At 66.7% G+C, this 54,482-nt stretch carries 55 protein-coding genes and 1 pseudogene (2 of these 56 only partly in view); 22 read left to right on the top strand and 34 right to left on the bottom strand.

What is annotated here, in order from left to right; genetic code table 11:
* From glyS to E8M01_RS02890, 9 genes are all read right to left on the bottom strand, one after another.
* A protein-coding gene (gene glyS / locus E8M01_RS02925; RefSeq protein WP_136958734.1) for a glycine--tRNA ligase subunit beta crosses the window boundary here: on the bottom strand, positions 1–1,187 show its 5' portion. It extends 916 nt beyond the left edge of the window; only the first 1,187 of its 2,103 coding nucleotides appear in the window; its start codon is at positions 1,185–1,187; the stop codon falls past the left edge of the window.
* A 201-nt stretch (positions 1,188–1,388) separates the two neighbouring features.
* On the bottom strand, positions 1,389–1,865 hold the full coding sequence (locus E8M01_RS02920; protein WP_136958733.1) for a DUF3828 domain-containing protein: 477 nt from the start codon (positions 1,863–1,865) through the stop codon (positions 1,389–1,391).
* 197 nt (positions 1,866–2,062) lie between these two features.
* Positions 2,063–2,569, bottom strand: a complete 507-nt coding sequence (locus E8M01_RS02915; RefSeq protein WP_136958732.1) for a DUF3828 domain-containing protein — start codon at positions 2,567–2,569, stop codon at positions 2,063–2,065.
* A 91-nt stretch (positions 2,570–2,660) separates the two neighbouring features.
* Positions 2,661–3,608, bottom strand: a complete 948-nt coding sequence (locus E8M01_RS02910; protein ID WP_136958731.1) for a glycine--tRNA ligase subunit alpha — start codon at positions 3,606–3,608, stop codon at positions 2,661–2,663.
* A 70-nt stretch (positions 3,609–3,678) separates the two neighbouring features.
* Positions 3,679–3,855 (bottom strand): hypothetical protein, encoded by a 177-nt coding sequence (locus E8M01_RS34945; protein ID WP_170181748.1) that lies wholly within the window; start codon positions 3,853–3,855, stop codon positions 3,679–3,681.
* A gap of 65 nt (positions 3,856–3,920) precedes the next feature.
* Positions 3,921–4,661, bottom strand: coding sequence for a hypothetical protein (locus E8M01_RS02905; protein ID WP_136958730.1), 741 nt, complete (start codon positions 4,659–4,661; stop codon positions 3,921–3,923).
* Positions 4,662–5,014: 353 nt separating this feature from the next.
* Positions 5,015–5,395, bottom strand: a complete 381-nt coding sequence (locus E8M01_RS02900) for a TfoX/Sxy family protein (protein WP_136958729.1) — start codon at positions 5,393–5,395, stop codon at positions 5,015–5,017.
* Positions 5,396–5,471: 76 nt separating this feature from the next.
* Entirely contained in the window at positions 5,472–5,894 is a 423-nt protein-coding gene (locus E8M01_RS02895) for an OsmC family protein (RefSeq protein WP_136958728.1), read from the bottom strand.
* 133 nt (positions 5,895–6,027) lie between these two features.
* Entirely contained in the window at positions 6,028–6,453 is a 426-nt protein-coding gene (locus E8M01_RS02890) for a rhodanese-like domain-containing protein (RefSeq protein WP_136958727.1), read from the bottom strand.
* 86 nt (positions 6,454–6,539) lie between these two features.
* Between E8M01_RS02890 and ftrA the strand changes: the two genes are divergently transcribed.
* The gene (gene ftrA / locus E8M01_RS02885) at positions 6,540–7,541 is read left to right on the top strand and encodes a transcriptional regulator FtrA (protein ID WP_136958726.1); all 1,002 of its coding nucleotides are present in this window, start codon (positions 6,540–6,542) and stop codon (positions 7,539–7,541) included.
* An 82-nt stretch (positions 7,542–7,623) separates the two neighbouring features.
* Entirely contained in the window at positions 7,624–8,106 is a 483-nt protein-coding gene (locus tag E8M01_RS02880) for an NUDIX hydrolase (RefSeq protein WP_246088580.1), read from the top strand.
* Between the two features lie 67 nt (positions 8,107–8,173).
* On the opposite strand, the gene E8M01_RS02875 is transcribed toward E8M01_RS02880, so the two are convergent.
* The gene (locus tag E8M01_RS02875; protein ID WP_136958725.1) at positions 8,174–8,893 is read right to left on the bottom strand and encodes a B3/B4 domain-containing protein; all 720 of its coding nucleotides are present in this window, start codon (positions 8,891–8,893) and stop codon (positions 8,174–8,176) included.
* A gap of 160 nt (positions 8,894–9,053) precedes the next feature.
* On the opposite strand from E8M01_RS02875, the gene E8M01_RS02870 reads away from it, so the two are divergent.
* Positions 9,054–9,437: a hypothetical protein gene (locus tag E8M01_RS02870; protein WP_136958724.1), complete on the top strand. Its 384-nt coding sequence runs from the start codon at positions 9,054–9,056 to the stop codon at positions 9,435–9,437.
* Here E8M01_RS02870 and E8M01_RS02865 read toward each other — a convergent pair.
* Both E8M01_RS02865 and E8M01_RS02860 read right to left on the bottom strand, forming a co-directional pair.
* Entirely contained in the window at positions 9,434–10,114 is a 681-nt protein-coding gene (locus E8M01_RS02865) for an NAD(P)H-binding protein (RefSeq protein WP_136958723.1), read from the bottom strand. The two genes, E8M01_RS02870 and E8M01_RS02865, sit on opposite strands and share 4 nt — an antisense overlap.
* Before the next feature lie 63 nt (positions 10,115–10,177).
* Positions 10,178–11,869, bottom strand: coding sequence for an electron transfer flavoprotein-ubiquinone oxidoreductase (locus E8M01_RS02860; RefSeq protein WP_246088579.1), 1,692 nt, complete (start codon positions 11,867–11,869; stop codon positions 10,178–10,180).
* A 274-nt stretch (positions 11,870–12,143) separates the two neighbouring features.
* Here E8M01_RS02860 and E8M01_RS02855 point away from each other — a divergent pair, with 274 nt between their 5' ends.
* Both E8M01_RS02855 and E8M01_RS02850 read left to right on the top strand, forming a co-directional pair.
* On the top strand, positions 12,144–12,776 hold the full coding sequence (locus E8M01_RS02855; RefSeq protein WP_246088578.1) for a transglutaminase-like cysteine peptidase: 633 nt from the start codon (positions 12,144–12,146) through the stop codon (positions 12,774–12,776).
* Positions 12,777–12,878: 102 nt separating this feature from the next.
* The gene (locus tag E8M01_RS02850) at positions 12,879–13,712 is read left to right on the top strand and encodes a uracil-DNA glycosylase (RefSeq protein WP_136958721.1); all 834 of its coding nucleotides are present in this window, start codon (positions 12,879–12,881) and stop codon (positions 13,710–13,712) included.
* Here E8M01_RS02850 and E8M01_RS02845 read toward each other — a convergent pair.
* The 3 genes from E8M01_RS02845 to E8M01_RS02835 form a co-directional block, all read right to left on the bottom strand.
* On the bottom strand, positions 13,690–14,268 hold the full coding sequence (locus E8M01_RS02845) for a dihydrofolate reductase family protein (RefSeq protein ID WP_136958720.1): 579 nt from the start codon (positions 14,266–14,268) through the stop codon (positions 13,690–13,692). The genes E8M01_RS02850 and E8M01_RS02845 overlap by 23 nt on opposite strands.
* Positions 14,265–14,882 (bottom strand): ribonuclease HII, encoded by a 618-nt coding sequence (locus tag E8M01_RS02840; protein ID WP_136958719.1) that lies wholly within the window; start codon positions 14,880–14,882, stop codon positions 14,265–14,267. Before E8M01_RS02840 ends, E8M01_RS02845 begins: the two co-directional genes overlap by 4 nt.
* Positions 14,883–15,149: 267 nt before the next feature.
* Positions 15,150–16,382, bottom strand: a complete 1,233-nt coding sequence (locus tag E8M01_RS02835; RefSeq protein ID WP_246088577.1) for a PA0069 family radical SAM protein — start codon at positions 16,380–16,382, stop codon at positions 15,150–15,152.
* 143 nt (positions 16,383–16,525) lie between these two features.
* On the opposite strand from E8M01_RS02835, the gene E8M01_RS02830 reads away from it, so the two are divergent.
* From E8M01_RS02830 to metH, 3 genes are read left to right on the top strand one after another with little or no spacing between them, the layout of a single operon-like run.
* Complete coding sequence (locus tag E8M01_RS02830; protein ID WP_425467698.1) at positions 16,526–17,569, top strand: ArsR/SmtB family transcription factor; 1,044 nt, start codon at positions 16,526–16,528, stop codon at positions 17,567–17,569.
* Positions 17,569–18,483 carry a methylenetetrahydrofolate reductase [NAD(P)H] gene (gene metF, locus E8M01_RS02825; protein WP_136958718.1) on the top strand — a complete coding sequence of 305 codons (915 nt, stop codon included), beginning with the start codon at positions 17,569–17,571 and terminating at the stop codon, positions 18,481–18,483. The genes E8M01_RS02830 and metF overlap by 1 nt, the downstream gene beginning before the upstream one ends.
* A 52-nt stretch (positions 18,484–18,535) precedes the next feature.
* A complete protein-coding gene (gene metH, locus E8M01_RS02820; RefSeq protein WP_136958717.1) occupies positions 18,536–22,297 on the top strand; it encodes a methionine synthase in 3,762 nt (1,253 codons plus the stop codon).
* A gap of 298 nt (positions 22,298–22,595) precedes the next feature.
* On the opposite strand, the gene E8M01_RS02815 is transcribed toward metH, so the two are convergent.
* The 3 genes from E8M01_RS02815 to E8M01_RS02805 form a co-directional block, all read right to left on the bottom strand.
* Positions 22,596–24,578 carry a potassium transporter Kup gene (locus E8M01_RS02815; protein ID WP_136958716.1) on the bottom strand — a complete coding sequence of 661 codons (1,983 nt, stop codon included), beginning with the start codon at positions 24,576–24,578 and terminating at the stop codon, positions 22,596–22,598.
* Between the two features lie 287 nt (positions 24,579–24,865).
* Positions 24,866–25,819 (bottom strand): DUF2865 domain-containing protein, encoded by a 954-nt coding sequence (locus E8M01_RS02810; protein WP_170181747.1) that lies wholly within the window; start codon positions 25,817–25,819, stop codon positions 24,866–24,868.
* Positions 25,820–26,450: 631 nt separating this feature from the next.
* Positions 26,451–27,152 carry an SDR family oxidoreductase gene (locus E8M01_RS02805; protein ID WP_136958714.1) on the bottom strand — a complete coding sequence of 234 codons (702 nt, stop codon included), beginning with the start codon at positions 27,150–27,152 and terminating at the stop codon, positions 26,451–26,453.
* A 119-nt stretch (positions 27,153–27,271) separates the two neighbouring features.
* On the opposite strand from E8M01_RS02805, the gene E8M01_RS02800 reads away from it, so the two are divergent.
* Together E8M01_RS02800 and E8M01_RS02795 are read left to right on the top strand one after the other, a co-directional pair.
* On the top strand, positions 27,272–27,901 hold the full coding sequence (locus E8M01_RS02800; protein WP_136958713.1) for a TetR/AcrR family transcriptional regulator: 630 nt from the start codon (positions 27,272–27,274) through the stop codon (positions 27,899–27,901).
* A gap of 136 nt (positions 27,902–28,037) precedes the next feature.
* Positions 28,038–29,045 (top strand): peptidoglycan-binding domain-containing protein, encoded by a 1,008-nt coding sequence (locus tag E8M01_RS02795; RefSeq protein WP_136958712.1) that lies wholly within the window; start codon positions 28,038–28,040, stop codon positions 29,043–29,045.
* A gap of 35 nt (positions 29,046–29,080) precedes the next feature.
* Here the strand turns inward: E8M01_RS02795 and E8M01_RS02790 are convergent, their stop codons facing one another.
* The 11 genes from E8M01_RS02790 to E8M01_RS02745 form a co-directional block, all read right to left on the bottom strand.
* Positions 29,081–29,653 (bottom strand): hypothetical protein, encoded by a 573-nt coding sequence (locus E8M01_RS02790; RefSeq protein WP_136958711.1) that lies wholly within the window; start codon positions 29,651–29,653, stop codon positions 29,081–29,083.
* Between the two features lie 163 nt (positions 29,654–29,816).
* Entirely contained in the window at positions 29,817–30,173 is a 357-nt protein-coding gene (locus E8M01_RS02785) for a PilZ domain-containing protein (protein WP_136958710.1), read from the bottom strand.
* Positions 30,174–30,268: 95 nt separating this feature from the next.
* A complete protein-coding gene (locus E8M01_RS02780; protein WP_136958709.1) occupies positions 30,269–30,994 on the bottom strand; it encodes an aspartate/glutamate racemase family protein in 726 nt (241 codons plus the stop codon).
* A gap of 109 nt (positions 30,995–31,103) precedes the next feature.
* Positions 31,104–31,271 carry a hypothetical protein gene (locus E8M01_RS34940; protein ID WP_170181746.1) on the bottom strand — a complete coding sequence of 56 codons (168 nt, stop codon included), beginning with the start codon at positions 31,269–31,271 and terminating at the stop codon, positions 31,104–31,106.
* Positions 31,272–31,516: 245 nt separating this feature from the next.
* Complete coding sequence (locus E8M01_RS02775; protein WP_136958680.1) at positions 31,517–32,716, bottom strand: IS4 family transposase; 1,200 nt, start codon at positions 32,714–32,716, stop codon at positions 31,517–31,519.
* Between the two features lie 389 nt (positions 32,717–33,105).
* Positions 33,106–34,305 carry an IS256 family transposase gene (locus tag E8M01_RS02770; RefSeq protein WP_136958628.1) on the bottom strand — a complete coding sequence of 400 codons (1,200 nt, stop codon included), beginning with the start codon at positions 34,303–34,305 and terminating at the stop codon, positions 33,106–33,108.
* Between the two features lie 268 nt (positions 34,306–34,573).
* The gene (locus tag E8M01_RS02765) at positions 34,574–35,578 is read right to left on the bottom strand and encodes an ABC transporter ATP-binding protein (protein ID WP_136958708.1); all 1,005 of its coding nucleotides are present in this window, start codon (positions 35,576–35,578) and stop codon (positions 34,574–34,576) included.
* A gap of 12 nt (positions 35,579–35,590) precedes the next feature.
* Positions 35,591–36,601, bottom strand: a complete 1,011-nt coding sequence (locus E8M01_RS02760; RefSeq protein ID WP_136958707.1) for an ABC transporter ATP-binding protein — start codon at positions 36,599–36,601, stop codon at positions 35,591–35,593.
* Positions 36,598–37,500 (bottom strand): ABC transporter permease, encoded by a 903-nt coding sequence (locus E8M01_RS02755; protein ID WP_136958706.1) that lies wholly within the window; start codon positions 37,498–37,500, stop codon positions 36,598–36,600. The genes E8M01_RS02760 and E8M01_RS02755 overlap by 4 nt, the downstream gene beginning before the upstream one ends.
* Before the next feature lie 4 nt (positions 37,501–37,504).
* Positions 37,505–38,458, bottom strand: a complete 954-nt coding sequence (locus E8M01_RS02750) for an ABC transporter permease (protein ID WP_136958705.1) — start codon at positions 38,456–38,458, stop codon at positions 37,505–37,507.
* A 116-nt stretch (positions 38,459–38,574) separates the two neighbouring features.
* The gene (locus tag E8M01_RS02745; protein WP_136958704.1) at positions 38,575–40,260 is read right to left on the bottom strand and encodes an ABC transporter substrate-binding protein; all 1,686 of its coding nucleotides are present in this window, start codon (positions 40,258–40,260) and stop codon (positions 38,575–38,577) included.
* A gap of 578 nt (positions 40,261–40,838) precedes the next feature.
* On the opposite strand from E8M01_RS02745, the gene E8M01_RS02740 reads away from it, so the two are divergent.
* Positions 40,839–41,336: a DUF6653 family protein gene (locus tag E8M01_RS02740; RefSeq protein WP_136958703.1), complete on the top strand. Its 498-nt coding sequence runs from the start codon at positions 40,839–40,841 to the stop codon at positions 41,334–41,336.
* A gap of 26 nt (positions 41,337–41,362) precedes the next feature.
* Here E8M01_RS02740 and E8M01_RS35440 read toward each other — a convergent pair.
* Positions 41,363–41,446, bottom strand: a pseudogene (locus E8M01_RS35440) (glutathione S-transferase family protein); the annotation flags it as partial.
* Positions 41,447–41,625: 179 nt separating this feature from the next.
* Between E8M01_RS35440 and E8M01_RS02730 the strand changes: the two are divergent.
* Positions 41,626–42,525 (top strand): HNH endonuclease, encoded by a 900-nt coding sequence (locus E8M01_RS02730; RefSeq protein WP_136958702.1) that lies wholly within the window; start codon positions 41,626–41,628, stop codon positions 42,523–42,525.
* A gap of 80 nt (positions 42,526–42,605) precedes the next feature.
* On the opposite strand, the gene E8M01_RS02725 is transcribed toward E8M01_RS02730, so the two are convergent.
* Positions 42,606–43,043 carry a superinfection immunity protein gene (locus tag E8M01_RS02725; protein ID WP_136958701.1) on the bottom strand — a complete coding sequence of 146 codons (438 nt, stop codon included), beginning with the start codon at positions 43,041–43,043 and terminating at the stop codon, positions 42,606–42,608.
* 639 nt (positions 43,044–43,682) lie between these two features.
* On the opposite strand from E8M01_RS02725, the gene E8M01_RS02720 reads away from it, so the two are divergent.
* The 4 genes from E8M01_RS02720 to E8M01_RS02705 all read left to right on the top strand — a co-directional run bounded on the left by E8M01_RS02720 (position 43,683) and on the right by E8M01_RS02705 (position 46,563).
* Positions 43,683–44,699: an LLM class flavin-dependent oxidoreductase gene (locus tag E8M01_RS02720; RefSeq protein WP_136958700.1), complete on the top strand. Its 1,017-nt coding sequence runs from the start codon at positions 43,683–43,685 to the stop codon at positions 44,697–44,699.
* An 8-nt stretch (positions 44,700–44,707) separates the two neighbouring features.
* Positions 44,708–45,364, top strand: a complete 657-nt coding sequence (locus E8M01_RS02715; RefSeq protein WP_246088576.1) for a hypothetical protein — start codon at positions 44,708–44,710, stop codon at positions 45,362–45,364.
* Positions 45,365–45,445: 81 nt separating this feature from the next.
* A complete protein-coding gene (locus E8M01_RS02710; RefSeq protein ID WP_136958698.1) occupies positions 45,446–45,877 on the top strand; it encodes a transposase in 432 nt (143 codons plus the stop codon).
* Complete coding sequence (locus E8M01_RS02705; RefSeq protein ID WP_136958697.1) at positions 45,874–46,563, top strand: IS3 family transposase; 690 nt, start codon at positions 45,874–45,876, stop codon at positions 46,561–46,563. Before E8M01_RS02710 ends, E8M01_RS02705 begins: the two co-directional genes overlap by 4 nt.
* Here the strand turns inward: E8M01_RS02705 and E8M01_RS02700 are convergent.
* Complete coding sequence (locus tag E8M01_RS02700) at positions 46,493–47,863, bottom strand: IS30 family transposase (RefSeq protein WP_211596664.1); 1,371 nt, start codon at positions 47,861–47,863, stop codon at positions 46,493–46,495. The two genes, E8M01_RS02705 and E8M01_RS02700, sit on opposite strands and share 71 nt — an antisense overlap.
* On the opposite strand from E8M01_RS02700, the gene E8M01_RS02695 reads away from it, so the two are divergent.
* Together E8M01_RS02695 and E8M01_RS02690 are read left to right on the top strand one after the other, a co-directional pair.
* Positions 47,856–48,194, top strand: a complete 339-nt coding sequence (locus E8M01_RS02695) for an integrase core domain-containing protein (RefSeq protein WP_136958696.1) — start codon at positions 47,856–47,858, stop codon at positions 48,192–48,194. The genes E8M01_RS02700 and E8M01_RS02695 overlap by 8 nt on opposite strands.
* A 299-nt stretch (positions 48,195–48,493) precedes the next feature.
* A complete protein-coding gene (locus E8M01_RS02690; RefSeq protein WP_136964419.1) occupies positions 48,494–49,231 on the top strand; it encodes a DUF3750 domain-containing protein in 738 nt (245 codons plus the stop codon).
* Positions 49,232–49,336: 105 nt separating this feature from the next.
* Here E8M01_RS02690 and E8M01_RS02685 read toward each other — a convergent pair whose 3' ends face one another.
* Positions 49,337–49,756 carry a winged helix-turn-helix transcriptional regulator gene (locus E8M01_RS02685; RefSeq protein WP_246088575.1) on the bottom strand — a complete coding sequence of 140 codons (420 nt, stop codon included), beginning with the start codon at positions 49,754–49,756 and terminating at the stop codon, positions 49,337–49,339.
* Positions 49,757–49,832: 76 nt separating this feature from the next.
* Between E8M01_RS02685 and E8M01_RS02680 the strand changes: the two genes are divergently transcribed.
* The gene (locus E8M01_RS02680; protein ID WP_136958695.1) at positions 49,833–50,768 is read left to right on the top strand and encodes an aromatic alcohol reductase; all 936 of its coding nucleotides are present in this window, start codon (positions 49,833–49,835) and stop codon (positions 50,766–50,768) included.
* Positions 50,769–50,788: 20 nt separating this feature from the next.
* On the opposite strand, the gene E8M01_RS02675 is transcribed toward E8M01_RS02680, so the two are convergent.
* Positions 50,789–51,985, bottom strand: coding sequence for an amidohydrolase family protein (locus E8M01_RS02675; protein WP_136958694.1), 1,197 nt, complete (start codon positions 51,983–51,985; stop codon positions 50,789–50,791).
* Positions 51,986–52,304: 319 nt separating this feature from the next.
* On the opposite strand from E8M01_RS02675, the gene E8M01_RS02670 reads away from it, so the two are divergent.
* The 3 genes from E8M01_RS02670 to E8M01_RS02660 form a co-directional block, all read left to right on the top strand.
* Positions 52,305–52,919, top strand: a complete 615-nt coding sequence (locus tag E8M01_RS02670; RefSeq protein ID WP_136958693.1) for a TetR/AcrR family transcriptional regulator — start codon at positions 52,305–52,307, stop codon at positions 52,917–52,919.
* Complete coding sequence (locus E8M01_RS02665) at positions 52,912–54,135, top strand: FAD-dependent oxidoreductase (protein ID WP_136958692.1); 1,224 nt, start codon at positions 52,912–52,914, stop codon at positions 54,133–54,135. Before E8M01_RS02670 ends, E8M01_RS02665 begins: the two co-directional genes overlap by 8 nt.
* A gap of 204 nt (positions 54,136–54,339) precedes the next feature.
* On the top strand, positions 54,340–54,482 hold the 5' end (the start) of the coding sequence (locus E8M01_RS02660; RefSeq protein WP_136958691.1) for an amidohydrolase family protein. The gene runs 1,471 nt beyond the window's last position; 143 of the gene's 1,614 nt are visible here — the first part of the coding sequence; the start codon lies at positions 54,340–54,342; its stop codon lies beyond the right edge, outside the window.

Genomic DNA, 54,482 nt, shown 5'->3' with positions numbered 1-54,482 from the left:
GCGCCGACCATGGGTGCGATGTGACGCGCCAGCGCCTTGATTCGATCGACCCGCTCGCCTTGGGTGCCGAGCTTTTCGTGGAACACCACGTTGAGCGCGCGCAGCTTCGCCATGCGCTGGTCGAGCGGCTTGCCCTTGCCCTCGAAATCCGGCAGCGGCCGCTGGTCGGTCTCGTAAAAATAGAGCGCGTCGGACAGGCGGGCGCGGATCACCCGCTCATTGCCCGCGATGATCGCCTTGCCGCCGTCGGTGGCTTCCAGATTGGCGGTCAGCACGAAGCGGTTGGCGAGCCGGCCGGTCTTGGGGTCACGCACCACGAAGCATTTCTGGTTGGCGCGGATGGTGGCGCGGATCACCTCGTCGGGGATTGCCAGGAAGGCCTCCTCGAACGCGCCCATCAGCACGACCGGCCATTCGACCAGGCCCGCCACCTCGTTCAAGAGGCCTTCGTCCTCGACCAGTTCGAAGCCTTGCGCGAAACACAGGTTCTGGGCGTCGGCCAGGATGCGGCGCTTGCGCGCCTCCGGGTCGGCGACCACCTTGGCCGCCTCGAGTTTGGCGACATAGTCGTCGAGCCGCTTCACCTTGATCGGACCGCCGGCCATGAAACGATGGCCGCGGGTGGCATCGCCCGCGACGATGCCGTCGATATCGAAACGGATGACATCCGGATCCTCGGTTTCCGGGCCGAAGGTGCAGATGATCGAATGCAGCGGCCGGACCCAGCGCAACGACGACGTCGAGGCCGAGGCCTCGCCCCAGCGCATGGATTTCGGCCAGGGGAAGGCGCGCACGACAACCGGCACGATCTCGGCGATCACCTCGGCCGTCGGCCGGCCCGGTTTGTCGATGACGGCGACGTAGAACTCGCCCTTCTTCGGGTCGGTTTCGATCTTGGCCTGGTCGATCGAGGTGAGACCGGCGGCCTTCAGGAAGCCCTGGATGGCGCCCTCGGGCGAGCCGACGCGCGGGCCCTTGCGCTCTTCCTTGATGTCGGGGGTCGCCACCGGCAGGCCATGCACCGACAGGGCCAGCCGGCGCGGCGTCACCAGCGCCTTGGCGCCGTCATAGAGGCAGCCGCGCTCGACCAGCGCATTGGTCACCGCCTTCTGAAGGTGGGCGGCGGCGTCGGCCTGCATGCGGGCCGGAATTTCTTCGCCGAAAAGTTCGAGCAGGAGGTCGGGCATTGGCAAAGGCCTGGCTGTCTTTGCGTCTCGCCCCGGAGGGCGACACTTTGGCTTCGGCATGACGCGCGAGCGCGCATCGTCTCTCGGCTGGGGTGATAGAGGGTCTGCCTCACCCCGTCGAGAGCTTCCGAAAAGACCAAGGCCCGCGCATGGCCCGCCAAGCGCAGCAGGAAGGGGCCGGCGCAGGCCGGATCGGCCCGGCTATTCGCGCCGCTGCAGGCTGCGGGAGATCGCTTCGCCGCCCTGGTGCTGGATCTCGTCGACCAGCCATTTGCCGTTTTCCAGGACCAGGCTGTAGGTCGCCTCGCGCTCCTCGAAGTTCTTGAACTTGACGGTGACGCGGGCGGTCCGCTCGGTGCGCGCGGCGATGGTGTAGCGCAGCGTCCGCTTCCAGTTGTCCTCCTCCTCCTGGCAGTTGCAGCGAAAGTCGAAGTCGAGACCGGGCAGGGGGCCGTCGGCGCGGCGGGCGCGCTGGCGTTGAACCGCGAACAGGCGCTTCAGGCGGGCGGACATGAAGGCTGGCTCGCGGGCCTCCTGGGTCGTCGCCAGCAGCGCCTTGACGGTGTCGATCGGGTCGGTTGCGCTCTGGGCGCGCAATTGTGACGGCGCGGCAATCGCCGCGGTCAGGCCCGCGAGGGACAGGGCCAGCGCTCGCCGGCGGGAAAGGGTCACGATCATGTCGGTTCATCCTTGGGAGCTCGATCCCGGGCCGTCCGCCAACGCCGCCACGCAGAACATCTGTGACGCAAGGTCAGCGGTGACCCGCGCCGGCTCTCATGGCGAGCCAAGGTTTCAGTTTTGCTTCGTCGGGGAACAATCGGATGGCGAGACCGGCTCGAATTGCAGTTGCTCCGACGCCTCGGCCGCGTCCGGTCCTAGCGCATTCGCAGCAGGCGCGACATGACCCAGTCATGGCCGGGTCCGGCGCTGCCGCTGATGTCGTCGATCAGCCATTTGCCGTTCTCGCGGATCAGGCTGTAGGTGACCTCGCGGCCGGCGCCGAAGAGCATGAACCTGGCGGTGACGGTCGCCGACCGTGAGGTCCGGCCGGTCTCGGCATAGCTCAGCGACTGCTTGAAGGCGTCGTCATAGTCCTGGCAGCTGCAGGCATAGTTGAAATCGAGGCCCGCCATGGCATCGCCGGTCCGGTGGCCGCGGGCCCGCTGGGCAGCGAACAGCCGCCTCAGACGCGCCGACAGGAAGGGGCCATCGGAGAGGCCCTGGGGTTTCCGGTAAAGCGCCGTCACCGTGTCGACCGGCGCGGCGCTGCTCGGGCCGCCATGGGTGGTCTCGGCCGAGGCCGTGTCGAGACGCCAAGTGGCGGCAACCAGGCCGGCCAGGACCAGGGCCAGCATCCGCTGGCGGGCCAGGCGAGACGTCATTCGTTTCTTCCCTCGCGTGAGCGCTGGAAGCTGTGATGCCCGGCCCAGGTTTCAGTTTCGCGGCGTCACGGACCGGCGGCGCACGCCGCGGTCAGGCCGCGATGCCTCCGGCCTCGGTCTTCAGCCAGGCTTCGCCGCAGGCTTTCGCCAGGTCGCGCACGCGCAGGATATAGCTCTGCCGCTCGGTGACCGAGATGACGCCACGGGCGTCGAGCAGGTTGAAGGTGTGGCTCGCCTTGATGCACTGGTCATAGGCCGGCAGCACCATCTTGTGGCGCGGATCGTTGCCGTCGGCGCCGGGGGCGCCGGCCGCGAGATATTTCTGGCAGGCCTTCTCGGCCATCCTGAACTGCTCGAACAGCATGGCGGTGTCGGCATGTTCGAAATTGTGCCGGGAATATTCCTGCTCGGCCTGCAGGAAGATGTCGCCATAGGTGACCTTGTCGGCGCCGTCGCGGCCGTTGAAATTGAGGTCGTAGACCCGTTCGACGCCCTGCACATACATGGCGAGCCGCTCGAGGCCATAGGTCAGCTCGCCGGCGACCGGCGCGCATTCGAAGCCGGCGACCTGCTGAAAGTAAGTGAACTGCGAAACTTCCATGCCGTCGCACCAGCATTCCCAGCCAAGGCCCCAGGCGCCGAGCGTCGGGCTCTCCCAGTCGTCCTCGACGAACCGGACGTCGTGGACGCGCGGATCAAGGCCAATGGCCTCGAGCGAGGCGAGGTAGAGCTCCTGGAGATCCGGCGGGTTCGGCTTCAGGATCACCTGAAACTGGTAATAGTGCTGCATGCGGTTGGGGTTTTCGCCGTAGCGGCCATCCTTCGGGCGGCGCGAGGGCTGAACATAGGCCGCCTTCCAGGGCTTGGGGCCGAGCGCCCGCAAGGTCGTCGCAGGATGGAAGGTGCCGGCGCCGACCTCCATGTCATAGGGCTGCAGGATGGCGCAGCCCTTGTCGGCCCAGAAGCTCTGCAGCGTCAGGATCAGGCCCTGGAACGAACGTTCGGGCCGCATATGGGCGGGCAGGTCAGAAAGGGACATCGGTCAATGGCTTTGCTTGAGGGCGAGCCGAGCAATAAGGACCGATGCCTGGAGGGTCAACCGATGTCGGTCAGTACGGGCGGTATTCGCCGGTGACCGGATCGCGCCTGAGCCGACGGATCGGCGCTTGCGCGCGCACCGGCTGCGGCTCCAGCGCCGAAAGGCTCTTGCGGAGCATCGCATAGGCGGCAATTGCAATGACCGCGAGCGCGGTCCCGATCAGTAGTGACGGCATGTTGGTCTCCATCGCATCTTCATCAAGTCTTAACATTTCGGCGAAAGCGGGGCGGCCCTTGTCACAAGGGCCGGCGATCAGGCACAGGAGGGCAGCGCCTGGCGCACGCCCTGGAAAAGGCCCTTGATCTCGGGCGACCGGTCGAGGCCGAAATCATCGGGCGCCAGGGCGCCGCGCTCGGCCAGATCGACCGCGGCCCGGCGCACCATGCTCGGCTCGGCGCGGCTCCAGAATGCGGCATTGGCGGGGGCCTCGGGTTTGATCGGCGTCTTCGGTGAGAAATAAGCCGCCACGAACAGATTGATATTGGCCGCGGCGACATAACGCAGGTGCTGGTCGCAAGGCGTGTTGGACAGCATGCGCAGCGCGGTGGCCAGATGGGCGGCGTGATCGAGCACGCGCCGGTCGGTGCGCACCGGTCCGATCGGCGGCGGGATGAGCCGTGGCCCGTCGATCTCGACGAAGCTTGCGGGGGTGCGGATGACCACCGGGCCGGCCGGGACATAGGCCTGGGCGAGTTCGCGGGCGCCGACCGGCAGGACGCCGGTGGTGCTGACCGCCGCCGTCTCGCGGACGCCGGGGACCGTCGATATGATGCGCGGTCCGACAAATTTGGTTTCCGTCGCGGCCGGCGGCAGGCTCGGCGCGGCAACCATCCGAACCAGGCTGGCGTCGCCCCGGCCGACCGGCAGATAGCTGAACAGGACGAAGCCGATGGCGCTCGCGGCCAGGCCCAGCAGCCAGAGCGGCAAGGCGCTGCGCGAGGCGGCCGGCGCCACCCGGGTCCTCCGGAAGTTCATCGCGAAATCGTCGGCCATGGGCTCCGGGCGAGGTCAGGCGCTTCAGCCGATCAGTGTCGCCGAGAGGAGTAAGAGGCGCTTTAGGGAATTTGCTTGCTTGCAAGGCAAAGCGACTACGAAGGGTTCACCAAGGCATAACGCAGATGGCATGGGTTTGATCCGGCGCGGGGGGTACGCCAGGGGCCTACGTGCGCGCATCGCGCTTCCGCGTCACGACCGGCCTTGTGCCGGCCATCCACACATGGCCCTGGTCGGGCAAGACATGGATGGCCGTGACAAGCACGGCCATGACGACGGGGCGGTGAAGGTCCAGGTGACGCGGCCTCGGCCGGTCCGCTCGGGCGCGTGTCCAGTCGACCTGATCCCGCCGGTCAGCGGCCCGGAGATCGGGCCCGCCTTGGCGCCATCCCTGCTCGCTTGGTCGCAACCCGCCGCGCCGCCGCCAGGGCGGCGCGCGCCCAGGCGAGGAGCTCATCGGGTTCATCGAACAGACGCTCCGGAGCCCGCCAAAAGGCGAGATCTATGGTGCCGCCCTTCTTCTCGTAGTTGAGCGGCGGAGCCGAGGCGGCTTCCTTGAAGGTCGCACGGTTGTCGTCGTCCACCCGCAGGTAGAGCGTGTTGTCCCGCACCATCCCAAGCATCAGGCCGTCGCAGAATAGGCCGCTCTTGCCGAACATGGGCCGCACCACGACATGGCCGAGCGGGGCGAGCACATCGCGCAGGAACGCGGCAAAGCTGTCGCTGGCAACCATCCGCGATACCCTGGGGCGGGCCCGACCACGACTGCGCCGGTGCGGGCCCGATCGCCCGCACCGATCGCTGGCCTCGTCAGGCAAGCGTCCAGTCGAGGGTGATCTCGGCGGTAAACAGCTTGGAGATCGGGCAACCCGCCTTGGCGCCGGCGGCGATCTCAGCGAATTTCTCCTTGGTCACGCCGGGTACGTTGGCGGCCAGCGTCAGCGCCGATTTCGACACCTTGAAGCCCGCGCCGTCTTTTTCAACGGTGACCGCGCAGGAGGTTTTGAGCTCGGTCGGCGTCAGGCCGGCCGCCTGCAGGCCGAAAGCCAGCGCCATGGTGAAGCAGCCGGCATGGGCGGCCGCGACCAGCTCTTCCGGATTGGTGCCTTTCTCGTTCTCGAAGCGGGTGTGAAACGAATAAGGACTGGAATCGAGCACGCCGGACTGGGTGGTGAGCGAACCTTTTCCGTCACGGCCTGTGCCTTGCCAGACTGCGGTAGCGGTGCGGATCATGGGTGTCTCCTTGAGCCTAAGGACGGCAGACGATAGGACAGGCCCACCGATCAGGCGAGGGGGCAAGGCTTCACCCCGGCGTGATCGCGCCGGGGCTCCCAAGGGCCAGGCTGATGACCGGCGCCGGGTTGCCTCAGGCGGCGCTCGCCAGTGCCCCGGGTGCCGGGCCCGCGACGAAAGGCAGCCCCTCGTCGGCCCAGCCGGTAATGCCGCCGATCATGATCTTCACTGGCCGGCCGAGCCTGGCGAGCTTCAGCGCGGCCTGATCGGCGCCGTTGCAGTGCGGGCCGGCGCAATAGGTGACGAACAGCGTGTCCGCCGGCCATTCGGCCAGGCGCGCCGCCGAGATGTCGCGATGCGGCAGGTGGATGGCGCCGGGCACATGGCGGCGCTCATAAGCGGCGGCCGAACCGACGACATGCAGCAGGACGAAATCCTGGTCGCCGCCGGCCATGGCGGAAGCGACATCGGAGCAATCGGTTTCGAGCGACAGGCGCCGCACGACATGGTCGATCACGACATCGGCGGCAGCGGCGGCAACAGCGGTGACAGGGTTCATGGCAGTCTCCAGGGTTTGACGATGCTTGACTAGACGGCCTGGATTTTGATTGGCAGGCGGCACGATCGCCATGTACCGTCAATATCATGCCAAATCCGGTCCAGCCGCGCCAACTTGCCAATCCCCTGGTCGTCGCCGTCGCCTATGACGGGCTCTGCACCTTCGAGTTCGGCGTGGCGGTGGAGATCTTCGGCCTGCCGAGGCCGGAAATGGGCGACAGCTGGTATCGCTTCGCCGTCGCCAGCATCGAGGCCGGCGAACTCCGGGCCACCGGCGGCGTCCGGATGATCGCCGATGGCGGGCTCGACCTGATCGCGACCGCCGGCACGATCATCATGCCCGGCTGGCGCGGCCTCGATCAGCCGGTGCCCGCGGCGCTTGCCGCAGCGCTCAGGACTGCGCATGGCCGTGGCGCGCGCATCCTGTCGATCTGCTCGGGCGTCTTCGTCCTGGCGGCGGCGGGCCTTCTCAGCGGCCGCCGCGCGACCACCCATTGGCGTTACACCGAGGCCTTGCGGCAACGTTATCCCGACATCGCGGTCGTTCCGGACGTGCTTTATGTCGACGAGGGCACGGTGCTGACGTCGGCCGGCAGTGCCGCCGGCATCGACCTTTGCCTGCACCTGATCCGGCGCGATTTCGGAACCGAAGCCGCCAACAAGGTGGCGCGCCGCCTCGTCGTGCCGCCGCACCGGGATGGCGGACAGGCGCAGTTCGTCGAGCGTGCCGTTCCGGTGCCGCATGAGAGGGCGCGGCTCGGGCCGCTGCTCGACCGGATGCGCGAAGAGATCCGCGGCGATTTTTCGATCGCGGCGCTCGCCAGGGCGGCTGGCATGAGTTCGCGCACCTTCCTGAGGCGCTTCGCGGCAGCGACCGGCACGACGCCGGCGAAATGGCTGCTGGCGGAACGGCTGGCGCGCGCCCGCGAGCTCCTGGAAAGCTCGGCCCTGCCGGTCGAGCAGGTGGCCGACATGGCCGGCTTCGGCACGGCCGCCACCCTGCGCCATCATTTCCGTCAGCACCTGTCGACGACGCCGGCCGCCTATCGCGGCATGTTCGGCACGGCGCCGGCTTCGCCTGACGGGTGAGAGCGCGCTCCGGCCCCGCTGGCCGGCGGCCCGAATCGGGCTGTCACCGGTATGGTGGAAAGATCCAGGCAGGGCGGACGGCATGACGGGCGCGGTGATCCACAGGCAGGCGGTCAGGGCGATCCTGCTGACGCCGGACAATGAAGTGCTTCTGATGCGCCTGGTGCTCGAGGGCTTCGGACCGTTCTGGATCGCGCCCGGCGGCGGGATCGAAGCCGGCGAGGGCATGGAACAGGCCATGCGGCGGGAACTGAAGGAAGAGGTCGGCCTCGACCGGTTTGAGATGGGCCCGCTCATCTGGCGGCGCCAGCACACCTTCACCTATGGCGGCCGGCGGCTCTGCCAGCGGGAAGACTATTTCGCCATTCATGTCCGGCGCTTCGATCCGGTCATGAGCGACGAGATCGAAGTCAAGGTGCTGGACAGCTTTCGCTGGTGGACACCGGCCGAGCTGTGCCAGGCCTCGGAGCGGCTGACGCCGCTGGCGCTCGCCGATATCGTCGAACGCTACCTTACGATTGGTCCGCCGCGTGAATTGCCCGAGATCGAGGTCCTGGTGGATTGAACCCAAGGGGCCGCGAGGGCTCGGAGCGAGAGCCTGGTCACCTTGGTCCAAACCCTCTGCCCAAAACTCAGCCGTCGCCGACCGTGATCACCGGGCGCCCGGCCTCGGCGATGCCGGTCGCGACCCGGCCCTGGCAGAACCGTTCGATCAGCGCGACGGCATCGGCCAGGGCTGCTTCGAGCTCGCCCGAGCCATTGGTCTGGATGGTCACCACGGCGCGCCGGGTGGCCGGCGTGATGATCGTGCGGGCGTCCTGGCGCCAGTTCCAGCGCCGGCACAGCACGTGGCGGTCATCGGCATAGACGACCTCGCCGTCCTTCGGCGGATCGTTCGGATCTTCGCCAGCCTCGGCGCCCATGTCGACGAAACTGTCGGAGGCGCGCGCGAAGCGGAAGGCGAGCGGCGGGGCGATCCGGTCGAGGTCGTCGGCGCCGATACAGGCGACCGCCGTGAGCGACACCGCGTTATAGGCGTCGACAAAGGCATTGATGCGGGGCAAGGGCCGCTCGGCCAGCGCGTTCTTCATCAGGCGCTCGACCGAGCAGCGATAGCTGGTCTTCTTGATGCCGAACCCCTTATAGCCGGCACGCCAGGCGGCGATGCCGGGGATCTCGGCGAGTTCGGTTCCGCCATAAGCCAGGCGGGCGGCCTGTTCGCGTTCGGCGATCAGTTGATCGAGGGCGGCCGGCCGCTCGGCCGGAATGGTCAGGCCGTCGCAGACCAGCAGGGCGGCGCGGAAGGCGGGAAAACGGTCGGTCAGTTCGGCGATCGACAGGCTGACGGGCATGGCGGGACCTCGGTTCGTCGATTTCGGCTTAAGCCGCCGGCCGGCATGGCGGCAAGGCATTGCTGCCGTTCACCGCGTCGTTGCGGTCGATCTTCGCGTGGTGACCCGATAGGTTCGGGCGCATCACGGATTCGCCGCAAGGCCGCGCAAGGTTGTCGCCATGATCATTCGAATCGCCTGCCTTGCCCTTGCCTTGTCCTCGGCCTCGGTGCTCGCCCAGCAAGGTGGCGGCGCGCCTCGGGCGGCTGATTTCTCGGGCCAATGGGGCGCCCAGCCCGGCGGTCCGGCCGGCGTCGAGATGCGCATTCGCGGCAACCGGGTGGAGGCGCGCGAGCTGTTCACCACGCCCGGCCAGGACCGCTGCGGCACGCAAGGCCGCGGCCAGGCGCAGGGAGCCTCCGCGCGCATGCAGTTCCAGGGCCGCTGCGCCGACGGCCGGACCACGCCGGCGACCAATTGCACGGTGACGCTGGAGACCCGCGATCGCGTGCGCACCCGCTGCCAGAACGGCCACCAGGCGGTGCTGCACCGGGTTTCGCGTTAGCTTGCGGGCGCCGAACCGGCCGCAGCCGCCGCAAAATCGCGGTTTTCGAGGATGCGCTTCGATGAGCCGTGCCTCGCCAGCGCGATCATTGCGCGGCCGATCTCCTGCGTGGTGGTGACATAGGCCGGGAACAGCCGCCGGAGCAGCGGCGCGAGCGGCGCCAGCACGGTGTAGAGCACCTGGTAGGCCGGCGTGCGCGAGCGGATGCCGTCGAGCGGCTGGACGAATGCCGGGCGAACGGCGAATGCCTTGAACGGCAGTTTGAACAAGTCCTTCTCGGTCCGGCCCTTGACGCGCGCCCACATCCGGCTGCCCTGTTCGGAGCTGTCGGCGCCGGTCGCCGAGACATAAACGAAGGTCATGTCGGGATTGAGCCTCGCCAGCGTTTCGGCGGCGGCGAGCGTGATATCATGGGTGATGTGGGTATAGCTCGCCTCGTCCATGCCGAGCGACGTGGGGCCGAGGCAGAAGAAGCAGGCGTCGATGCCGGTGAGTTCGGCTTCGAGAGTGGAATAGTCCCACAGATCCTTGTGGACGAGGCCGGTGAGTTTGGCGTGGGTGACGCCGGCAGGTCCCCGGCCGATGGCCAGCACGCGTAAGATGCCGGGATCGGCGAGGCATTCGCGCAGGCAGCCCTGGCCGATCATGCCGGTCGCGCCGAAAATCAGGACGTTCATCGGTGGACTGGCCTCACATGCCCATCGAACCAGAAAAAGGGCGCCTCGCGGCGCCCTTGGGTCTCACATGCTGGGATAGTTCGGACCGCCGCCGCCTTCGGGCGTCACCCAGTTGATGTTCTGGGCGGGGTCCTTGATGTCGCAGGTTTTGCAGTGCACGCAATTCTGCGCGTTGATGACGAATTGCGGATCGGTCTTGGCCGCGGCATCGGCATAGACCACCTCGTAGACCCCCGCCGGGCAATAGAGCCTGGCCGGTTCGCCATACATGGGCAGGTTCTTGGCGATCGGGACGCTCGGGTCCTTCAGCGTCAGGTGGACCGGCTGGTCTTCTTCGTGGTTGGTGTTCGAGATGAACACGCTGGACAGCTTGTCGAAGGAAATGACGCCGTCGGGCTTGGGATAGACGATCGGCGTCACCTCGGCGATCGGCTTCAGCGTGGCATAATCCGGCTTGCCGTGTTTCAGCGTGCCGAACAGCGAGAACTTGAACAGCTCGTTGGTCCACATGTCGATGCCGCCGAGCATGACGCCGAAGACGGTGCCGAATTTCGACCAGAGCGGCTTGACGTTGCGCACCTTGTAGAGATCCTGGCCAATGGCGCTGCCGCGCCAGGCCAGTTCATAGGCGCGTGGCTCGTCATTGGTGCGGGCGTCGGCAATGGCGTCGGCGACATGTTCGGCGGCCAGCATGCCGGACAGGATCGCGTTGTGCGACCCCTTGATGCGCGGCAGGTTGACGAAACCCGCGGCGCAGCCGATCAGCGCGCCGCCCGGGAAGGTCAGTTTCGGCACCGACTGGTAGCCGCCCTCGGTGATCGCACGGGCGCCGTAGCTCAGCCGCTTGCCGCCTTCGAGCGTCGCCTTGATCAGCGGATGCTGCTTGAACCGCTGGAACTCGTCGAACGGCGACAGCGTCGGGTTCTGGTAGTTCAGGTGGATGACGAAGCCGACATAAACCTGGCCTTCGTCGGCGTGATAGAGGAACGAGCCGCCGCCGGTCTTCATGTCGAGCGGCCAGCCGAAGGAGTGCTGGACGAGGCCCGGTTTGTGATTCTCCGGCTTGACCTGCCAGACCTCTTTCAGGCCGATGCCGAATTTCGGCGGTTCCTTGCCCTCGTCCAGCTTGAAGCGGGCGATCAGCTGCTTGCTCAGGCTGCCGCGGGCGCCTTCGGCGAAGAGGGTATATTTGCCGCGCAGCTCCATGCCGCGGGTGAAGCGGTCGGTGATCGCGCCGTGCCTGTCGATGCCCATGTCGCCGGTGGCGATGCCGAGCACTTCGCCCTGGGCGCCGTAGAGCACTTCGGCCGCGGCGAAGCCCGGATAGATCTCGACGCCGAGGGCTTCGGCCTTGGCCGCCAGCCATTTCGCCACATTGCCCAGCGAGCCGATGAAATTGCCGTGGTTGTTCATCAGCTTGGGCATGCCGAAATTGGGCAGCCTGAGCGCGCCGGAATGGCCGAGGAAATAGAACCGGTCGTCGCTCACCTGAAGTTTCAGCGGCCGGTCCGGGTCGTTGCGCCAGTCCGGCAGCAGCTTGTCGAGGCCAACGGGATCGATCACCGCGCCTGACAGGATATGGGCGCCGACCTCGGACCCCTTCTCGACCACCACGACCGTCAGATCCGGATTGACCTGCTTCAGCCGGATCGCCGCGGCAAGGCCCGCGGGGCCGGCGCCGACGATGACGACGTCGTAATCCATCGCCTCGCGGGCGGGCAGTTCGATCGGATCGGCAGTTGCTTCAGCGGCCATCGGTGTCCCTTCCGACATCCCTGCGCGTTCGACGCGCATGTTCGACTTTCGCAGGTTTCTAAAGCACGGCCCCGTGCCGATGACAACGCGGCCGGGTGGCGGATGAGCCGCCGGCGTGGGCCCCGATCCGTTAACGATTTGGTAACACCCGTTAACGATGTCTTAACATCGGGCTTGAGCAAAATGGTGAACAATGGATTAATGGCCGTGGGTCGCAGGGCAGTCATCGTTGGGTTTCGGGGGTTTTTTACCCATGCGTCGCGTTGCGTCCTGTTTGTTTTTGCTTGCGTTTTCCGCCTTCACGGTTGGTCTGTCCGGCTTCTCCGAAGCCCAGGCTCAGTCTCAGACACAGTCGCAGCCGGTTCGCCGCACCGCCTCGCTGGCCAGCGGCGCCGCGACATCGGCGCCGATCGGCTGGGTGCAGTTCTGCACCGATAATCCGGCCGACTGCCGCCAGCGCTCGGCCCAGGCCCGCAGCCTGACGCTGACCTCGGCCGCCTTCTCGCAACTGGTCCGGGTCAATCTCCAGATCAACCGCGAGATCGAGCAGGTCGGCGATCTCGAGCATTTCGGGGTCGAGGAATTCTGGACCTATCCGGTCGACGGCAAGGGCGACTGCGAAGATCTGGTGCTGGAAAAGAAGCGCCGGCTGATCGCGCTCGGCGTGCCGCGCGAGGCGCTGCTGATCACGGTGGTGCGCGATCTCAACGGCGACGGCCACGCCATCCTCACCGTGGTGACCGACCGCGGCGACTATGTGCTCGACAACTTCACCAACGAGGTGAAGCTCTGGCACGAGACCGGCTACCGCTTCATCAAGCGCCAGGCGCAGACCGATGCCAACCAGTGGGTGTCGCTGAACGGCGGCGGCTCGAGCCCGGTGCAGGTCGCCATGCCGCGCCGCTGAGCTGAAGCGTTGGATCAATGAGTTTCTCCCCCGGTCGCAGGGGGTTGAGGACGGGGGCCGGGACGAGTCGCAGCGTCCCGGCCTTTCGCTTATGATGGCGCCATGGTTCAGCAACTCACCCCGGACGCCATCGAGGCGCTGCTCGTCTTCTACCGCGATGCCGGTGTCGACCTCGCGCTGAGCGAGACGGCGATCGACCGTTTCGCCGAGGGCGAAGCCGAGCTTGCCGCGCGCCAGGCCGCCGCCGCGGCGCCGCGTGGCGCGCCACGCGAGGAACCGGGCAGGACGGCACCCCGGCCGGTGCCGGTCAGCGCGGTCGGATCGCCGCCGGCGCCGGAAGCCGCCGTCTACGCCGCGCGCGAAGCGGCGCGCTCGGCCGCCGACCTCGATACGCTCAAGCAGATTCTCGAATCATTCGACGGCTGCGCGCTGAAGACGACGGCGTCGCGCACGGTGTTCGAGGACGGTGCCCGCGACGCGCGGGTGATGTTTGTCGGCGAAGCACCGGGGCGCGAAGAGGATCTGGCCGGCAAGCCGTTTGTCGGCCGCTCCGGCCAGTTGCTGGACCGGATGCTGGCGGCCATCGGGCTCGACCGCAGGACCAACGCCTATATTGCCAATGTCATTCCCTGGCGGCCGCCGGGCAACCGGACGCCGACGCCACAGGAAATCGCCATTTGCGAGCCGTTCATCCGCCGCCAGATCGAATTGAAGGCGCCCGACCTGCTGGTTTGTGTCGGCGGCCCGGCGACCGAGACGCTGATGGGGCTGAAGGGCATCATGAAGGCGCGCGGCCGGTTGCAGCCGTTCAGCCTGGGCGATCGCCAGATCCAGGTGATCGCCACGCTGCACCCGGCCTATCTGCTGCGCAGCCCGATCGCCAAGCGGCAGGCCTGGCGCGACCTTTTGACCATCAAGGCGGTGCTGGGGCTGTAGGACCGGCTTCGGCCGGCCGGTAGCGCAGCCGGACGATGCCGGCGCCGAGCACCTTGGAGCTGACCAGGTCGAGCTGGGTCCTGGCGGCCAGCCCCTGGCCGAGCGAAATGCCGTTGCCGGCCAGCATGGGAATGACGAACAGGTCGAGCTGGTCGATCGCGCCGGCCGCGATGAAGGCGTTCTGCAGCCGGGGGCCGCCGACGACCCAGGCCGGCCGGGACGCCGCGGCCTGCCGCAAGTGCCGGACCAGGGCCGGTACGTCGCGGTTCCACGGCGTCACGCGGGCGGGCGGGTCGGCCGGCGGCGCGGCGCTGACGACGATCACCTCGTGGCGCGGGTAGGGCAGGCCGCCGGGACGGGCCAGGCACCGGTCATAGGTCGCGCGGCCCATGACCAGGGTGCCGACGCCGGCGACGAAACGGGCATGGCCGGGGTCGACGGCCTGGAGCGGCTGAAGCCAGTCGACCTCGCCGTCACCGGCGGCGATGAAGCCGTCGAGGCTGACCGCCATCGAACCGACGATCTGCGGAACGGGCGGGGCGGCCAGCCTGGTCATCGTAACTTCAGGATCCCAAAGGTCATGCGGTGATGGGCCGTCGGGCCGTGCAGGGCGATGGCTTCGCGGTGGATCCGCGTGCCGTAGCCCTTGTGCTGTTCGAAGCGATAGTCGGGATGGGTTGCGCCAACATGGCGCATCAGCCGGTCCCGGTGAACCTTGGCGATGATCGAGGCGGCGGCGATCGAGACCACCAGGGCGTCACCGTCGACGATCGCTTCGCCCGATGTGCCGAGCGGCAGGGCCGGCAGGTCGCGGCCGTCGACCAGCACGTGACGGGCGGCGACGCCAAGCCTCAAGACCGCCTCAGTCATGGCGTGCAGGGTCGCCTTGCGGATGTCGGTGCGGTCGATCCGGGCGGGCGAGGCCGAGGCGATGGCGACCGCCCGGGCGGTCGCCATGACGGCCGCGTAGAGCGCTTCGCGGGCGGCCTCGTCGAGCTGCTTGGAATCGGCGAGGCCCTCCGGAATAGCATCCGGATCGAGAATGACGGCGGCCGCCACGACCGGGCCGGCGAGCGGCCCGCGGCCGGCTTCGTCGACGCCCGCCACCGGCACGAAGCCTTGCGCGATGGCACGTCTCTCGATCGAAAAGGACGGAATCTGGATGGCCATGCGGAGCTCGAAATTGGGGCGGGTTGAAATGCTGGATGAACTGGCCGGCGGCCGGGAACGGCCGGTTCCGCCGCTTGCCTTGATGATTCAGCTTTGCGGCCGAAACCGCGTCCGATCAAGCCGTTGAGCCGGGCAATTCAGAAAATGATTCGGGCTGTTCTGTCCGCGAGAATGTGATTCAACGGCTTCACAGGTCGATTCAAGGTTTGCGGCTGGCGATGCCTCGCGCAGTGTCGGGCGGGCTGCCGGCGGCTGCCGTCCGGCGTGTCAGAACAGGCTGAGCTGCTTGGCGGCGGCGGGTCCTTTTCGCTCGGGAGGTGTGAACAATTCGGTTGCGAGCCGCATGCGCCGCTTGCCGAAACCGAGCCGCTGGGCTGCCACTTCGAAGCGCCGGCCGATCATCCAGGCAAACGGGCCGACGCCCTTCTGCCGGACATGGAAGGTCGGGTCATAGTCCTTGCCGTCTCTGACGTCGCGGATCAGCGAGAGCACATGGCGGGCGGCATCCGGCCGGTTGGCCACCAACCATTCGCGGAACAGGTCGCGGATCTCCAGCGGCAGGCGCAGCAGCACATAACCGGCCTCGCGCGCGCCCATGTGGTAACAGGCGTCCAGGATGCGCTCGATCTCGGCGTCGTTGACCGCCGGGATGATCGGCGCCACCAGCACGGCGGTCGGGATGCCGGCCTCCGACAAGAGCCGGATCGCCTCCAGCCGTTTCGCCGGGGTCGCGGCGCGCGGTTCCATCGAGCGGGCGAGCTTGCGGTCGAGCGTGGTCACCGACAGCGCCACCTTGGCCAGCCCCTTGGCGGCCATGCGGGCGAGGATGTCGATGTCGCGGGTCACCAGATGGCTCTTGGTGACGATGCCGACCGGATGATTGGTGCGCTCCAGCACCTCCAGGATGCGCCGGGTCAGCATCCAGCGCTTCTCGATCGGCTGGTAAGGATCGGTATTGGTGCCCATCGCGATGGTGCGCGGCTGGTAGGCGGGATCGGCCAGTTCCTTTTCCAGAAGCTCCGGCGCATTCGGCTTGACGAACAGCCGGGTCTCGAAGTCGAGGCCCGGCGACAGGCCCATATAGGCGTGGGTCGGCCGGGCGAAACAATAGGTGCAGCCGTGCTCGCAGCCGCGATAAGGATTGATCGAGCGGTCGAAGGAGAGGTCCGGGCTGTCGTTGCGGGTGATGATCCGGCGCGCCTTCTCCTCCTGCACGGTGGTGGCGAGTTCGGGCAGTTCGTCGAGCGTGCCCCAGCCGTCGTCATAGGCCTCGCGCGCCTGTTTTTCGTAACGCCCGGTGGCGTTGGTCAGGGTGCCGCGGCCGCGCCGGCGGTCCTCGCCGATGGCCGGTCCGGAGGCGAGGTCGAGCGCGCGCGCCGTGCGCAGGCCGAACAGGTTCGCCGCGGCCGCCTCCATGCCGCCGGCATTCAGCTTGTCCGCGATGCTGGCGTCGATCCGTGCCGCGCTGCTCGCCGAGGTGCGTCCAGATATGCGTCCCATGACCGCGAGAGGTAGCATTCGTCGGCGGCCAAAACAAGAACAAAAAGGGATCAAATAGGAACATTGTCCTGCCACGGCCGGCCGGTCCACAGAAGGCTCTTGTCAGTCCGGCGATAAGGGCATAAAGATATCTTTATATGTGAGTGACAACTGTGATCAAGCTGCCGAGCACCCTTATCAAAGCCCACCCGTTCGACGACGCCGTGGCCGTGCTCCGGGCGGTCGGCGAGCCGACGCGCCTGCGCCTCCTGGCGCTGGCGGCGGAGGCCGAGCTGACGGTCACCGATATGGTGGATATTCTCGGCCAATCCCAGCCGCGCATCTCGCGCCACCTGAAATTGCTGCTCGAGGCCGGTCTGGTCGAGCGGGTCAAGGAAGGTTCCTGGGCATTTTTCCGGGCGAGCGGCGAGGGCGCCGGCGCGCGCGCCGTCCAGGCCCTGGTGGCGCTGGTCGATCCGGCCGACGCGATCCTGGCCAGCGATCGCGAGCGGCTGGCCGAGGTGCGGGCCAAGCGCTCCGACGAGGCCCAGGCCTTCTTCCGCCGCCACGCCGCCGAATGGGACAAGCTGCGGGCCCTGCATGTCGCCGAGGAGCGCGTCGAGCGCGCGGTGAAGGAAGCGCTCGCCGGCCGGCCGGTCAGGGCGCTCCTCGACCTCGGCACCGGCACCGGGCGCATGCTGGAACTGTTCGCGCCCGAGATCGACCGGGGCCTCGGCATCGACGCCAATCCGGAAATGCTGACGCTGGCGCGCGCGGCCCTCGACCGCGCCGGCATCCGCCATTGTTCGGTCCGGGCCGGCGACATCTATGCCCTGGCGCTGCCGCGTGATGGCTATGACGCCGTCATCATCCACCAGGTGCTGCATTTCCTCGACGACGGTGCGCGCGCCGTGCGCGAGGCGGCCCGCGTGCTCCGCCCGGGCGGCCGGCTGGTGATCGTCGATTTCGCGCCGCATGAGGTCGAATTCCTGCGCGAGGCCCAGGCGCATCGCCGTCTCGGTTTCGCCCGCGACGTGATCGAGGGCTGGATGGGCGCCGCCGGCCTCGAACCGACAGCGTTCCGCAACCTCGCGCCGGATCGTGCCGGCGACGACCAGTTGACCGTTTCCATCTGGGTCGCCCGCGACCCGCGTCTTGTGACCGATGCCCCGGCCTTGCCGGGCGTACCAGCCGTCGAGGTTGTTTGATGTCCACCTCCTCCTACAGGCCCAGCCGTTACGTCTCGCGCTCCAGGCTCAAGGTCTCCTTCGAGTTCTTCCCGCCGAAGAACGACGAGATGGAGGCGACCTTGTGGGAATCGATCGAGCGGCTCGCGCCGCTCGCTCCGTCCTTCGTGTCGGTGACCTATGGCGCCGGCGGCTCGACCCGCGAGCGCACCCATTCGACGGTTCAGCGCATCATCAAGGAGACCGCGCTGAAGCCGGCGGCGCACCTGACCTGCGTCGCCGCCACCAAGGATCAGGTGGACGAGGTGATCCGCGACTATTGGGACGCGGGCGTGCGCCATATCGTGGCCTTGCGCGGCGACCCGGCCGGCGGCCTCGGCACGGCTTACGCGTCCCATCCCGGCGGCTATGAGGGCTCGCCCGAACTGGTCGCCGGCATCCGCGCCATTGGCGATTTCGAGATCTCGGTCTCGGCCTATCCCGAGAAGCACCCGGAAAGCGCCTCGATCGACACCGATATCGAGATGCTGAAGCGCAAGGTCGACGCCGGCGCGACCCGGGCGATCACCCAGTTCTTCTTCGATAACGAGGTCTATCTGCGTTATCTCGACCGGGCGCGCGCCGCCGGCATCGCCATCCCGATCGTGCCGGGCATCGTGCCGGTGCAGAACTTCAAGCAGACCGCCGGTTTTGCCGCACGCACCGGCGCCAGCGTGCCGGACTGGCTCGCCCGCCGCTTCGAGGGGCTGGAGAACGATGTCGCGACGCGCAAGCTGATCGCCGCGGCGGTGGCCGCCGAGCAGGTGCTCGACCTGGTCGACCGCGGCGTCACCGAATTCCATTTCTACACGATGAATCGCGCCGATCTGGTCTATGCGGTCTGCCACCTCCTGGGGCTGCGGCCCGAGGACGAGGCGGCGCGCGCCGCCGCCTGAGCTTCCCGTCGTCCTCCGTGCTTCCAGTGCTTCCAGCCTTCGAGTGCCCGATATGACCCAGTTTCCGCCGCGCCATGCCAACGGACCCGACGTGCTGGCCGCCCTGACCAAGGCGGCCGCCGAACGCATCCTGGTGCTCGACGGCGCCATGGGCACGATGATCCAGCGCTACAAGTTCGACGAGGCGGATTTCCGCGGCGAACGTTTCGCCCATTGGAACCACGACCTGAAGGGCAATAACGACCTTCTGATCCTGACCAAGCCGGATGTGGTGGAAGCCATCCACCTGGAATATTTCGAGGCCGGTTCCGACATCGTCGAGACCAATACCTTCTCGTCGACCTCGATCGCCCAGGCCGATTACGGCATGGAGCACCTGGCCTATGAGCTGAACTACGAGGGCGCCAGGCTGGCCAAGGCGGCGGCCAGGACCGCCGAGAGCCGCGACGGCCGGCGCCGTTTCGTCGCCGGCGCGCTCGGGCCGACCAACCGCACCGCCTCGATCTCGCCCGACGTCAACAATCCGGGTTTCCGGGCGGTCACCTTCGACGGCCTGCGCGACGCCTATGCCGAGCAGACCCGCGGCCTGATCGACGGCGGCGCCGACGCCATCCTGATCGAGACCATCTTCGACACGCTGAACGCCAAGGCGGCGCTGGTGGCGGTCGACGAGGTGTTCGAGGAGAAGGGCATCAAGCTGCCGGTGATGATCTCCGGCACCATTACCGATCTCTCCGGGCGCACGCTGTCGGGCCAGACCACGGATGCCTTCTGGTATTCGCTGCGCCATGCCAGGCCGTTCTCGATCGGGCTGAACTGCGCGCTCGGCGCCAAGGAGATGCGCGCCCATATCCATGCCCTGTCGAAGGTCGCGGATACGCTGGTTTGCGCCTATCCCAATGCCGGCCTGCCCAATGAATTCGGCCTCTATGACGAGAGCCCGGAGGCGATGGCCGATCTGGTCGGTGAGTTCGCCACCTCGGGTTTCGTCAATATCGTCGGCGGCTGCTGCGGCTCGACACCCGACCATATCGCGGCGATCGCCAAGGCGGTGCAGGGCGTCAAGACCCGCGCCGTGCCGGTCATCGAGCCGCGGCTCCGGCTCTCCGGCCTCGAGCCCTTCGTGCTGACCCCGGAAATCCCCTTCGTCAATATCGGCGAGCGCACCAACGTCACCGGCTCGGCCCGGTTCCGCAAGCTGATCACCGCGGGCGACTACAACGCGGCACTGGCGGTCGCCCTCGACCAGGTGCAGAGCGGCGCCCAGATCATCGACGTCAACATGGACGAAGGCCTGCTCGATTCCGAGAAGGCGATGATCGACTTCCTCAATCTGATCGCCTCCGAACCCGACATCGCCAAGGTGCCGGTCATGGTCGATTCCTCCAAGTTCGCGGTGATCGAGCAGGGCCTGAAGCGGCTGCAGGGCAAGGGCATCGTCAATTCGATCTCGCTCAAGGAAGGCCGCGAGAAATTCATCGCGGATGCCAGGACCGTGCTGCGCTACGGCGCGGCGGTGGTGGTCATGGCCTTCGACGAGCAGGGCCAGGCCGATACGTTCAAGCGCAAGACCGAGATCTGCAAACGCGCCTACGACATCCTGGTCGACGAGGTCGGCTTCCCGCCGGAAGACATCATCTTCGATCCCAATGTCTTCGCGATCGCCACCGGCATCGAGGAGCACGACAATTACGGCAACGATTTCATCGAAGCCACCGAGTGGATCCGCAAGAACCTGCCGCATGCCCATATCTCGGGCGGCGTGTCCAACCTGTCCTTCTCGTTCCGCGGCAACGAGCCGGTGCGCGAGGCCATGCACTCGGTGTTCCTCTACCACGCGATCAAGCGCGGCATGGACATGGGCATCGTCAATGCCGGCCAGATGCAGGTCTATGAGAACCTCGACGCCGAGCTGCGCGACGCCTGCGAGGATGTCGTCCTCAACCGCAGCAAGGACGCGACCGAGCGCATGCTCGGCATCGCCGAGAAGTTCCGCGGCCACGGCAAGGAGGCGCGGGTGGTCGACCTCGCCTGGCGCGACAAGCCGGTCGGCGAGCGGCTGACCCACGCGCTGGTCAACGGCATCACCGAGTTCATCGAACAGGACACCGAAGAGGCGCGCCAGCAGGCGGCCCGGCCGCTGCACGTCATCGAAGGCCCGCTGATGGACGGCATGAACCATGTCGGCGACCTGTTCGGCGCCGGCAAGATGTTCCTGCCGCAGGTGGTCAAGTCGGCCCGCGTGATGAAGCAGTCGGTGGCCTATCTCCAGCCCTTCCTGGAGCAGGAGAAGCGCGACCTCGGCCTGGTCGACAAGCCGGCCGCCGGCAAGATCCTGATGGCAACCGTCAAGGGCGATGTCCACGACATCGGCAAGAACATCGTCGGCGTCGTGCTCCAGTGCAACAATTACGAGGTCATCGATCTCGGCGTGATGGTCTCGGCGCAGCGCATCCTGGATGAAGCGAAAAAGCATGAGGTCGACATTATCGGCCTGTCCGGCCTGATCACGCCCTCGCTCGACGAGATGTGCCACGTGGCGGCCGAGATGGAGCGCCAGGGTTATGACGTGCCGCTGCTGATCGGCGGCGCGACGACCTCGCGCGTCCACACCGCGGTGAAGATCCACCCGAACTATGCCCGCGGCCAGGCGGTCTATGTCGCGGATGCCTCGCGTGCGGTCGGCGTCGCCTCGACGCTCCTGTCGACCGAGAACAAGCCGAAATTTGTCGCCGATATCAGGGCCGAATACGCCAAGATCGCCGACGCGCATCTGCGCGGCGAGCAGACCAAGCAGCGCCTGCCGTTGAAGGACGCGCGCGCCAACAGCCTGAAGCTCGACTGGGAGGGCTACCAGCCGCCGAAGCCGAGCTTCACCGGTGTCAGGGTGTTCGACGACTATGATCTCGCCGACCTGGTGGCGGCGATCGACTGGACGCCGTTCTTCCAGACCTGGGAGCTGAAGGGCCGTTATCCCGCGATCCTCGACGACGAGAAGCAGGGCGAGGCGGCGCGCGGCCTGTTCAAGGACGCCCAGGTCATGCTCCAGCGCATCGTCGGCGAGAAATGGCTGACCGCGCGTGCCGTGGTCGGCTTCTGGCCGGCCAATGCGGTTGGCGACGACATCGCCGTGTTCACCGACGAGAGCCGCACGGTGTCGCACGCGACCTTCCACACGCTGCGCCAGCAGATCGCCCGCCGCGAGGGCCGCGACCGCGCCCATATCGCTCTATCCGATTATTTCGCGCCGAAGGGCAGCAAGCCCGACTGGATCGGCGGCTTCGTCGTCACCGCCGGCATTGGCGAGGATGCGATCTCGAAAAAATTCGAGGCGGCCAAGGACGATTACAGCTCGATCCTCGCCAAGGCGCTGGCCGACCGGCTGGCCGAGGCGCTGGCCGAGCGCATGCACCAGATCGTCCGCAAGGAGCTCTGGGGCTATGTGCCGGACGAGCGCCTGTCGAACGAGGAGCTGATCCTCGAGCAATATCGCGGCATCCGCCCGGCGCCGGGTTATCCGGCCCAGCCCGACCATACCGAGAAGGACACCCTGTTCCGCCTGCTCGACGCGGAAAAGGCGATCGGCGTGCAACTGACCGAGAGCCGCGCCATGTGGCCGGGCTCGTCGGTGTCGGGCCTCTATGTATCGCATCCCGACAGCGAATATTTCGGCGTCGGCCGGGTCGAGCACGACCAGGTCGTCGACTATGCCGCGCGCAAGGGCTGGACGGTGGAAGAGGCCGAGCGCTGGCTGGCGCCGGTGCTCAATTACGATCCGGGCCTGATGCGCTCGATGAGCCAAGCGGCGGAGTAGTGGCGAATAGCGAATAGCGAATAGCGAATGGGGTGCGCAGCCCGGTGAAGAGCGCCGCGCGAACCCTCGCCCACGTCTTCGTGGGAGAGGGTGGCCGCGGAGCGGCCGGGTGAGGGTGGTTGCGTCAATTGCTGGGTGCGCATTCCGGGCCGAATTGATGGGCGGGGGCTCGTCAAACCCTCACCCGCCGGCTCCGCTCAGGCGAAAGCTCGCTTTTGCCGGGGCACCCTCTCCCGCAAGCGGGCGAGGGTTGCGTGCGACAGGGCCGCGGCCAATGACCACTCGCTACCCTATCGCCTCAGATCGTCACCTGGGTGCCGACCTCGACCACCCGGCCGGTGGGCAGGTGGAAATAGTCGGTCGCCGAGTTGGCGTTGACCGCCATGCCAATGAACACATAGTCCTGCCAGAGCGGCATGCCGAGCTTGCCCGAGGCCTTCAGGTGCCGCCTCGACAGGAAGAACGAGGTCGACATCATGTCGAACTTGATGCCGACCTTCTTGCAGGCGATCAGCGCCTTCGGCACATGCGGGGTTTCCATGTAGCCGAACTTGATCACCAGCTTGGAGAAGCTGTCATTGAGCTTCTCGTAGGAGATGCGCTGGGCATCCGGCACGCGCGGCAGGCCGACGCTCTTCACCGCCAGGAACACGTTGTTTTCGTGCAGCACCTTGTTGTGCTTGAGGTTGTGCAAGAGCGAGGCCGGCGCATAGGCGTGCTCGGAGGTCAGGAACACCGCGGTGCCCGGCACCCGGTGGGGGGGGCGCTTCTCGAAGCTCTTCATCAGGTCGGCGAGCGGCACCTCGATGCGCCGGGTCTTGTCGGCGAGGATCCGGGTGCCCAGGCGCCAGGTCAGCATCAGGAACATGATGGAGCCGCCGAACAGGAGCGGCACCCAGCCGCCCTCGAGCAGCTTCAACAGGTTGGCGCTGAGGAACACCCATTCGATGACCAGGAACGGCACGATCACGCCGGCGGTGGCCAAGAGGCTCCATTTCCAGACATGGCGGATGACCACGAAAGCCATGATCGAGGTGACCACCATGGTGCCGCTGACCGCGATGCCATAGGCGGAGGCCAGGTGCGACGAGGACTTGAACGACAGGACCAGCAGCAGGACCGCGACCAGCAGCATCCAGTTGATGAACGGCAGGTAGATCTGCCCGGCATGTTCCTCGGACGTGTACATCACCTTCAGGCGCGGCAGCAGGCCGAGCTGGATCGCCTGGCGCGACAGCGAGAAGGCGCCGGTCAGCACCGCCTGGCTGGCGATGATGGTGGCCATGGTCGCCAGGATGACCATGGGCAACAAGCCCCAGCTCGGCACCAGCAGGAAGAACGGGTTCTGCACGGTGGAGGGATCGGCGAGCACCATGGCGCCCTGGCCGAGATAGTTCAGCGTCAGCGACGGAAACACCACGCCGAGCCAGGCGTTCTGGATCGGCCGGCGGCCGAAATGGCCGAGATCGGCGAACAACGCCTCGCAGCCGGAGACCGCCAGGAACACCGCGCCGAGCGCCACCAGGCCGAGCGTGCCGTGGGTCAGCAGGAAATGCACCCCATGGACCGGATTGAAGGCCCAGAACACGCCGAAATCGTCGCGGATGTGAATGAGGCCGGCGAGCCCGATACAGATGAACCAGGTCATCATGATCGGCCCGAAGAAGCGGGCGACATGGGCGGTGCCATGGCTCTGCACCGCAAAGAACAGCACGATGACGACGGTGGTGATCGGCAGGATATAGGGATTGAAGACCGGGGTGACGAGCTTCAGGCCTTCGAGCGCCGAGAGCACCGAGATGGCCGGGGTGATCGCGGCATCGCCATAAAACAGCGCCGCGCCGATCACGCCCATCACCACGATGGAGGTGCGGCCGCGGCCGAGCGCCTTCTGGGCCAGCGCCATCAGGGTCAATGTGCCGCCTTCGCCTTCATTGTCGGCGCGCAGCAGGATCAGCACATATTTGATGGTCACCAGGATGATCAGCGCCCACAGGATGAGCGATAGCACGCCCAACACCGTTTCACGCGGGATCGCGGCCAGCGGTTGGGTCGGATGGCCCAGCGCGCCGCCGAGCGCTTCGCGGAACGCATAAAGCGGACTGGTGCCGATGTCGCCATAGACGACGCCGATCGAGCCAACGAACAGCGCAGCGAAGCTCGCCTGCGGCACGTGGCCTGTCGTTTCGGTCTGACCGCCGCCGATCGCGTCGGGCGTCTTCGCGGGGTCGCCGACTTCCGCCGGAACCGTGCTGCCGGCTGCCGCCGTTTCGTTTGCCATGAATAAGACCTTGAGACGGTCGGATGGTTCATCCGGCCCCGTATGACACAGGCTTCAAGCGCCGATCGAGGCCCTCGTGGTTCATCACTTCGCCGATCAGTCGGCTGGTCGTCGCGCTGCCTCGTTGCGGCGCGCGTCATACAGCATTGCACGGTTGTTGATCAACTGGCCATCGCAGAAAAGCCGCAAATCGCCGCATGCCGGCTCCCGGTCGCGCTTCGTTTCAGAGGAGCCAACGGGCCCGCCGGCGCATTGTTCCCGGCGACGGTTTCCAGGCACGACGGGGCCTAGCGGATGCTGGTGTCGGTGCGGCGGGTGATGTCGAGGATGCGCACGCCCTCGGTCGAGGTGGTGCCGGCGCCGAGCGGCAGGGAGGCCGCGGCATCGGCCATGCCGGCGCGGCGCGCCGCGGCCCGGGCCGAATGGCCTTCGGTGCGGGCGACCGGCGCCGCCGATCCGGTGTCGCGCGCCTGGATGCCGGCCTGGATCTCGGTGACCCGGCGCCGCATGTCGGCGGGCAGCCGGCCATAGGAGCGGGCATCGACGAAATCGCTCTGGCGATAGGGGAAACGTGCCGCGCCGGCGAAGACCCTGACGCCATTGTCGGTCACCACGACGTCGCCGGCACGCAGCGTGAAGTCGTGGGTGATCGGCAGGCGGGCGAGCCCGTTGGTCGCCCGGCCCTGGCAGGTGCAGGCCGCGACCGTCGTCTCGCGAAAGCGGAAGGCGGTGGCGAGCCGGGCGTAGGGTTGGCCGCGCGGGCCGCTGGCGTCCTCGATCGCGGCGCCGCCCCGGGCGGTATAGAGCGCCACCTCGGTGCCCGGGCAGAGGCTGTTGCAGGTTGCCTGCTGGTCGCCCTGGCCCTCGCTGGCGCCGGCGGGGGCCGGGAAGAAGAAGCCGTCGCACAGCCGGACGCAATAGGCCCGCGTGCCGCCCGGCATGCGGAAATTGCCGTTCTGGCGCTGGCCGGCCGATGCCTGGTGCGGCCCGGCCGGATTCGCCCGCGGCCTGACGGTGATCAGCGGAACCTCGCGCGGCGGCCCGCCGCCGAACAGCTGGAAACCCGGCCAGGAGCTGTTGCGGGATGGCGCCTCGCCGCGCCGCGCCGCGCGCATTTCGGCGTCGCGCCGGATCACGGCATAGATCTGATCATTGTCCTGGGCGGCGGCCGGCGCGCGCGCGTCCGCCAGTAAGAGACCACTCAACAGGACCGCGGCAAAACCAGAAGCCCGAGCAATCATGAAGCCCCACCTCATCACCCGGCATGTCGGACGATGTCGAACCACTGCAATCGGAAGTCGGCCATTCGGAAAGAAACGGGAGATTGAGGAAGTCTTGGTGTCGTTAGATCGTCACGGCAACCTGTCGTTGACAGGTGTCGGCCTTGAGCATCACAGCGTGTCGCATAGGACTATTGCAGTTCGATGTCGTCAATTGCGAAATTTCGAGCGAATGCTGCAAGAGACGGCAACAAGACCAGTCGGAACGGTCATGCCTCGCGCTTCGCCGCCAAGAAAAAGCCGGGCAGGGTGCCCGGCGGGAGTGCATCGAACAGGCCGTGGTTCGGCGCCTGGAACGGACCGGCCCGCGGTCTTCAGAAGGCGCCGAACAGAATAGCTCCGAAAAACGCGAATGCGGCACACACGGCAACAACGTTCACGTGTCGGACAAGCTCCACGGGTCACCTCCCTTTCAGGAACCGCAACGGCGGAGGCTAGACAGTCCGGCTGGCCTTTGCAAAGCGGATTCGGTCGCGCCCGGCCGGGCCGTCGCCAAGACCGTCGCGGAGCTCTTTGACAAGTCTGGCGAATTTGCCCGGGCTGGGCTGTGGATGATAGGTGAGATGTTCTGTCCTATCGGATGTCCTATAACTTACCAGGGTACGGCCCGGCCCGACCAGTCGTGGAACGAGCAGGGTTCGCCCTGGCGCATCCGGTCGATCAGACCGATGAGCCCCCGGGCGCTGTCGGCCGGCGCGACCGCGGCCGACTGACCGCCCATGTCGGTGCGGACCCAGCCGGGGTGAGCAACCGCCACGGCGATGCCCTGGGGCCCGAGGTCAGTGCCGAGCCCCTGCATCACCTTGTTCACGGCGGCCTTGGAGGCGCGATAGGCGATCCGGTCGGATGTCGTGTGGCTCATCGAGCCCATGGCGCTGGTGATGGTCAGGATCCTGGCCTCGCGCCCGGCCTTCAGGAGCGGCAGCACGGCCTGCACCACGCGCAGCGGCCCGAGCGTGTTGACGGCGAGCGTTTCGGCGAAGCCGTCGAAATCCATGTCGAGCGTCGACTGCCTGCTAGGGCCAATGATGCCGGCATTGTTGACCAGCACGTCGAGGCGGGTCAGCCCGGCCTCGGCAAGCCGGCCGGCCAGGCCCGCGACCGAGGCCGGATCAGCCACGTCGAGCCCGATCACCGAGAGCCGGTCCGGCGCCCGGCCGGCCAGGGCGAGCAGCGCGTCGGCCCTGGCCGGGTCGCGCGCGGTGGCGGCGATCCGGTCGCCGCGCTCGAGCAAAGCTTCGACCAGCGCCAGGCCAATGCCGCGGTTGGCGCCGGTGACGAGAATGGCGGGCATGATGACGTCCTCTTCGGTATCGGCTGGAATCGTGCGGCCGCCATCAGGAGCCACCGGCGGCCCGAAACCAAGTCACAATGTTCTTGACCAGCCATGCGCCCGAAGTTACGGCTATTTACATGGCTGCCCGTCCCCCTGTTTCCAACCTCGCCCAGCGGCGCGGTTATCACCACGGCAATCTCAAGGAAGCGCTGATCGAGGCGGCGCGGCGGCTGATCGCCGAGCGCGGGCCGGCCGGCTTCACCCTGTCGGATGCGGCCAAGCTCGCCGGTGTCTCGCCGGCGGCGCCCTACCGGCATTTCAAGGATCGCCAGAGCCTGCTGCGCGAAGTCGCGGGCCTCGGTTTCGCGGCGCTCGGCGAGCGGCTGGCGGCGGCGGCCGCCGCGGGCGGCGCAGCCGGCTTCAACGCCATGGGGCGGGCCTATCTCGCCTTTGCCCGCGACGAGCCGGCCTTTTATGCCGCCATGTTCAATTCCGGCACGGCCGGCGACGACAGCAAGCCGGCGGAGGAGGATCGCGGCTTCGCCATGTTGCGCCAGGCGGTCGGCCGCGCGCTCGGCACCGATGATCCGGAGACGGTCCGCACCGCGGCGATCCTGGTCTTCGCATTGACCCACGGCCTCGCCAGCCTGTCGGTGTCCGGCTCGGTGGCGCGTCCGAAAGACCTGGTCGACCCGGGACAATTGCTCGATCGCGGGGTCTGGGCCCTGCTGCACGGCCTGCCGGATGCACTCGCCGCCGGCCGCTGAACCGGCCCGGCCGCACCCGGCTATCCTCCGCGCCCGGCGCAATGATAGGCTTGCGCCAATCGCTGATCGCCTGCGAACCGCCTGTTGAGCCCGGACCCTAGACGACGCGTCCTGAGCGGACGGAGGGAGTTGTCGCATGCTCCGCAATGTGGCCTTTGGACAGAATGGCGAGGACGTGCGGGCGGTGCAGCAGGGCCTGAACCTGGCGCTGGCCGGCAAACACCCGCGGCTTGACGACGACGGCAAGTTCGGTCCGGCGACCGACACGGCGACGCGTTTCTTCCAGCGCCGCAGCGGGCTCAATCCCGATGGCATTGTCGGGCAGAACACCCGGCGCAAACTGTTTCCGCTGCGGGTCGTCACCGTCACCGCGCTCGGCATGCGGCTGGTCATGCCTGAGGTCAGAAGGGGCATCAGGCCGCCGAAGCTCGGGCCCGGCCCGCTGATCTTTCCCGGCCTGCCCGGCAGCCAGCCGCCGCCCGGCGTGACGCCCAACCTGCTGGCCAACCAGATCCAGTTCCCGGCGAACATGGTGTCGCCCGTCATCTCGTTCCAGACGCAGAAATTCCCCAGGCTCGCCATGCCGATCCTGGCGCCGCCGATCCAGCCGCCGAAGGCGCCGCAGCTGACCTTGCCCTTGCCCAATGTCCTGCCGGCGCCCAGCCCCGGCCTCGCCTTCGACCTGCATCATTTCGAGCTGGTGCCCGGCGGCCAGGCGACGCTCGGGCAGGCGGCGCAATTCGGCTTCACGCTGGCCCTGCAGGCCGTGGTCATGGGCGGCGACGAGAAAGGGCCGCATCAGGAGGTCACCTCGGGGATCCAGATCGGCACGCCGGTGCCCGGCCTTGCCGGCGGCGAATGGGTCGTGGCGTTCTTCGCGCAGGTGACCGATGTCGACCGGCTCGGGCCGGTGGGCAATTTCCACTTCTGGCAGCCCTATGCCCAGGTCGGCATCCAGAATTCGCCCGGCAGCTTTCGGCCGCAGGCGACCGCCGGCATCTTTCCCGCCAACCTGACCCTCGATGTCACCGACCGGATCGGCATCAATATCGCCGGCGGCGTGGTGCTGACCTATGATCCCGCATCGGGCCTGGTGGTTGGCGGCCAGGCGACCGGCGGCCTGATCCTGAAGCTTGGACAATAGGCCGGTCCGGTCGCGTCAAGGCCCGATGGGCCTGATCACTCCGACGGCGCGCGCAAGGCCCAGCGCGCCATGCCGAGCAGCAGGCTCGACACCGTGCTGCCGGCGATCAGGGCGAATTTCAGCGACGAGGCCCAGGGGACGAGCGTGCTGGTGTCGGCGAGCCCGGCATAGGCCAGCGCCAGAAGGCCGTCCTCGACGAGATCGGCCACGACGAAGGCGACCGGCAGCAGGAACAGCAAGCGGAAGGTGCGCGGGGCGAGCGGCAGGCCGCGGGTGGCGATGCCGGCGCCGGTCAGGAGCGCCGCGCCAAGGGCCGCGATCAGCGGCAGGTCGGCGGCGAGCGCCGTCAGCGCCCGGCCGCGCAGCGCGCCGATCTGGACGAGGAAGGCGCGAAAATCCTCGGCGCCATAACCGGCATGGCGGGTTTCCGGCCGGAGCGGCCGGAGGCAATCGATCAGGCTGCAGTCGCCACCGCGCAACAGCTGTTCGATCGGGGCATGGGCGAAGGCGCTGATCAGGAAGGCCGCCAGCACGGCGGCGAGCGCCAGGGCCAGGCGGGCCGGCGTCGCGGCGAGCGCGAACCGTTCGACCGGCGCATAGGGCCTCAAGGTTGCCGGCCCGCGTGACGGGCGGCGCCCGGTGCGCCCGATGGCGCGGCGCTGATGTCGCTCAAGAAAGCCTGCTGCGGCATGCCGAGACGTCCCTTCGGCGCGAGGGATACCACTTCGCAGCGCAGCATGTCCCGTGGGAAAAACGCCGGCGAGGCGGCGGTCAGAGCGTGTCGGCGTCGCGCTCGTTCATCTGGCGCAGCAGCTTCTTGTTCTGGGCCGCCAGCGCCTTCAGCTTCTCGTTGATCACGGTGACGACGCCATCGACCTGATCCTTGACGAAATGCGCGCCGATCTCCTGGCCGCGGCGCCAGGCGACCTGGCAATTGAACACCGCGCCGCGCTGCGGGATCTTCAGCTCGAAGTGATCGGGGATATCGATAGTCGAGCCGCAATCGAGCCGGGCGCCGGTTTCCGAGAAATTGCGCACCGTGCATTCGACCGAGCGCAGGCCGCCGGGGAACACGATGGTTCCCTTCCAGAATGTGCGGGATCGCGGCGCGATACGGCGTTCACTCATGGGTCGTCAGGTCCGACAAGAATGCGTCCGAAAAACAGACTTTTCCGACAGGCAATCGGCTCATGTGTTTTATGCGCTGGCGCTTAACGGGGCGTTTACGCCTCGGCTTTTCCCAAGCCTCCGGCATAGGTCTTGGGCCGTGGCGGCGCATAGCCGCCGACCTTCGAGGTCCTGAGGCCGAGCGCCACCAGGCCCTCGGCAAGCTTGACCGCCGCGGCGACGCCATCGACCACCGGCAGGCCATGCTCTGCGCTGAGGCTTCGGGCGAGATCGGCCATGCCGGCGCAGCCGAGCACGATGGCCTCGGCCCGGTCCTCGGCCATCGCCCTGGCGATCTCGGCGGAAATCTTGGCGCGCGCGCCGGAGGCCGGATCTTCCAGCGCCAGCACCGGCACCTCGCAGGCGCGCACCCGCGCGCAGCGATGGGCAAAGCCGTATTTCAGGACATTGTGCTCGAGCGCCGGCACCGAAACCGCCAGGGTGGTCACCACGCTGAACTTGCCGGCGACGAGAGTGGCCATGTGCATGGCCGCCTCGCCAATGCCGATCACCGGCACCTCGACCATGGAGCGGGCGGCGTCGAGGCCGGTATCGTCGAAACAGGCAATGATGAAGGCATCGGCGCGGCCCGCCTTGCGCATCTCGCCGAGCAGGCCGGGCACCGACAAGGCCTCGTCGTAATAACCCTCGATGGAGGCTGGCCCGCTGTCCGGATTGACCGCCGTGACGACCGTGCCGGGGCTCGCCGCAGCGCGGGCGGCCGCGCCGATGGCGCGGGTCATCGAGGCTGTGGTGTTGGGATTGACGATGGTCAGTTGCATCGTGGCTCGACAGCTTACGGGACGGTCAGGCGGTGGTTCCGCCGGTTCTCAGGAAAGGTCGAGGTTATCACGGGCGGCCGGCCAGACGAGGCCCGACGACCACCCGGGCCTATCGGCCCTTATATTCCGGCGTTCCGAGATGGCGCGCGTAGTCGCGCTCGCGCTCTTCCTTCTGCTTCAGCAGGTCTTCGTAGGCCTTTTTGGCCTCGGCCGACAAAGTCACGTTGCGCACCGGTTCCTTCTTGCGCGGAACCCGCTTCTTGAACTGCATATCCATGGGCGGCGGCCTTCCTGGCTGTGGGGCGCCCGGCGTCGCGGGCGCGATGGTCGGCAGGCGAACCGTGCGGAGGCCGAGAGGGCTCCGCACGCAGCGGCTGTCGCGACGATGGGGACATGGCACCGCGAACGGCGGGGATCGCGGCGATCCTATCGCATCCCGGCGCGCTTGAGGACCGTGCGCGCGAGGAAAATCGCAAGGGAGCGGGGGCTGGAAAATAGCCCTCTCCCAGAGGGCTACTAGATTCACACATCTTTTGCCTGGGCGAGAGCGTCCCATCCCTGCTTGGCATCGTAGAAGGATAGCCAGCCCTGTAGCATGACCATCGGGCCAGGCTTGCCGTAATATCCGGTCCAGCCACCGAGCCTTGCGCAAACCCAGGCGGCAAAGGCGAGCGAGCCCTTGGGGTGTGGATTCTTCTGCCGCTGGGTCTTGCCCTCCAGCTTGGCCGAGAGCGCCTCGAGCAAGGGCTGATCTTCCGGCTGGAAGGCATCGGTGAGCGGCCTGAGCGGGGTCTGAGGCGATGCGCCGTCACGAGCATGGACGAGTTGCTGGACGCTGACCGCGGCCACCAGCGCTGCCATGACCAGCTTGAGACGGGGCACATCCTCGGCGATGCGCAGGCCTTCGATGTCGTAGCCCTGGGTCTTCAGGGTGCGGAACAACTGCTCGATGGCCCAACGACGCCGGTAGAGCTCGGCCACCGCCAGGGCTTCGGTGATGTCGCGGACCGCGCGCGAGATCAAGAGCCGCCAGTGAACCGCCGGCTCGCCCGCCGGTGGATCGACTTCGCGGATATCGACCAGCGTCATGCCGACGCTCGCCGGCAGGGCCTCAAGTCCTGGTGTGCCGGCCTTGGGACGTGCCAATTGCGCCGCCATGAAGCGGACCGCCAGTCGCGCCTGGCGCGCCTTGCGGCCGGGCTTGGCCGGCAGGTCCAGCAGGGTCCGGCCGGCCTCAGGCAAGGCATCCACGGTGGCAAACAGCAGACCGCCATCGCCGAGGCTGCGATCTTGGGCCGCCCTGACCAGAAGCTCGATGTCCTTCGGGCGTCGTGCAAAGGCCTCGAAGATATCGCCCTCGCGATCGGCGATCACCGTCACGCTACGAGCCAGCGCCCCGATCCTGGCCGCGTCTTCGCCCCCTTCCAGCCAGCGCCGGCTCTCTTTCGCCGCCAATGGGCGGGATTTCCGCTCCCCACGCAAGCCTTTGTCGCGGCTCATGAATTGAGCATGCGCCAACCCCAGGATGGCGCCGTCCTCGGCATCCACCGCGATCATCGCATGCAACATAAGCCCACCGCCGCCGCTCGACTTGATGCTGGTGGTGTCCTGGATCGCCAGCACCGGCCGGCCGATACACCGTTCCGCCGTGCGCTCTTGCGCCGTCGCCGCCATCTCTTCGACCGTCACCGCCGGATTGCGCAGCAAACGGGTCAGGCGCATCTCGCCTCGCCGGTTGCCGCCCAGCGGCCGAATCCGAATGCCACGACCACCCCACTCGACCAGCCGGCGGTGCAAAAAGACCCCCCTTTTTCCAGCCGGCGGTCGCCAAACCGCCCCAGCCCATGCTCCTGCATCTGCTTCCTCCCGCTATCTGCGGATCAAGGAATCAGAGCCGCATCCTCCTCGCAACCCACGATGTGTGAATGTCGTAGCCCTTTGGGAGAGGGTGCACACATCTCTCAAAGGGGCCTGAATTCGCCACCTCTCAAGGCTTCGCACGAGAACCACGGATAGCGCATGCGCCGACCTTTTTCGTCATGGCCGGTCATGTCCCGTAGCGTGGTGTAGCTGGCGCAAGGCCCCACGATCACCGGCATAGGCCGGGCTGGTCAGGCTGCCACGGCTGGCAGGCCGACACTAGGATCATCGCTCAGGCCGGCCATGGTTTCCAGGGTCATGTAGCGGGCCCGCTGGACGGCCCATTCATCGTTCTGTTCGAGCAGGATCGCGCCGACGAGCCGGGCGATGGCGGCCTCGTTGGGGAAGATGCCGACCACCTCGGTCCTGCGCTTGATCTCGCCGTTGACGCGCTCCAGCGGATTGGTGCTGTGGAGCTTTGCCCGATGCTGCGTCGGGAAGGTCATATAGGCCAGCACGTCGGTCTCGGCGGTATCCATCAGAGCCGCCAGTTTCGGCACCGTTGGCCTGAGCTGGTCGGCGACCCGGCGCCATTGCTGGCTGGCGGCCGTTGCATTGTCTTGGGCGAAAGCGGTGGCGATGAAGGCTGAGACAACGCGCCGCCCGCTGCGGCCGGCATGGGCGAGCGCATTCCTCATGAAGTGCACGCGGCAGCGCTGCCAGGTCGCGGTGAGCACCTTGGAGACCGCCGCCTTGATGCCTTCGTGGCTGTCGGAGACGACGAGTTTTACGCCGCGCAGGCCGCGTCTGGCCAGTTTGCGCAAGAACGCCGTCCAGAAGGTCTCTGCCTCGGAGGGGCCGATATCCATGCCCAGCACCTCGCGCCGACCGTCGCCGCTTACACCGACCGCCACGATCACCGCCACCGAGACGATCCGGCCGGCCTGGCGGACCTTCACATAGGTCGCGTCGATCCACAGATAGGGCCAGTCGCCCTCGATCGGCCGGTCGAGGAAGGCATGGACGCGCTGGTCGATTTCCTCGCAGAGCCGGCTGACTTGGCTCTTCGAGATGCCGCTCATGCCCATCGCCTTGACCAGGTCATCGACCGAGCGGGTCGAGATACCCTGGATGTAAGCCTCCTGGATCACCGCGGTCAGCGCCTTCTCGGCCAGCCGGCGCGGCTCCAGAAAGCCCGGAAAGTAGGAGCCTTTGCGTAGCCTCGGGATGCGCAGCTCGACCGTGCCGGCGCGGGTCTCCCAATCCCGCTCGCGATAGCCATTGCGCTGGGCCAGGCGGTCCGGGCTCTTCTCGCCGAAGCCGGCGCCGGCAAGGCCGCTGACCTCGAGCTCCATCAGCCGCCCGGCGGCAAAGCCGATCATCTCGCGCAGCAAATCGGCGTCGGGGCTCTTCTCCAGCAGCCCGCGCAGGTTCATCATCTCGTCGGTCATCGGTGGATCTCTCGGTTCGGGGTTGGTCGTCGCAACCCAAACCTAACCGGCAACCGCCGATGACCACCCGTCAGTTACACCACCAATCGGGACACGACCTCATGGCCGGCCTTGTGCCGGCCATCCACGCATTGCCTTGACCGCGGAGGACGTGGATGGCCGTGACAAGCACGGCCATGACGAAGCGAGAAACACCGCGCCAAGACATGGATTGTCGAGATGTGTGAATCCGGTAGCCCTCCCGGAGAGGGTTGATTCATCACCGCTCTCACGCCGAAATGCCGGGCACCGCCACGGTCTGGTCGGTCCTGAAGCAGCGCGCCTCGTGGCCGGGGCTGACCGCCACCGGTTCGGGGGTGGCCGCCGTGCAGGCCGGCAGCGCCAGCTTGCAGCGCGGCGCGAACGAACAGCCCGGCGGCAGGTTGGCGAGATCCGGCGGCGAGCCGGGAATGGCGTCGAGCCGGGTGCCCTTGGCCAGCGCGTCATGGGCGCGGCTCTTCAACAGGCCGATCGTATAGGGGTGGCGGGGCGCGCGAATGATCTCGCGGATCGGCCCGGTCTCGACGATGCGGCCGCCATACATGACCGCGACCCGGTCGGCGACCTCGACGGCGACGCCAATGTCATGGGTGACGAAGATCACGGCGAGGCCGAGCTCGCGCTGCAATTCGCGGATCAGCAGCAGGATCTGGATCTGCACGGTGGCATCGAGCGCGGTGGTCGGCTCGTCGGCGAGCAGCACCTTGGGATTGCAGGCGAGCGCCAGCGCGATCATCGCCCGCTGGCGCATGCCGCCCGACATCTCATGGGGGAAATTGTCCAGGCGCCGCTCGGGCGAGGGGATGCGCACCCGTTCGAACAGGTCGAGCGCGCGCTGCCTGGCTTGCGCCGTCGAGCCGCCCTCGTGCTTGACGATGGTCTCGGCGATCTGCTGGCCGAGCGTATAGACCGGGTCCAGCGCCAGCGCCGGCTCCTGGAAGATCATCGACACGGTGCGGCCGCGAAAGGCCTGCAATTCGCGCGGTTTAAGGGCCAGCACGTCCTCGTTGCCGACCCGGATCGTGCCGGAGATCTGGGTGCGCCGCTCGGGATTGAGCCGCAGCATGGCGCGCAGCGTCACCGACTTGCCGGAGCCGGATTCGCCCAGGATCGCCAGGGTCTCGCCGCGGTCGAGCGTCAGGTCGACGCCGTTGACCGCGCGGATCGGCTTTGGCCCACCGGTGAAGGTGACGTGCAGGTTCTGGATGTCGACGGTCGGCGGCGTGGTCAGCATGGTCGCCTCTCCTCAGGCCGCGACGCGCAGGGGCGGCGCCTTGGAATGGCCGGAGCCGGCTTCCGCCATCAGGCAGGCGACATGGTGATGGTCGCCGGCGGTGATCAGCGCCGGCTGGTGGCCGCTGCACAGGCTTTCGGCGAAGCTGCAGCGGGTGTGGAACCGGCAGCCGGGCGGCGGGTCGATCGGGTTCGGCGGGTCGCCCGAGATCGGCGCCACCTCGGTGCGGTTGTCCGGGTCCATGGTCGGCATGGAGCGGGTCAGCGCCGAGGAATAGGGGTGCAGCGGCTGGCCGAAGATCGCCTCCGACGGGCCGATCTCGGCGACCTTGCCGAGATACATGACCATGACCCGGTCGGACATGTAGCGGACCACGTTCAGGTCATGGGAAATGAAGATATAGGTCAGCGCGAACTCGTCCTTCAGGTCCATCAGCAGGTTCAGCACCTGGGCCTCGACCGATTTGTCGAGCGCCGAGACGGCTTCGTCCAGGATCACCACCTTGGGCTGCAGCGCCAAGGCGCGTGCGATATTGACCCGCTGGCGCTGGCCGCCGGAGAGTTCGTGCGGATAGCGGCCGGCGAAGCGCGACGGTTCCAGGCCGACGCGGGCGAGCAGGTCGCGGGCGCGGTCGATCGCCGGCTGTTTGCTTAAGCCATGGACCTGCGGCCCGAAGGCGATCGAGGCCTCGATGGTGAGCCTCGGGTTCAGCGAGGCGTAGCTGTCCTGGAACACCATCTGAACCTGGCGGCGATAGGCGGTCAGGCTCAGGTCCGGCGAACCGACCTTGGCGGCGTCGAACAGGATCTCGCCCGAGGTCGGGTTGATCAGGTGCATCAAGAGCCGGGCGGTGGTCGACTTGCCGCAGCCGGATTCCCCGACAATGCCGAGCGTCTCGCCGTCGAGCACGTCGAAATCGACGCCGTCGACCGCGCGGACGACCTTCTTAGGCCCGAACAGGGCGCCGCCGGAGACCGGGAAATGTTTGACCAGGCCACGGATGGTCAGGAGCGGCTGGGTCATTGCTTCACATCCATGGCCGAGCGCAGGCCATCGGCCAGCAGGTTGAACGAGATCGAGGTGAAGAAGATCATCATGCCGGGAAGGGCTGCCACCAAAGGCTGGGTGTAGATGGCGGTGCGCAGCGTGTTCAGCATCAGGCCCCATTCGGGTTCGGGCGGGCGGACGCCGAGGCCGAGGAAGGACAGGCCGGAGGCGAGGATCATCGACACCGAGATGAGGCCGGTGGCGTAGACGAAGATCGGCCCCAGCACATTGCCGAGCACATGGACCCGGATGATGGTCATGGCATTGGCACCCGACGCCCGCGCCGCCTCGACATAATCGCGGTTGCGCACCTGGGTGGTCACCGCCTCGGCGACCCGGGCGATCGGCGGGATGAACACCACGGTGAGCGAGACCAGCGCGTTCTGGATGCCGGCGCCGAGCGCGCCCGAGAGCGCCACTGCCAGCAGCACCGAAGGGAAGGCATAGAACACGTCGATGGTGCGCATCATGATCGTGTTGGTCTTGCCGCCGACATAACCGGAGACGATGCCGATCAGGCTGCCGATGCCGAAGGCCATCAGCACTGGCGTCACGCCCATCATCAGGGAATAACGCGCGCCATAGATGAGGCGCGAGAGCATGTCGCGGCCGAGCTCGTCGGTGCCGAGCGGGAAGCCTTCGGTGCCGACCGGGCGAAGCCGCCTTATGGTGCGCCCGACATAAGGGTCGGCCGGCGCGATCCAGGGTGCGAACACCGCCATGAGCAGAAGAGCCAGCACCAGGCAGCCGGCGACCATCGCCACCTTGTCCTTGCGCACCCGGCTGAACACGCCCGACCAGTAGCCGGGCGAGCGCTCGATCGCGGTGGCCGTCTTGGCCGGATCCTGGGGCAGCAGCGAAGCGACTGAGGTCATGGGGTCAGCTCCGCTGGATGCGTGGGTCGATGGCGGTCTGGATCACGTCGACCAGGAGGTTCAGGCCGACGAAGAACAGGGCGAGCACCAGGATCGTGCCCTGCAGCAGCGGCAGGTCGCGCTGGAAGATCGCGGCGTTCAGCAGGAAGCCGGTGCCGGGCCAGGAGAACACCGTCTCGATCAGGATCGAGCCGCCAAGCAAGTAGCCGAGCTGCAGGCCCATGACGGCGAGCGCGGTGGGCGCGGCATTCTTCACCACATGGCCGAAAATGCCGAATTCGGAGAGGCCCTTGGCGCGCAGCGCGGGCACGAAATCCTGGCTCAGGATATCGGCGACGAGCGCCCTGATGGTGCGCGCCACGATGCCCATGGGAATGACGCTCATGGTCACCGCCGGCAGGATCAGGTGGCGGACATGTTCCCAGTCGAGCTTCCATTCCGACGAGCCGCCGGGACCGGCGCCGGTCGGCGGCAGCCAGTTGAGCTGGGCCGAGAAGATGATCACCAGCACCATGCCGAGCCAATAATGCGGCACGGAGACGCCGATGACCGACAGGAAGGAGGCGATCTTGTCGATCGGGCTGTTCCTGAAATAGCCGGCGACGAAACCGAACAGCAGGCCGAAAAAGAAGCCGATCATGGTGGCGACGAAGGCCAGCGTCAGCGTGTTGCTGACCGCCCGCAAGACTTCCGTCGTCACCGAGCGGCCGGAGGCGATCGAGGTGCCGAGGTCGCCCTGAAGGGCGCGCAGGCACCATTTGAAGAACTGCTCGTAATGGGGCCGGTCGAAACCATAGGCGATCATCATTTGCTGTTTCAGCGCTTCGGACGCATCCGGCGGCAGCACGGACACCAGCGGGTCGCCGGGCGCGATATGCACCAGCCCGAAACAGACGAGCGAGACGCCGATCACGATCGGGATCGTGTAGACGAGCCGCTTGGCCAGGTAGACGAGCATGGGCTGGACCTCGAGTGGCTGACGCGCCGGCCCGGTGCAGGGGCCGGCGTCAGGGGGTCATCCGGACAGGCTCCGGCGGCCCGTCGCGGGCCGCCGGATGATGGGCCGTCGACAGCTCAGGAGCCGGCGCGGATATCCATCGGCGCGATGTCGATGAACCAGGAGCGCGGCTGGACCACGCCGGTGACGCGCGGCGAGATGGCGCGCGGCCCGACGTCATGGGCAACCCACAGGAACGGCGCCTCCTCGACGATGCGTTTGTGCAGGGCGGCCAGCGCATTGTCGCGGCCGGTCGCGTCGAAGGTGGTGCGGGCGGTGTTGACCAGGCCGTCGAACTCGTCGGAGTTGAAGAAGCCCCAATTGTTCGAGGTCGGCGGATTGGCCTGGCGGGTCACGAAACGGCCCATGGCGAAGAACGGGTCCATGGCGGCGAAGGTGACGTTGATCGCATTCGAACCGCGGGCACCGGCGGAGCCGGCGCCTTCGCGCCAGTTGGTGAACACCGAATTCCACTCGGCGACTTCCAGCTCGACGTTGAAGAAACATTCCTTCAGCGCCTGCTGCAGCCATTCGTTCATGACGATCGGCTGCATCTGGCCGGACCCGGAGGCCGACGTGAGCACTTTCACCGTCACCGGCCGCTGCGCCGAAAAGCCGGCTTCCTGCATCAGGCGGCGGGCATTGGCGAGATCATATTTGATGTCGAAAGTCGGATTGCCCCACCAGGGATGGCCGGGTGGAACCGTGCCCTTCGGCACTTCCATCAGGCCGTTGAGCAATTGCTTCAGCTCGTCGCGGTTGATGCAGAGATTGGCGGCCTGGCGCACCCGCCGGTCGGCCCAGGGCGAGCCCTCGCGGAAGGAGAATTGCCAGGGCCAGACATGCGGCTGGGCATTGGTATACATCTTGAAGCCGCGCGAGGTGATCTGCGGCACGGCGTCGGGCGAGGGCGCCTCGATCCAGTCGACCTGGCCGGCGAGCAGGGCGGCGGTGCGGGCATTCGGCTCCGGCAGCGGCAAGAGCACGACGCGGTCGATCTTCGGCCGCCGCGCGGTGTCCCAATACTCCTTGTTGGCGACCATCTCGAAGCGCTCGCGCGGTACCAGCCGCACGCCGCGGAACGCGCCGGTGCCGGAGGGGTTGCCGGAAAACGCCGTCCAGGCGGCCTGCGAGCGCTGGCGCGCATCGGTGACGCTGGCCGGCACTTCCGTGAACAGCTTCTGCCAATGGGTGGGGGAGGCCATGAACAGGTTGGTCAGATTGATCGGCAGGAACGAATCCGGCGCCGAGGTGGTCAGTTCAACCGTCAGGTCGTCGACGACGCGGGCCGATCTCAGGTTCGGCATGCGCGAGACGGTGACGCCGACCTGGCTCTGGTCGAAATGCGGCGCGGTCTGGTCCAGCACCTTCTGGACGTTCCAGACCACCGCCGCGGCATTGAACGGCGAGCCGTCGTGGAATTTGACGCCCGGCCTGAGCTTGAAGATCCATTTGGTCTTGTCGGTGGCATCAACAGCCCATTCGAGCGCCAGGCCCGGAATGATCACGGAGGCCGCGTCGGCGCGCGACAGGTCCCAGTTGACCAGCCCGTCATACATCGGGATGCCGGTGAAGCGGTTGCCTTCGAAACCCTGGTCGGGCTGGCCATGGGTGCGCGGAATGTCGGCGGCGGTCATGCCGATGCGCAGCACCTTTTCCTGTGCCAGGACCGAGGTTGTCGAGAGGAGTGTGCCTGCGAGCGCCAGAACGGCGCTAGACAGGACGGCGCCGGCGAGGACGGCCGGACGAAAGCTGGACCACATGCGTTTTTTCTCCCTGATGCCCGGGGATCATCGCTGGCAAGTGACATGCCAGCTTGCCGAAGCGGCCCATCTGCGCAGGCCTTCATCGCTTCGGCGGATCGGACGCCCGGCCCCATGCCGGACGCTGGTGCATAATGATCAATCCTTGTGCAGATTGACGGGTGCCGCAAGACTGTTCTGAAGCGTTCGAGGGCAAGAATGGCCAGCGAGGCAGCGCTGGATTGACGCATGCATGCATGGGGCGAGTGGCGCCGGCGGGGCGACGGTTCGAATTGAAGCGAACGGCATCAAGGATAGCAGTCCTTCGAGGCTCGCCGCTGACGGCACCTCGCGCGCAAAAAAGCGCAGGTCTTGGCGTGGGGACGAGGAGGGAAAGCGAGGAGGCTTTGCCCTCACCGTCTTGGCCGGCCTTGTCCCGGCCATCCATGACTTTCCTTCGCCCACCCTATGCGTGGATGGCCGGGACAAGCCCGGCCAAGACGACGTGCGAGGCTTGCGAAGCGACCCTCGAAGGACGGCTATCCTTGATGCGGCACTCCGATCTGATCTGATCTCAATCCGAAGAGGAAAGACCACGCATGCGACGTCTCGCCGTGATCGCCAAAGCCTTCGGCATGACCGACGAAGCCTGGCGCCGCCACGCCAATCCCTGGAGCGTCTACACCCGCTTCGCCGCCATCCCGGCGATGATCCTCGCCGTCTGGAGCCGGACCTGGCTCGGCTGGTGGGCGCTCATCCCCATCGCGCTGGTGATCCTCTGGCTCGTCGTCAACCCGCATGTCTTCGCCCCCGTCGACACGCCGCGCTCCTGGGCCGCCAAGGGCATCTATGGCGAGAAGCTCTGGCTCGAACGCCCGGACCTGGTGCCGCCGGGCGACCGCCTCGCCTTCCGCTGGCTGGCCGTGCCGGGCGTGGTCGGCGCGGGGCTGCTCGGATGGGGGCTGATCATGCTGGAGATCTGGCCGACGGTGTTCGGGGCGAGTTTGGTCGTGATGGCACAGCTGTGGCGGATTGATAGGTTGGGGAGGCTTTATGAGGGGAGAGAATGGGGGCCTGACGTGAGACGTGAAAAATAGGGAATTAGGTACGTGTCACCGTAATTCAGCGCCCAGCGAACGCGCGTATCCCGCGCCAGTCCCTTGCCGCCATCGGGTGAGCGTTCAAAGGCGGTAATCGTGATGGTCATCGTGAGGCGCCTCCCTGGCGAAATCTTCGGCTCTGGCACGCTGGAAGGCAAATTCACCGGGATTGAAGACGACCCTGTTCCATGTCCGGGTTGTCCGCATGGCAGACCCTGGGTCAGGCATGGCAGGCTCACCGAAACGGCAAGGTGAGTGTCGAGCATCCTCACGCTATAGAAACTGCATGGGATTCGGGGTCTTCATCCACCGCTCAGATTCGATCTACGATGACAGCCCCGCTGAGCGATACCAGTTTCCACGCCAGTATCTCGGCCGCGTTCGGGCCTGTGTCGGCGATTGGATCGTCTATTACGAGCCTGGCAAGGTTCGCGGCACGCGCGGCTATTTCGCCATAGCCCGGGTCCAGCAGGTCATTGCCGATCCGGCTACGCCCGGCATGTATATCGCTGTCATCGAGCCCGGCAGCTATCTCGACTTTGCCAATCCGGTTCCGTTCAGAGGCACAGACGGCGTAGTCGAGCGAGGCGTGCTCGACGAACGAGGACGAGTTTCGCCGCGTGGGCAATGGGCGGTCCGTCCGGTTTCGCCCGCCGACTTCAATCGCATCATCGAGCTGGGGTTGGATCAGAGCGCCCCGCTGCTGCCGCGCGTCGACGATGCCGGCTCTGCCTTGGCGCTTCAGGAGGACCAGGCGCCTTTCCAGTTCGAGCAGGCCCGCGACCGGGTCAGTTCCTTGACCTCGCGTATCGTCCGGGACCGCGTTTTCCGCCGGGTCGTGTTGCGCGCCTATGATGAACGCTGCGCCGTCACCGGGCTGAAGCTGATCAATGGCGGCGGCCGAGCGGAGGTCGCGGCGGCGCATATCCGGCCGGTCGAGGCGAACGGGCCTGACATCGTCAGCAACGGGATGGCTCTGTCCGGCACGGCGCATTGGATGTTCGACCGCGGGTTGATCAGCTTCGCCGACGACCTGGAGATCCTGGTCTCCCGGCAGGTCAACGATCCCGACGGCGTGCGCGGAATTCTGAACAAAAGCGGCCGCGCGCTGAAACCGCGGCGGGTTTCGGATCAGCCGCATCCGCATTTCCTGCAATGGCATCGCGAGCACTGCTTCAAGCAGTGAGGAATTGCGGTGACGCGTCCTTCAATCCCCCAAAGCTGAGCGCAATCGCCCCAGCGACAAAAGCGCTCGATCAGCCCGCGTCATTTCAAGACTTCGCGCTTCTGAATCTCGAACTCGTCCTGGGTCAGGACACCGCTGTCGCGTAGCTTTTGCAGCCGTTCCAAGGCATCGATGACGGAACCTTGCCGTTCGCGCGGCGGCGCTACGACCGCCGGGCTGGCCAATTGCGCAGCGCTGTAGCCACGCTGGCGGCCGAAATCGGCTTCCCCGAGCACATCGCCCGTATTGCGTATGCCGAGGCCGGTTGCCGATCCGATCAGTGGATCGGCGAAGGTCTTGTTGGTGGGATAGACCGCCCAGACCAATGCCACGCCCCAAAGGACGAAGGTCCAGCCGCCGACAATGTTGAGGGCGCAGATGACCCAGCGATAGTCATGCTCGCGGGAGAACGCCACGATGGTCGGAATGAAATAGATCCCGACCAGAATGACGAGAAGCAGGATGACAAGCCCATCCATTGGCCCATTCCTCTAAAGAGACGTGTTCGCCGGACGGGATGCCCATGACGGCACGGGCCGGACAGGTTCACCAGACCAGTCGCGCCATGGCCAAAGGCCAGTCTCTTCGACGCTCATTTCGCCCCCACACATTTCGCGCATTAGACAGTACCGCACCGCTTGCCGTCCACCGTTGCGTGCCGGGTCTTGCGGTGGTGCGCCTGATCGGGTGATCGATCAGTCGCGGTTCATGCCACCGGCTCGGTCAACTCGCCGTTGCGCACGACGACCCTGCCGCGCTTGATGACGGTACGGTCGGCGGGGCGCCCGCCACCGCCTCGACGTGTCACCGCAATGGACCGCAATGGCATTTGAGCCCCGACTTGGCCTCGCGACCGCCGAAGGGCGGGCGGCGGCGGAGCTCGAACAGGCGACCACGGAGCTGCGCGCCAATGGGGCGTCTCGCGTACTGGCCACCGCCGCTTCCTTGCGTTCGCGATTGAAGCCAAATGGTGGAGCCGCGCCTGTGGGAAGGTTCCGGCGCAACCGAAAGCGCGCGCCGAGAGGCGACGCCGCGATTGCATCAAGCCCGTTCAGCCGAGCTATATATGGGATTGCGGGACACGAATATCGCGCCATGCACCGGCGCCCAGGAATCAGATGAAGACAATAGGATTTCTCTCTTTCGGGCACTGGTCGCCCTCGCTCCAGTCGGCGACACGCTCGGCAAGGGACACGCTGCTGCAGTCAATCGAGCTTGCCGTGGCGGCCGAGGAACTCGGCGCGGACGGCGCCTATTTCAGGGTCCATCATTTCGCGCAGCAGCTTGCCTCACCCTTTCCCTTGCTCGCAGCCGTTGGTGCGAAGACGAACCGGATCGAGATCGGCACCGGCGTGATCGACATGCGCTACGAGAACCCGTTCTACATGGTCGAGGATGCGGGCGCCGCCGACCTGATCAGCAATGGCCGGCTCCAGCTCGGCATCAGCCGCGGCTCGCCAGAACAGGTGATCGACGGCTGGCGCTATTTCGGCCATGTCCCGGAAGAGGGACAGAGCGATGCCGACATGGGGCGACGCCACGCGGAAGTCTTTCTTGATCTGTTGAAGGGAGAAGGCTTCGCCCGGCCCAATCCGCGCCCCATGTTTCCCAATCCGCCTGGATTGCTGCGACTCGAACCCCATTCGGAGGGTTTGCGCCGGCGCATCTGGTGGGGGTCCGCGTCGAACGCCACGGCGCTCTGGGCGGCCCAGCAGGGCATGAACCTGCAAAGTTCGACCCTTAAGGCAGATGAGACTGGCGAGCCGTTTCACGTTCAGCAGGCCACGCAGATTCGCCTGTTTAGGCAGGCGTGGAAAGAGGCCGGCCACGATTGGGAGCCTCGCGTGTCGGTGTCCCGATCGATCTTCGCGCTCATGGACGATCGCGACCACGCCTATTTCGGGCGCGGCGATACCAGCGACCAGATCGGCATCATCGACAATATGCGCGCCGTTTTCGGGCGCTCCTATACTGCGGAGCCCGACCGGCTGATCACGCAATTGAAGGCAGACGAGGCCATAGCCGAGGCCGACACACTGCTGCTCACCGTGCCAAACCAGCTCGGCGTCGCATATAGTGCCCATGTGATCGAGGCCATTCTGAAACATGTCGCCCCCGCCCTCGGGTGGCGATGATGGCGGGAATGGTCAGCCTCACCGGTCTGCGCCGATTCCTGGATCTTCAGCAGCAGCGCGAGTGGATGCAGGGCCAGACGATCCTGTCCGACGCCGACGAGCGCTCGGAATCCCTCGAACTGCGCTTCAAATACGTCACGCGGTTCGAGAAGCTGCTGCGCCGACCGCAGGCGCAGCAGGTCCTTGATATCATCAGGGACTACGGCCACCACTGCATCCCGATTCCGCGCCGGACCGAGCGGTATTACTGGTCGGTTTCCTGTCTGCCGTCGACCCCGGGCAAGGCGCTCGTTCGCGTCAATGCGAGCTGGATGGAGCTTTTCTCGCTCTATGCGGATGGCGAGGGCATCCGCGCGCTATTCCTGGTGCATCTTTCCGATTTCACCACCGACCATTCGCTCGATCGGGGCCGAGTGGACGAAGCTTTCCTCGAGCGCTGCGTCACGACGCCGGAAGACGTCAGCTATGTGTTTCCCCGCGGCGAGGACATTTTCGGCATCAAGGTCCGCGGCGTCTCCTCGATCAGCAAAGTCCTCGGCGCGCCCCGCACGTTGCGGGCCATCAGGGCGTTCAACCTGACACATATGAACCGGGGTCGAAACGCCTATCAGGCGAGCCACTGCTACAGCCTGGCTGATCACATGCTGAGTGGTCATGTCGGTTGAGCGAAACTACGGTGACACGTATGGACTGCACCCCATTTGTGAGACAAATGAATTAGGGTGACATGGGCGCTCGGAGGCTGAATGCCCGACAAGCCCAGGACTCCCACACGCAGTTTCCCGCCTTCGTTCAAGCAGGCGGCGATGTCTCGGCTTGAAGCCGGCGAGACGCTGGCGGCGGTCGCTCGCGGCCTCGGCATCAGCCGCAAGGTGCTCTATGGCTGGCGGGCGTTGTGGCGGGCGGAAGGGGCCAGCGGGCTCTGCCACAAGCGCGGCCCCAAGCCTGGTCTGCGCGCGCGGCGCCTGGCGGCCGCTCTGGCTGCGCCCGCCAAACCGTCTCCGCCCGATCAGGCGCAGGCCCTGGCCAACGCACAGGCCCGCATCGGCGAACTCGAACGCATCATTGGCCGGCAGCAGGCGGGCCTCGATTTTTTTCAACGTGCCTTGCAGGCCTTGGACGCGGACAAGACGCCCGAACCGTCCGTGCCCGGCTCTACGCGGTCATCCAAGCCATGACCGGGAGCAGCACCCTGCAAGGCGCCGCCGTCATCGACCAGCTCTGCCGTCTCGGCCGTGTGTCTCGCGCCGGCTATTATCGCTTCCTCGAGCGCAAAGCCCCGGCCAGAGCCGACGCCGATCTGCGCGACGCCATCCATCGCATCGCCCTCGCGCACAAGCACTATGGCTACCGTCCCATGACCGCGACGCTCAAGCGCCAGGGCATCGAGGTGAACGCCAAGCGGGTGCTGCGCCTCATGCGCGAGGACAATCTGCTCGCCCTGCGCACCAAGGCCTTCGTGCCCAGAACCACCGACAGCCATCATGGCTTTCGCATCGCGCCTAACCTGATCCGATCGCTCATCCCCACGGGGCTCGATCAGATCTGGGTGGCGGATATCACCTATGTCCGCCTGGCCGAAGCCTTCGTCTATCTGGCCGTCATCCTCGACGCCTTCTCCCGCCGCGTCGTCGGCTGGGCGCTGGATGAGCACTTGCGCGCCGAGTTGGCTCTCGCAGCCCTCGACATGGCCCTTCGCCACCGCAAGCCGCCGCCCGACAGCCTGATCCATCATTCCGACAGAGGCGTCCAAGGCGGATTCAAACGGTCGTCGCAACACCGATTGTGTTCACTCATGGCAGTAACGCGTCAAGCGCCTCTGCCGGCGTTTTCCAGCCCAGCGTCTTTCTCGGTCGGGCATTGAGGACCGCTGCCACGGCGGCAATCTCATCGGCGCTGTGGATGCTCAGGTCGGTGCCTTTCGGGAAGTACTGACGCAGCAGCCCATTGGTGTTCTCGTTGGTGCCGCGCTGCCATGGGCTTTGCGGATCGCAGAAGTAGACCTGGACACCCGCATCGATTTTGAGACGATCGTGCTGGGCCATTTCGGCTCCCTGATCCCACGTCAGCGAGCGACGCAGTTCTTCGGGCAAGGTGATGATGGTGCGCGCGATCGCATCGCGCACGGCCTCAGCTCCGTGTCCCGCGAGCGCTGGCCCGTTCTTCGTGCGAGGAGCTTCGCCGTGCCCCGCGAGGCGGGGCAGATGCAGCAGCATCGTGAAGCGCGTTGTGCGCTCGACCAGCGTGCCGATCGCCGAGCTGCCAAGACCGAGGATGAGGTCTCCCTCCCAGTGGCCAGGCACCGCTCGATCGGCTGCTTCGACGGGGCGTTGACTGATCATGATCTCGGGCGAGACAAAGCCCTTGCCTCGCCTGCGGACGCGCGCCCTTGGCACCCGCAACACGCGTCCTGTTCGCAAGCAGGCCGTCAGTTCGCGGCGCAGCACCCCCCGGCCCTGAACGAAGAGGGCCTGATAGATGGCTTCGTGGCTGATACGCATCGTCTTGTCGTCCGGGAAGTCGATCGGCAAGCGCCGGGCAATCTGCTCCGGACTCCAGGCCCTTGCCCATCGCCGATCCTTTCGCGGGCCATGCCGGCGGCCCTTCCACGGAACGGCAGGACCTGGAACGGAAACGCCGCTCGGAGCCACGACGACGCCGGCAAGTCTCTCCTCCACATAGGTGCGCAAGGTTGTGTTGAGCGCAAGCTTGGTCGGTTTGGGCCGACGGGCCGATCGATCCGCATGCCACTGGGCAGTCGTCGCCCGATACTCCAACCCGCCGCTGCGCGTGGCTGCGTTGCGCCGCAGTTCACGGGAGATTGTCGAGGCGGCTCGCCTCAGGCGGCGCCCGATCTCCTGCATGGAATGGCCCTGCACCCTAAGAAGTGCGACCTCTTCACGCTCCACCAATGACAGGTAACGACCAGGCGGCTTTGCCGAGGATCTGAACATTGCTGGTGGCATACCGCCCGCCTTTCGGAACCATCTGGTTCCTACAGGCTGCGACACTCCGGCTTCGAGAGCAGCATCTTCGCTGCTCAGCCCCGCGGCGATCGCCCGCCAGAATCGAATCTGTTCATCGCGCCCCGCCAAAGGCGGCCGTCCTGGTGAAGGTAATGGCGCTCGTCCAGACCGTGCCGATCGCCGCTTTCGGATGCTCATCGCAACCTCCAACTTCAGAGTGTTGCGACGACCGTTTGAATCCGCCCAATATGCCAGCGCCGACTACACCAAGCGCCTCCATGACCATGCTGTCCGTCTCAGCATGAGCGCGCCCGGCAATCCCTACGACAACGCCAAAGCCGAAAGCTTCTTCAAGACCCTGAAGAAGGAGGAGGTCAACGCAAACACCTATTCCTCAATCGACGAAGCCAGGCGCAATATCGGCGCGTTCCTGGAGACAACCTATAATCGCCAGAGGCTCCATTCCGCTCTTGCCTACAAACCCCCAACCGAATTCGAAGCTGACCTTTCCATCCCTCGATCCGACTGAACTCCCCAACCCATGCCCACTGTCACTTAAATTCGACTGTCTCATTGAAGGGGTGCACTCCACGTACCTCATTCCCCTTATTTGCGTCACATGTGCATGCGCATCACGTGAGTGCGTCTCGCAATGCCGTAGGGCTGTGGCGATGACTGGAGCCGCCTTCGGTCTTGCGGCGTTCCGCCGCTCTCGCGCCATCTCAATTCCGACACGGAGCGACGGCGTGATGGCAATGCCCTTCTATCCGGAAGACCATGACAGAAATCAACGGCAATGCCGCTTCCCGGCCGCTCCTGTCCCGCCTGATGAGGCGCCTCGGCCTCGCTTTCCTGATCCTGTTCCTCGCGCCCATCGGCGTCTCTGCCGGCCTCTATCTCGCGGGCGACGCGACGCGCGACTGGCGCGGCGCCGACCGGTCCAGCGCTGGCCTGCTGCCGCCGGCGGCCAGCAACCGTCAGGCCGCTATTCGCGTTTTCGCGGCGCGCACGGTGCGATGGCGCGGGATCTTCGCCACCCATTGCTGGATCGTGGTGAAGGAGGAAGGCGCCTCGACTTACGAACGCTACGACTATACGGCTTGGGGTGGCCCGATCCGCGTCAACGGCTTTCCGCCTGACGGCCGCTGGTTCGGCCGCGCGCCGGAGATTGTGTTGGCGGTGGACGGCGCTGACGCCGCCGCCGCCATCCCGAGGATCAAGGCGGCAATCGCCAACTACCGCTACCGCGGCACGGGCGACTACCAGGCGTGGCCGGGGCCGAACAGCAACACCTTCGTCGCCAATGTGATGGCGGCGGCCCCGGAGCTTGGCCTGAGGCTGCCGACCACGGCCATCGGCAAGGACTATCCCGCCGATGGCCGCTGGCTGGCGCTGACGCCGTCGGGCACCGGCTTTCGGCTCAATCTCGGCGGCTATGGTGGGTTCACCGCGGGTTGGCTGGAAGGGATTGAGGTCAATGTGTTCGGCGCGGTGGTGGGCATGGAGTTCCGCCGTCCGGCGATCAACCTGCCGGGTTTGGGCCGGTTTGGAATGAGCGCGGGCTAGGCGTTGGGCCAAATGCGCCAAGAGCGGGATGACGGAGACACGTACCTCAGTTCCCTTTTGCCGAGCCGTCGAAGCGGCGCTTTGAATTGAGAGATGGCCGCGCCGTTACCGCTTGTCACGGGAATCATGGCCATCGAAACGATCCCGGGCGGACCTGAACGAGGTGGCGTTGTCGATCACCCAGGTCCCGAGCGGCATCATGCCGGCCAGAAGCCCGCGTCCTAATGCCGTCAGGGTATAATCGACCCGCGGCGGCACTTCCTGATGATCGCGCCGAACGATCAAGCCGTCACGCTCCAGCTGACGCAGTGACCGGGTCAGCATCCGCTGCGTCACCCCATCCAGGCGGCGGGCAAGCTCGGCATGCCGAAGCGTCCCCGACACGGCCAGCGCGTAGACGATGCCGAGCGACCAGCGGTTGCCGGCATGGGCAAGCACCTCGCGCTTCAGGCCGTCATCCTCGTCGCTCAGTGCCTCACATGCGGCCTTTGAGCGCGCGATCACCTCGTCGAAGCTGATTTCCATGCAGGATCACTCGTGTGCCTTCTTATCGTTCCGCGACGACCGCCCAATTTGACGATCAGTTCCTACGGAGAAACTGATGTCAGACACCAGATCCAGACCCAAGGCCACACTTGTTATCGGCGCGGGCGAGCTTGGCATGGCCATGATACGGGCTCTGTCAGCGCGGCGCGGTTCAGCCGGCGCTGGATCGTTGAATGTCCTGCTGCGGCCGGTCCCCGCGGACAGAGCCCATGGCGAACCGGACCGTCTGGCGGCGAAACTTCGCCAGATGGGCGTCGAGATCATCCGGGCCGATCTGGCGACGGAAACCGAAGAGGGGCTTGCTGCGATCTTCGCGGATTTCCCGGTGGTCATTTGCTGCGCCGGTTTTGTCGGAGGAGCGGGGACGCAACGAAAGATCACGGCGGCTGTCCTGAAGGCCGGGGTCGAGCGCTACGTTCCCTGGCAGTTCGGCGTCGATTATGACGCCGTCGGGCGCGGCAGCGGCCAGGACGTGTGGGATGAGCAGCTCGATGTCCGGGAGATGTTGCGCGCGCAGGCGCGCACGCACTGGACCATCGTGTCTACCGGCATGTTCACCAGCTTCCTGTTCGAACCTTCCTTCGGTCTGGTCGATCTCGAAAAGGGCCGGGTTCACGCCCTCGGCAGTTGGGATCATCGGCTGACGGTCACCATCCCGGAGGAGATTGGCCGTCTGACCGTGGCCATCCTGGAGCACGAGCCGCGCATTGACGATACGGTGGTGTTCGTCGCAGGTGATACGTTCTCCTATGCGCAGCTCGCCGGCATGGTGGAGCAGCATCTCGGCCGTCCGGTGGAGCGCATTCTTTGGCGCATGGACACCCTTCTCGCGGAGGTAACGGCGCATCCCGAGGACGGCATGCGGAAATATCACCTGGCTTTTGCGCGCCGTACCGGGGTCGCCTGGGACAAGGAGCGGACGTTCAACTCCTTGCAAGGAATTGCCGTCACCGACGTGCCGACATGGCTTGGGAGGCGGCATGATGCATGAGATGATCCCAATCTGACCAATCACGCCACCGGCTCGGTCAGCTCGCCGTTGCGGACGACGACCTTGCCGCGTTTGATGACGGTCCGGTCGGCGGGGCGCGCCACCACCGCCTCGGCCGGCGTATCGCCCGGCACCAGCAAGAGATCGGCGGCACAACCGACGGCGAGACCGTAGCTGTCGAGGCCCATGACCGTGGCCCCGCCATGGCTGCAGACATCGAGCGCCAGCTCGATCTCCTCGTCGAGCCGGAAATTGTTGCGCAGGCCGATCAGCATGGCGCGCTCCAGCATGTCGCCATTGCCATAGGGGTTCCAGCTGTCGCGAATGCCGTCCGAGCCGCCGCACACGACGATGCCGGCCTCGACGCATTGCTTCACCGGCGGCGCCGGACGGCTGGCCGGACCGGTGGTCATCACGGCGATCCGCTCCCGGGCCAGATCGGCGATCAGGCGGCGCGCCTGATCGACATCGGGCATGCCGAGGCAGAAGCCGTGGCTGACGGTGACCTTGCCCTGCATGCCGTGCGCGCGGGTGCGCTCGATGATCAGCTCCAGCGAGAAGGCGCCCATCTCGCCAGGTTCGTGCAGGTGGATATCGAGCGGCCGGCCATGTTTCTCGGCAAGCCCGAAAATGGCGTCGAGATGCCCCTTCGGATCGCGGTCGATGGCGCAAGGGTCGAGGCCGCCGACCACCTCGGCGCCCAGCGCCATGGCGCGGTCGAGCAGTTCGAGCGTGCCCGGCCGGATCAGCAGGCCCGATTGCGGAAAGGCGACGATCTGGACATCGATCACGGCCTTGAGCCGCTCGCGCATCGCCATCACGCCCTCGATCCCCGCCAACCCGACCTCGGTATCGACGTCGACGTGGCTGCGGATATGGGTGGTGCCCATCCTCAGGCTCTGGGCGACCTGCCGCGCGGATTGCCGGTCGGGGTCGATGCCTGTCTCGCGCCGGATGCGGCGCTCGTTCTCGATCTTGTCGATCAGGCGCGGCCCGGCCGAATGCTTGTGCCAGCCCATGCCCCAAAGCGTCTTGTCGAGATGGGTATGCGCCTCGACCAGTCCCGGCAGCAACAGCGCGCCACCCCCATCGAGCACCGCAGCACCGTCTGCCGCTCCGATCGTGCCGACGGCGGCAATCTGCCCGTCGCGGATCAGCACGTCGGCTGATTGTCCACCCGCTGGCCTGACATCAAGGATCAGAAGGTCTTGCGGCATAGGAGCCCTTTCTTGTTCCGCCGCTCGGTCGCGGAACGCCAATGCATGCAATCGGTATTCGCGTCGGATACTCGATCGCGGCCGGCTGATGGTCAAATTATACTTTGTTTTTGCTGGGCTGCGGAAGATTCGCCACCGACACCATGCGTTCCAGACAGGCTCTCCGTGGGGAGGATCAGCCAAACAATCGCGCGCCCGACGTCCGCGAGCGACGACGAGGTGGCGCCGACATTCGCTGATAATGAGACAGTCTTGACTCATTAGGGACTCAATCATATCAATAGATATGCTGATGTCTCTGCTCTGAGGAGCGAATGCCGTGAGCGAACCGGGAAAAATGACGACGGCAAGTGGCAAGGCGCGCGGCGGCCGATCGACCTCCAGCCGCGCTAACCTTCTCAGAGTGGGCGCCGAGATGCTGGCGCGCGATCCGCGCGCCTCGCTCGACGACATTGCCCGCGCGGCGAAGGTCGGCCGCGCCACGCTGCATCGGCACTTCGCGTCGCGGACCGACCTGCTGCGTGAGATCGGGCTCGCCGCGCTGACGATGATCGAGGCCGCCGTCGTCGCGGCGCAGCCGAGCGATGGCACGCCCGAACAGGCCCTGCGCCGCCTGATCGACGCGCTCACGCCACTCGGCGTGCATGCTCATTTCCTGCTCTACGCAGCCGACCTGTTCGACGATCCCGCGCTGAAGCAGGCCGACGAACGCATAACCGGCCTGATCCTGCCGGTTGTCCTGCGCGCGAGACGGGCCGGTCTCATTCGGGCGGACGTGCCGGACGCATGGATCTTCGCGTCGTTGGAGGCGCTGCTCTATGCCGCCTGGAATGCCGTACAGATCGGCACCGTCGCACGGAACGACGCACCGCGCCTGGTGCTGACGTCGTTCCTGCAAGGGGTCGGTGGCCGTGGCGGTTCCGACCATGGGTGACCCCCCGCGAAAGGTTGCGATCGCCGGTGCCGGCGTGGCCGGCCTTGCCGCCGCCTTGGCGTTTCGCAAGGCGGGCTATGCGGTGACCGTGCTCGAACGGACCGCCGAACTCGGCGCCGTCGGGGCAGGCATTCTGCTGCAAGCCAACGGTCTCCTGGTCCTCGAAACGTTCGGGGTGGCCGAGGAGGTTCGTGCCGCCGGCGCCGCGATGTCGCGCTTCCTGATGCGCGATCGACGCGGACGCGCCTTGCTGGCGACCGAACTGCAGGCGCACCTTCCACCCAACCTCTGGCCGGTGTGCATCCATCGCGCCGACCTGCACGACATTCTGTGGCGGGCCTGCGCGGCGCGGGGCGTGACACTGCGCCTCGGCTGCAAGGTGTCCGCCGTCGAAACGGACGGCCCGTCGCCGGTTCTCGTCTACGACACGCCGAGTGGCGCCGCCCGCCTGGCTGGTGACCTCGTCGTCGGCGCCGATGGCGTGAATTCGGCGGTGCGCGACTTGGCCGGCTTTGCTTGCCGCTTCTGGCCGGTCGTCGAGGGAAGTGTCCAGGGTGTCGCCCGCTTCGCGGTCCCGGCCGACTGCCATGGAGAATATATCGGCGGAGCGGAAGCCTGCGGCATGCTGCCCTTGGGCGGGGCCAAGACCTTCTGGTTCTGGGGCGGCTCCGGCCAGACGGTGGGGAAAATCGAGACGCTCAGCTTCGCCACCTGGAAGGAAAGCGTCTGCCGGGACTTCCCGCCCATGCGGCTGGTGCTGGACGAGCGTCACGACTGGCCCGGCACGGTGCGGCTGCAGCATCAAAGCGTGCAATGCGACGCCTGGTCGGCCGGCAAGGTCGTGTTGATCGGCGACGCCGCCCACGCCATGAGCCCGAATCTCGGCCAAGGCGCGAACTGCGCCCTGGTGGATGCGCTCGCCCTTGTCAGCCGCGTCGCCGCGCGCGACGCGGGCGCAAACCTCGCCGATGCGCTGGCCCGGTTTGAGCATGATCGCCGGGCGATGGTCGAGCGGCTGCAGCGGCAGGGGCAGCGCAGGGCCGTCGCTTCCGCACAGAGCTGGCCCGGGCTCGAGCCCATCGTCAACTTCGCACTCCGCCTTGTCCGCTTCGCCCCGCTCGCCATGCGACGCGCGGAGGTCCGCCTGATGAATGGCCTGGAAGGGGACGATCTCGATCTCAGGGCAGCAGGGATCAGGGCCGCGATACCGTGGTAGCTTCGCCGGTGAGCTTCGCCGCGTACCGTGGTGGCGTGGGCCCCTGGAACGAGACACGCATCAACGATCCCGACGCTTCACGCGGCAAGGCCGCATCGCACCTCTGCCTGAGACGCGCGGCTGGAGGCGCGGCTTCGTTTGTCGCCGCGACATCGGCCGGCTAGCTTCGTCGCCCCAAGAGGAAACGACGTCGAGGAATCGATCATGGCGGATGAGGCTGTTGCGCGGCCGGCAACCGGCGACGAACTGGCATTTGACCGGACCAAGGCGGGCCAGCCGCCGCTCGAGCCTTCGACCACGCGCGATCGTGGCATCGGGCCGTTCAAGCGGCTGGTGCTGCGCGGCGC

The organism is Phreatobacter stygius (assembly GCF_005144885.1).
In the GTDB taxonomy this organism is placed as follows: Bacteria; Pseudomonadota; Alphaproteobacteria; order Rhizobiales; family Phreatobacteraceae; genus Phreatobacter; species Phreatobacter stygius.
The sequence above is the reverse complement of the archived record's forward strand: the minus strand, read 5'-3'. Positions and strand labels throughout refer to the sequence as shown.

What these genes read in the sequence shown, in the direction of transcription:
- E8M01_RS02920 (WP_136958733.1), bottom strand. Translation starts at nt 1,865, where the DNA reads ATGATCGTGACCCTTTCCCGCCGGCGAGCGCTGGCCCTGTCCCTCGCG.
- E8M01_RS02915 (WP_136958732.1), bottom strand. Translation starts at nt 2,569, where the DNA reads ATGACGTCTCGCCTGGCCCGCCAGCGGATGCTGGCCCTGGTCCTGGCC.
- E8M01_RS02910 (WP_136958731.1), bottom strand. Translation starts at nt 3,608, where the DNA reads ATGTCCCTTTCTGACCTGCCCGCCCATATGCGGCCCGAACGTTCGTTC.
- E8M01_RS34945 (WP_170181748.1), bottom strand. Translation starts at nt 3,855, where the DNA reads ATGGAGACCAACATGCCGTCACTACTGATCGGGACCGCGCTCGCGGTC.
- E8M01_RS02905 (WP_136958730.1), bottom strand. Translation starts at nt 4,661, where the DNA reads ATGGCCGACGATTTCGCGATGAACTTCCGGAGGACCCGGGTGGCGCCG.
- E8M01_RS02900 (WP_136958729.1), bottom strand. Translation starts at nt 5,395, where the DNA reads ATGGTTGCCAGCGACAGCTTTGCCGCGTTCCTGCGCGATGTGCTCGCC.
- E8M01_RS02895 (WP_136958728.1), bottom strand. Translation starts at nt 5,894, where the DNA reads ATGATCCGCACCGCTACCGCAGTCTGGCAAGGCACAGGCCGTGACGGA.
- E8M01_RS02890 (WP_136958727.1), bottom strand. Translation starts at nt 6,453, where the DNA reads ATGAACCCTGTCACCGCTGTTGCCGCCGCTGCCGCCGATGTCGTGATC.
- ftrA (WP_136958726.1), top strand. Translation starts at nt 6,540, where the DNA reads ATGCCAAATCCGGTCCAGCCGCGCCAACTTGCCAATCCCCTGGTCGTC.
- E8M01_RS02880 (WP_246088580.1), top strand. Translation starts at nt 7,624, where the DNA reads ATGACGGGCGCGGTGATCCACAGGCAGGCGGTCAGGGCGATCCTGCTG.
- E8M01_RS02875 (WP_136958725.1), bottom strand. Translation starts at nt 8,893, where the DNA reads ATGCCCGTCAGCCTGTCGATCGCCGAACTGACCGACCGTTTTCCCGCC.
- E8M01_RS02870 (WP_136958724.1), top strand. Translation starts at nt 9,054, where the DNA reads ATGATCATTCGAATCGCCTGCCTTGCCCTTGCCTTGTCCTCGGCCTCG.
- E8M01_RS02865 (WP_136958723.1), bottom strand. Translation starts at nt 10,114, where the DNA reads ATGAACGTCCTGATTTTCGGCGCGACCGGCATGATCGGCCAGGGCTGC.
- E8M01_RS02860 (WP_246088579.1), bottom strand. Translation starts at nt 11,869, where the DNA reads ATGGCCGCTGAAGCAACTGCCGATCCGATCGAACTGCCCGCCCGCGAG.
- E8M01_RS02850 (WP_136958721.1), top strand. Translation starts at nt 12,879, where the DNA reads ATGGTTCAGCAACTCACCCCGGACGCCATCGAGGCGCTGCTCGTCTTC.
- E8M01_RS02845 (WP_136958720.1), bottom strand. Translation starts at nt 14,268, where the DNA reads ATGACCAGGCTGGCCGCCCCGCCCGTTCCGCAGATCGTCGGTTCGATG.
- E8M01_RS02840 (WP_136958719.1), bottom strand. Translation starts at nt 14,882, where the DNA reads ATGGCCATCCAGATTCCGTCCTTTTCGATCGAGAGACGTGCCATCGCG.
- E8M01_RS02835 (WP_246088577.1), bottom strand. Translation starts at nt 16,382, where the DNA reads ATGGGACGCATATCTGGACGCACCTCGGCGAGCAGCGCGGCACGGATC.
- metF (WP_136958718.1), top strand. Translation starts at nt 17,569, where the DNA reads ATGTCCACCTCCTCCTACAGGCCCAGCCGTTACGTCTCGCGCTCCAGG.
- metH (WP_136958717.1), top strand. Translation starts at nt 18,536, where the DNA reads ATGACCCAGTTTCCGCCGCGCCATGCCAACGGACCCGACGTGCTGGCC.
- E8M01_RS02815 (WP_136958716.1), bottom strand. Translation starts at nt 24,578, where the DNA reads ATGGCAAACGAAACGGCGGCAGCCGGCAGCACGGTTCCGGCGGAAGTC.
- E8M01_RS02810 (WP_170181747.1), bottom strand. Translation starts at nt 25,819, where the DNA reads ATGATTGCTCGGGCTTCTGGTTTTGCCGCGGTCCTGTTGAGTGGTCTC.
- E8M01_RS02805 (WP_136958714.1), bottom strand. Translation starts at nt 27,152, where the DNA reads ATGCCCGCCATTCTCGTCACCGGCGCCAACCGCGGCATTGGCCTGGCG.
- E8M01_RS02800 (WP_136958713.1), top strand. Translation starts at nt 27,272, where the DNA reads ATGGCTGCCCGTCCCCCTGTTTCCAACCTCGCCCAGCGGCGCGGTTAT.
- E8M01_RS02795 (WP_136958712.1), top strand. Translation starts at nt 28,038, where the DNA reads ATGCTCCGCAATGTGGCCTTTGGACAGAATGGCGAGGACGTGCGGGCG.
- E8M01_RS02785 (WP_136958710.1), bottom strand. Translation starts at nt 30,173, where the DNA reads ATGAGTGAACGCCGTATCGCGCCGCGATCCCGCACATTCTGGAAGGGA.
- E8M01_RS02780 (WP_136958709.1), bottom strand. Translation starts at nt 30,994, where the DNA reads ATGCAACTGACCATCGTCAATCCCAACACCACAGCCTCGATGACCCGC.
- E8M01_RS34940 (WP_170181746.1), bottom strand. Translation starts at nt 31,271, where the DNA reads ATGGATATGCAGTTCAAGAAGCGGGTTCCGCGCAAGAAGGAACCGGTG.
- E8M01_RS02775 (WP_136958680.1), bottom strand. Translation starts at nt 32,716, where the DNA reads ATGCGCCTGACCCGTTTGCTGCGCAATCCGGCGGTGACGGTCGAAGAG.
- E8M01_RS02770 (WP_136958628.1), bottom strand. Translation starts at nt 34,305, where the DNA reads ATGACCGACGAGATGATGAACCTGCGCGGGCTGCTGGAGAAGAGCCCC.
- E8M01_RS02765 (WP_136958708.1), bottom strand. Translation starts at nt 35,578, where the DNA reads ATGCTGACCACGCCGCCGACCGTCGACATCCAGAACCTGCACGTCACC.
- E8M01_RS02760 (WP_136958707.1), bottom strand. Translation starts at nt 36,601, where the DNA reads ATGACCCAGCCGCTCCTGACCATCCGTGGCCTGGTCAAACATTTCCCG.
- E8M01_RS02755 (WP_136958706.1), bottom strand. Translation starts at nt 37,500, where the DNA reads ATGACCTCAGTCGCTTCGCTGCTGCCCCAGGATCCGGCCAAGACGGCC.
- E8M01_RS02750 (WP_136958705.1), bottom strand. Translation starts at nt 38,458, where the DNA reads ATGCTCGTCTACCTGGCCAAGCGGCTCGTCTACACGATCCCGATCGTG.
- E8M01_RS02745 (WP_136958704.1), bottom strand. Translation starts at nt 40,260, where the DNA reads ATGTGGTCCAGCTTTCGTCCGGCCGTCCTCGCCGGCGCCGTCCTGTCT.
- E8M01_RS02740 (WP_136958703.1), top strand. Translation starts at nt 40,839, where the DNA reads ATGCGACGTCTCGCCGTGATCGCCAAAGCCTTCGGCATGACCGACGAA.
- E8M01_RS02730 (WP_136958702.1), top strand. Translation starts at nt 41,626, where the DNA reads ATGGGATTCGGGGTCTTCATCCACCGCTCAGATTCGATCTACGATGAC.
- E8M01_RS02725 (WP_136958701.1), bottom strand. Translation starts at nt 43,043, where the DNA reads ATGGATGGGCTTGTCATCCTGCTTCTCGTCATTCTGGTCGGGATCTAT.
- E8M01_RS02720 (WP_136958700.1), top strand. Translation starts at nt 43,683, where the DNA reads ATGAAGACAATAGGATTTCTCTCTTTCGGGCACTGGTCGCCCTCGCTC.
- E8M01_RS02715 (WP_246088576.1), top strand. Translation starts at nt 44,708, where the DNA reads ATGGTCAGCCTCACCGGTCTGCGCCGATTCCTGGATCTTCAGCAGCAG.
- E8M01_RS02710 (WP_136958698.1), top strand. Translation starts at nt 45,446, where the DNA reads ATGCCCGACAAGCCCAGGACTCCCACACGCAGTTTCCCGCCTTCGTTC.
- E8M01_RS02705 (WP_136958697.1), top strand. Translation starts at nt 45,874, where the DNA reads ATGACCGGGAGCAGCACCCTGCAAGGCGCCGCCGTCATCGACCAGCTC.
- E8M01_RS02695 (WP_136958696.1), top strand. Translation starts at nt 47,856, where the DNA reads ATGCTCATCGCAACCTCCAACTTCAGAGTGTTGCGACGACCGTTTGAA.
- E8M01_RS02700 (WP_211596664.1), bottom strand. Translation starts at nt 47,863, where the DNA reads ATGAGCATCCGAAAGCGGCGATCGGCACGGTCTGGACGAGCGCCATTA.
- E8M01_RS02690 (WP_136964419.1), top strand. Translation starts at nt 48,494, where the DNA reads ATGAGGCGCCTCGGCCTCGCTTTCCTGATCCTGTTCCTCGCGCCCATC.
- E8M01_RS02685 (WP_246088575.1), bottom strand. Translation starts at nt 49,756, where the DNA reads ATGGAAATCAGCTTCGACGAGGTGATCGCGCGCTCAAAGGCCGCATGT.
- E8M01_RS02680 (WP_136958695.1), top strand. Translation starts at nt 49,833, where the DNA reads ATGTCAGACACCAGATCCAGACCCAAGGCCACACTTGTTATCGGCGCG.
- E8M01_RS02675 (WP_136958694.1), bottom strand. Translation starts at nt 51,985, where the DNA reads ATGCCGCAAGACCTTCTGATCCTTGATGTCAGGCCAGCGGGTGGACAA.
- E8M01_RS02665 (WP_136958692.1), top strand. Translation starts at nt 52,912, where the DNA reads ATGGGTGACCCCCCGCGAAAGGTTGCGATCGCCGGTGCCGGCGTGGCC.